Here is a 57,671-nt window from a genome sequence, read left to right on the forward strand (position 1 = left end):
ATGGAGTCGATGGTAAGAATCTGATGGGGGCCCACCTGTTTTTCAAGGGCCAGGAAGACTCCGCGGCTCAGGTCCTGCGATCCTCCGAATATAAGTGTGGTGATATCCCGTTCCCCGAGCTCAAGGAGAACATCCCGGAGCGCAAAATAAGTATCGTTTACTGATCCCCCGTTTTTTATATTACCCAGGTCATAAATTTTCAGGTTTCTTTCAATTTTTCTAAGCTGGTATAGCTTGCTGCGTATATGATTTGGGGCATCCTTGCTTCCCTTGATGAAGCCCTTGGTATCCACCGGGATACCTACCAGGGCAACCTGATGCTTATCCAGTTCCCGTATGGGATGTTCCGGAGTATGAACCGATATATGGTGACTAAATGCCTCCTTGTTTTCCAGGTATTCGAATTCCGGCCTTTCCAGGCTTACTGGGTCGAAATATCCATTCAGGTCCATGAGCTGCAGTTTAAGTGTTTCGCTTTTTACTAAGGGAGTCTGCCTTTTCAATAATTTCTTTGCATTCCTGAAGGCTCAGTTCTTCAGGTTTCCTGTTTTTGGGAATCCGGTAGTTTTTCTTATTGAAGGAGATATAGGGGCCGTAGCGGCCATTCAGAATCAGCAGGCCCGGTTCTTCATCAAATTGTCTGATGTTCCTGTTCTCCTCCCGGGCACGCTTCTCCATGATGATTTTTATGGCGCGTTCTTGTTCAATGGCAAAAGGGTCATCCGTATTTGCCAGGCTGTAAAACTTTGATTTATGTCGGACATAAGGACCGTATTTCCCCACTCCAATGACAAGATCCTCGTCTTCAAACTGGCCCAGGGTGCGGGGCAGCCTGAAAAGATCAAGAGCCTCTTCCAGGCTAATGGTTTCCAGACTCTGTCCTTTTAAAAGGCTGGCAAACCTGGGTTTCTCCTCATCGCTGGCTTCTCCAATCTGGGCAATGGGTCCGAAGCGCCCGATTTTTACACTAACCGGCTTTCCTGTCTGTGGATCTTCTCCAAGGATCTTCTCGCCTTTTGACTTTTCCGAAGTTTGAGTGGCTGAATCTACCCGCTCATGGAAGGGCTTGTAGAAGCGTTCGATCATACTGGGCCAGTCCTTATTCCCCTCTGCAATTTCATCAAACTCCTCTTCCACGGAAGCCGTGAAATTAAAATTCATGATGTTCTGAAAGTTCTGTTCCAGGAAATCGTTCACAATCATCCCAATATCAGTGGGAAACAGTTTGGCTTTCTCATACCCATACTTTTCCTTGATAAATTTCCGGGAAAGCTTCTCCCCTTTCAGAATCAACTGCAGCATCTCTCGTTCAAGGCCCTGGCGATCCTCTTTTACCACGTATTCCCTTTGCTGGACGGTGGATATGGTCGGCGCATAGGTGGAGGGCCGGCCTATTCCCAGTTCTTCCATCTTTTTTACCAGGCTGGCTTCTGTATACCTGGCGGGTTGCATGCTTGTTTTTTCGCTGGCCTCAATGATCTCGCGGCTCAGTTTATCCTCTTTTTTAACAGGAGGAAGCAGTCCTTTGGCTTCCTCTTCCTGCTCATCATCGGTAGATTCCATATAGACTTTCAGAAAACCATCGAATATGAGGACCTCCCCGGTGGCAATAAAATGTTCAGGGGCCTCAGAGATTGATATGGAAATAGTGGTCTTTTCCAGCCGTGCTTCACTCATTTGCGAGGCCAGGGTCCTTTTCCAGATAAGCTCATAAAGCCTTTGTTCGGTCCTGTTGCCTTCAATGTTGGATTGATCCATATAGGTGGGCCTGATGGCTTCGTGAGCCTCCTGTGCGCCTTTGGACTTTGTAGTAAAATTTCTGGAGTGCAGATATTTTTCCCCAAAAGCCTCCTTGATCTTTCCGGCCGCAGTTCCCATCGCCAGTTTGGACAGGTTGACCGAGTCGGTCCTCATATAGGTGATCTTTCCCGATTCATAGAGCCGCTGCGCCACAGACATGGTCTGGTTTACGGAAAATCCTAGTTTACGACTGGCTTCCTGCTGCAGCGTTGAAGTGGTAAAAGGTGGTGCAGGACTTTTCTTCAACGGTTTTTTCTCCACACTATTCACAGTAAAGTCGCTGGTCAGGCACTTCGTCAGGAAGGTTTCGGCCTCCTCCCGTTTATCGAACCGTTTTGAAAGTTCAGCTTTAAGCTGGGCCTGTCCTTCATGGCCATTAGTGACGGAAAATACTCCGGTAACGCGGAAGTATTTTTTGGCTTTAAACTTCTGTATTTCCCTTTCCTTTTCAACAATCAGCTTAACAGCCACAGACTGCACCCTTCCGGCTGAGAGAGAGGGCTTTACTTTTTTCCACAGCAGCGGGGAAAGTTCAAATCCAACCAGACGGTCAAGCACTCTTCTGGCCTGCTGTGCATTCACCAGGTGATTGTCTATGTGGCGGGGATTTTCAAGGGCATCCAGAATGGCGTTTTTTGTAATTTCATGAAAAACGATTCTCCGGGTCTTTTCTTTGTCCAGCTCCAGCTCCTCACTCAGGTGCCAGGCAATGGCTTCTCCTTCGCGGTCTTCATCCGTGGCCAGCCATACCATCTCGGATTTTTTGGCCAGGCTCTTAAGTTCACTGACTATTTTTTTCTTGTCGGGCGGAACAATATACTGCGGGGTAAAACCGCCATCCACATCTATTCCGAGATTTTTCTTGGCCAGATCCCGGATGTGACCAAAACTGGATTTGACGGTATATTTTTCCCCCAGGAACCTTTCAATGGTTTTTGCCTTGGCAGGCGACTCTACGATTACAAGATTTTCTATCATTTTTCGGTGATTCCTTCGTTAAGCAATTGAAACACAAAATAACTTAATAATTACTACTTTTGACCCAAAATTGAGCTGGCCATGGATAATAAACCCGGCAAAACTACAAAATATTTAATCATCCTCTGGAGTCTTTACACTCTTGGACTGCTATTGTTCATTATCATTATGGTTTTGATAGGGCATGGAAAACTGGGTTTTATGCCCGATTTTGCCCGGCTCGAAAATCCGCAGACCAATCTGGCATCCGAACTGATAACCGAAGATGGCGAGGTACTGGGAGTCTATTTTATTGAGAACCGCTCGTATGTGGATTATGAGGAGCTGGCCCCCCACCTGGTGGATGCACTTGTAGCCACGGAGGATGTTAGGCACTACAGGCACTCCGGGATTGATCTGCGCAGCCTGGTGCGTGTGGCAATTAAATCGGTTCTGCTGGGTCAGGATGAAGGCGGTGGCAGCACCATCTCCCAGCAGCTGGCAAAGAACCTGTTTCCCAGGGATACTACCGTGAACAAAACAAAGCTTGGGAAAGCCAGTCACCTGGCCATTAATAAATTCAAAGAGTGGAACACGGGGGTGAGGCTTGAACGGGCCTATACCAAGAACGAGATACTGACCATGTATCTGAATACGGTTCCTTTCGGGGGTGAGTCTATTGTGGGAATCAAATCGGCAGCCCGGACCTTCTTCAATACGACTCCGGACTCGCTGAGCATTGATCAGGCTGCCATCCTGATAGGTATGCTGAAGGCTCCCACTGCCTATAATCCCAGGATAAATCCTGAACGCTCCCTGAACAGAAGAAATACAGTTATCAGCCAGATGGTGAAATACGGAAGTCTTTCCCGGGAGGAAGCCGACTCGGTGAAGCAGATTCCCATCAGCGTGGATTATAACCTGTCCAGTCACCTTACCGGACATGGCAAGCATTTCAGGATCTTCCTGACTAAATTTATGAACAGCTCCAAACCGACTCCGCCAGGCCGAAGCGCCGGAATATTATCCTGGGAACGGTACCGGAGGGATTCCTTGCGCTGGGCCGATGACAAGCTTTATGGCTGGATCAATAAGTTTTATAAGCCCGATGGCACGCAATATGATTTGTACCGCGACGGACTCCGGATTTATACCACCATTAATTACAGGATGCAGCAATACGCAGAGGAGGCTGTAGAAGCGCAACTGAAGGATTATCTGCAACCTGAGTTTTTTAAGGAGAAGAAGGGAAGGCCCAACGCTCCCTTTGCAGATATCACGCAGGAGGAGAGCAGGCTCATCCTGAATCGTGCTGTCAGGCAAACCGACCGTTACAGGACGATGATTAGCGCCGGGGTTCCCATGGACTCCATTATGATGTCTTTTAATGAGCCGGTTGGGATGGAGCTCTTCTCCTGGAACGGCCTGATCGATACGGTACTGACACCTATGGATTCTATCCGGTATATGAAGCATATCCTGAGGGCCGGATTTATGGCGATGGACCCTGCCGATGGATCGGTAAAAGCTTTTGTAGGGGGGCATAATTACCGGTATTTCCAGTACGAGCACGTTTACCAGGGCCGCCGTCAGGTCGGGTCTACCATAAAACCTTTTTTATACCTGCTGGCCATGCAGGAGGGTTATTCTCCCTGCGATATGATTCCCCTGGTAGCTACCACATTTCCGAATATTATTGATAATAAGGACACCACCTACACCCCGACGGCCCCCGGACGCAATGTCTTTGCCGGGAAGATGGTGAGCCTGAAATGGGGTCTGGCCAATTCCCATAACTGGGTGTCTGCCTGGCTGTTTAAGAATTTCAATCCAAAAAATGTGATCGACCTCATGCGCAAAATGGGGGTCACCTCCTATATTGACCCGGTGCCGAGTATGATCTATGGTCCGTCCGATATCTCCCTGGAGGAGATGGTGGGAGCTTTCAATACTTTTTCCAATGGAGGCGTGTATGTGAGTCCTGTGTATGTCACCCGCATTGAGGACCGTTACGGGAATGTCATTTCCTCATTTCATCCGGTTGAAGAGGAAGCCATCAGCCAGGAGACGGCCTATCTGATGCTTTCCCTGTTAAGAAATGTGGTGGATATGACCGGCAGGTACATGGGGGAGTTCTATTCGGGGACTGCCAACCGCTTGCGCTGGCGTTACGAATTTACGGGCGAACTGGCCGGAAAAACAGGGACCACCCAGAATCAGAGTGATGGCTGGTATATCGGACTGGCTCCAAAGCTGACCGCTGCTGCCTGGGTCGGGGGAGAGGACCGTTCCATTCATTTTGATGACCTGACCATGGGATCGGGAACCAATATGGCGCTGCCTATTTATGGGGAATTTCTAAAGCGGGTTTATGCCGATTCAACCCTGGGCATTACCATGGAGGATGATTTTATAAGGCCCCTGGACTTTTTTGTGGATATGAATTGTCCCGACATTATGGAGACACGGGGCAGCAGTACTAACGACAACTTCTGATCAGGCTTATCCAAAAAGCAGTCCGGGCAGATCCTGAACTCTGTTTACTTCGACAATTTTAATGCCGAACCGGACCGGATCGATCCGTTTCCGGTTAAATGCCGGCATCAGGATTCTTTTCAAACCCAGTTTATCCGCTTCGCCCAGGCGTTGCTCGATGCGGTTTACAGGGCGTATTTCTCCCGACAGTCCAATCTCACCGGCAAAACAGCTGGTGGGATCAACGGGGATATCCACGGTGGAGGAGAGAATTGCTGCCACCACGGCCAGGTCGATGGCAGGATCATCCACCCGGAGGCCGCCCGCAATATTGATATATACATCTTTACTGGCCAGTTTAAAACTGGCCCGTTTTTCAAGAACTGCCAGTAACATGCTCAGGCGGCGGGTATCAAATCCGGTGGAGCTTCGCTGCGGTGTTCCGTATACGGCCGAACTCACCAGGGCCTGAACCTCAATCAGAATGGGCCGGATGCCTTCCACATTGGCTGCAATGGCAGATCCGCTCAGATCAGGAGGTTGCTGGTTAATCAGAAGTTCCGAAGGATTAAGAATCTCCCGGAGTCCCTCTCCGGTCATTTCAAAGACCCCGATTTCTGAGGTGGAACCAAAACGGTTCTTTATAGAGCGCAGAATCCGGTACAAATGATGCGTGTCCCCTTCAAATTGCAGTACGGTGTCGACGATATGCTCCAGGACCTTGGGACCTGCTATGCTGCCATCTTTTGTTATATGACCAATCAGGATCACCGGCATATGGCTCTCCTTGGAGAGTCGTAAAAGCCTGGCGGCACACTCTCTGACCTGTGAAATAGTTCCCGGAGCCGATTCATTGTCCTCGGAATAGAGGGTCTGAATGGAATCAATAATCAGCAGTTCCGGACCGGCCTGCTTCACCTGGTTCATGATAGCCTGCAGACTGGTTTCGGCAAGTATCTGGCAATTTCCGTTTCCGCCTCCGAGCCTGTCGGCTCTTAATTTGATTTGTTGCGGACTCTCCTCACCGGATATATAAAGAATTTGTTTGTTTATCTGAAGGGCTACCTGAAGAGCCAGGGTGGATTTTCCAATACCCGGTTCTCCGCCGATCAGAACCATGGATCCGGGAACGATCCCCCCACCCAAAACCCGGTTAAACTCTCCGTTTCCCAGGTCAATACGGGCAAGAGGAGCAGAAGCCACTTCCTCCAGTTTCTGAGGCACGGCATACTCGCCTCTTTCAGATATGCCGGAACGTACAGGGCCTTTGTGAATTTTATGTTCCACATAGGTGTTCCATTCTCCGCAGGCATTGCACCGGCCGATCCATTTGGCCGATTCCGCACCACAATTCTGGCATAGGTACACCGATTTGATCTTAGCCATTTACTGCTTATTATTGCCTATAATTGCACTACTTGAATAACCTTCCAGAAGAGGAATGGTTTCCACTCTGCCTCCCCGGGCGATTACTTCCCGGTACCCAACAATATCCTCTAACTTATAGTCGCCCCCCTTGACCAGGATATCGGGTTCAAGCCTGGTAATCAGATTCAGGGGAGTTTCCTCCTCAAAGGGAATGATGTAGTCCACGAAAGCAAGCGCGCCGAGGACCTCTGCCCGGGCATTCAGGTTGTTGACTGGCCGGCCGGGTCCTTTCAGTAACGTAACCGATGAATCACTGTTCAGTCCCACAACAAGCAGATCGCCCAGTTCGCGCGCCCTGGAAAGATAGTAGACATGACCCCGGTGCAAAAGGTCAAAACAGCCATTGGTGAAAACCATCCGGTTCGTGTGCCTGAAGGAGGGGGAAAAACGTCTGCCGGCCTCCTCGAGAGAAATAGTTTTCTGTATGATCTCTTCGTAGCTGAGCATTTCAGGATTCGTTTTTGCTTTTAGAAGTTCTTTTCCGGGAGATCATCAAAATGGAATAGGATATGGCTCCCAACAGTATGGTGAGAAGAGAGTTTGATTCATGGGCAAGTATGGCATAGGCACTTCCGGTCTCCAGAGAAAAGCCGTAGACAAACATCAATCCCCGGGAGGTGATCCAGTGGTAGGCCCCAAACCCGGCTGTTACAGGAGCAGACATGCCCAGTCCCCCGATTACCAGCAAAAACATACCATCCGTCAGGCTGAGGCCGGAGAGCTCCTCCAGGGCGAAAACCACCACCCAGGTCATCATGATATAGAGGAACCATATGAGTATAGAGTGAAGTACGAACTCCCATTTACGTTTCATCCGGTAGATGGTCTTCAATCCCTCCAGAAGTCCTTTCAGGATCTTTTTGATTTTTTGAACCAGTGAAAAGCGGGCCAGACTTTTTCTGAAAAGGTAGATCAGCAGGAAAAGAAGGAGGAAGGCAGCTAGGGCCAAAACCCAAAAAACCCAGGTTCCGCCGAAAAGCCCGGTAAACTTTTGTTGCAGAGGGCTCCAGACCTGCTCTCCCAGAAATCCTCCAAACTTATCCATCCAGCTGATCAGCAGGACCAGCATGATCAGTAAGAGCATAATCACGTCAATGACCCTCTCAATGATCACGGTCCCGATCAGTGAATCCACAGGGATCTTCTCTTTTTTTCCCAGGGTGATACACCTGGTAACCTCGCCCAGCCTGGGCAGGGCATAATTGGAGAGGTATCCTACCATCACCGAATGGTAGGTGTTCTTAAAGGATGGTTTAAATCCGAGTGGTTCGATAAGCAGCATCCACCTTCTGGCCCTGCTGAAAAATGAGATACCTGCGAAAATAAGAGAAAGTCCGATCCAGCTGAAGTTAACTCTTTGCAAGGTTCTGGCCAGTTCATCAAATGCCACTCCCCTGAAGGCAAAATAGAGTAGCAGGATTCCAAGTGCCAGAAATCCGGCAATTTTCAGGATTTGAATAAAGGATTTTTTCAAAAGAGGGTTTAATTTAACTTATTGGAGGCGGTATCGGGGAAAATCAGGGCCGGTTTGAAAGATTTTGCCTCTTCGAATTCCATGGATGCATAGGAGATAATAATAATGATGTCACCAACAGCCACCCTTCTGGCGGCAGGGCCGTTCATGCATATTTGCCCCGATCCCCGCTGGCCGGTGATCACATAGGTTTCAAGCCGCTCCCCATTGTTGATGTTTACAACCTGAACCTTCTCATTTTCAACAAGATTGGCTGCATTCATCAGATCTTCATCAATGGTAATACTGCCCACATAGTTCAGGTCCGACTCGGTAACTGTAACCCGGTGTATTTTGGATTTAACTACTTCAATATGCATGACCATCCGTTGACTTCGCAAATTTAATCAAAATTCAGATTATCAATAAGCCTTACGCTACCTATTTGAACAGCCAGGCAAGCCACTTTGTTCACCTTTTCGTCCCATTCCTCAACAGGCATAAGCTCTTTATCTTCAACAATTTCAAAGTATTCCAGCTCCATGAGTGCTTGTGTATTGAACTGCCGGATCACCCATTCCTTCAGTTGAGAAGGAGTGAGGGTATCTGTTTTCTCTTTGGCCTGCACCAGCGTTTCGTATAAAAAGGGTGCCAGTTTTCTCTGCTCTTTACTAAGCCTGACATTTCTGGAACTCATGGCCAGGCCATCTTGTTCCCTGATGATCGGGCAGGGTACGATGCTCAGATCCAGTTTCATGATCTCCACAAGTCTGCGAATGATGACCAGTTGCTGAAAATCCTTCTGCCCGAAATAAGCCCGTTGAGGACGAACCAGGAGAAACAGCTTGCTTACGATCTGAGCCACCCCATTAAAATGACCCTTGCGATACTTGCCCTCCATGACCTTATCCAGATTCCCCAGATCAAATATCTGAGTATCTTCTTCGGGATACATCTCTTTTACCGAGGGAACAAAAACAATGTCAGCTTCCAGCTTGCGAAGCAATTCCAGGTCCTGGTCGAGGGTCCTGGGGTAGCGGTCAAGGTCCGAGGGGTCATTGAACTGGGTAGGATTTACAAAAATACTGACTACTATCTGATCATTTTCACTATTTGCTTTTTCAACGAGGGAGGCATGTCCCTGATGAAGGGCCCCCATGGTTGGAACCAGGCCAATGGCCTTTTGCTCCTGTTGCAGGGAGGCAAGGTGCCTGGTAAGATCGTTTTTGGTTCTGTATACTATCATACAACAGGTGAGTGTACAAAGATAGATAAAAAGGTATCAATTATTTTTAGTAAATTTGCATGATTTCTAATAGAGGCTTGCGAATATGGAGAGTAAAAAGGTATTATTTGTTTCTCAGGAGATTACCCCCTATTTGCCAGAGACTGAACTTTCCTTAATCAGCAGAAAACTTCCCCAGGCCATTCAGGAAACCGGTAAGGAAATCCGGACCTTTATGCCAAAGTACGGAAATATCAATGAAAGAAGGAACCAGTTGCACGAAGTAATCAGGCTGTCGGGAATGAACCTGATTATAGATGATACGGATCACCCGCTGATTATTAAAGTTGCTTCCATACAATCTGCCAGGATGCAGGTATATTTCATAGATAATGAGGAATATTTCCATAGAAAGCATACAGTTGCAGATTCCAGGGGAGTGCATTTTAAGGACAATGATGAGCGCATGATATTTTTTGCCCGCGGAGTGCTGGAGACTGTTCGTAAATTACGCTGGTCGCCCGACCTGGTTCACTGTCATGGCTGGTTTACCTCACTGGTGCCTCTGTATCTGAAGAAAGCTTACCGTGAAGACCCTCTGTTCGCCGATTCAAAGGTGGTCTTCTCCTTTTATGACAATGGATTTGACGGACCTCTGGATAAGTCCTTTTCTAAGAAGATCCTCGTGGACGGAGTTTCTCAGAAACACCTTTCCATGATTAAAGAACCAGGATATGAGAACCTGGCCAACCTGGCCGCCACCTATTCGGATGGTCTGATCCAGGGAAGTGAAAGCCTGCCTGCTAAAGTTGACGAAGTACTGAAAAAATCGGGAAAACCCTATTTGAATTATGCCAGTGAAGAGAAATATGTGGAGGAGTTTTCCGTTTTCTACGACAGTATTATCAACGATTAAGACTTATTTTTGGATGAAGAAGAGAGAATTGCAATTTTTAGCAATCGTTACAGGTTTGATTGGGGCGCTTGTTTCATGCGATATCAGCGATAAAGCTCTTGGTACAGACATTTTGCCTCCGGGCGACAATGTGATAGTCTTTCATGATACCATCTTTGAGATTGATGCCTATTCCTTAAGAGGCAAACCGGTAGTAACTTCGGAAAGCCGTTTATCAGCCACCAGGTTGATGCTTCTGGGTTCGATGGAAGATACCATCATTGGGAGATCGACAGCCTCAATTGTCACTCAGTTTAACACGTCTCCCACCTATCAGGTGGCTGAAAATCTGGAGATTGATTCTCTGTTCCTGGCCCTCTATTTTTATGATTTTCTTGGAGATAAAGAGCAGGGCATTACGCTGTCGGTTTATGAGTTTACCGAGCGGCTTCTTATCGATACCACCTACTACTCCGATTACGGGATGGAGGGCTTATATAATCCGGTTCCACTGGTGCAGACGACCATTACTCCTGAAGATGACCAGACCTATGAACTGCTTATTGAAGACCAGGAGTTTTTAGATAAATTTCTGGCCATTCAATCGGATACCAACTATTTCTACAACGACTCCGTCTTCAAGGATTATTTTAACGGTTTTTATATCACGGCGGAACCCGTATCTTCTGAAGGGACCATGGGCAGGATACAGCTTTCCAGTGCCCTGTCGAGGCTGACTATGAAGTATGCCAATGATTCCACCGATGTGGACTCCACTGCCGAGCGCGATTTTGCCTATGCTCATTTCACCATCGATCAATTCAGCGCTCAAAAGATCAATTTGTTTGAACATGAGTATAGCGGCACTTTTCTTGACGAGATTATTGATGACCGGGATGCAGCCTCGCCCTATATGTATGTACAGGGCATGGCTGGCGTAAATACCCGCTTCTCTTTTGCCGGTCTCCAGGAATGGATGGATCAGAGCCCGTTGATTATCAACAGTGCCACCCTGGTCTTTGATGTGGTCCCGGAGGAAGAGAGTGGTATTTTGTATGAGGATCTGCCCGACAGATTGATGATCGGGACCATCCTGGATGATGATTCCTATGAACCCATTTACGATTATCAAATATTGATAAGCAACGATCCAAACCAGGTAGCCAGCAGGTTTGGCGGGTATAAAAAGGCCGAGTCTGAAGGCCTGTTCAGCGACACCACCTATACGTACCGTTTTAACATGGGACTGCACTTTCAGGCCATGGTGGATGGAGCAAAACCGGAAAATGATTTTATCCTCCAGTTACATGATGGCCTGGCCAATCCGAAATTTTCCAAGCTATGGAGTAACCTTCCTGCCAATGAAAGACGTATAAGGTTAGAAATCGTCTACCTGAAGCTTTAAGTATTAAAGCGCGGGTCTTTATTGTTTTAAACTATCATATTTATGTGTGGGATTGTTGGTTACATCGGAAACCGGGATGCATACCCGATACTTATAAAGGGCCTTAAGAGACTTGAATACCGCGGGTATGATTCTGCCGGAGTGGCCCTGCTAAACGGTGATACGGCTATCTATAAAAAGAAAGGCAAGGTAAACGATCTGGAAGATTTTGTGAGGGGGAAAGAGACGAAAAGCACGGTCGGAATCGGACATACCCGATGGGCCACCCATGGCGAGCCCAACGATTTGAATGCGCATCCGCACCACTCTGAGAAGGGGCTCTTTACCATTATACATAACGGAATTATTGAGAACTACTCGGTATTGAAAAAGACCCTGATGGACCAGGGGATGAAGTTCTACAGCGAAACCGATACAGAGGTGCTTGCCAATCTGATAGAGTTTATATATACCACGCAGAATGTGAGCGTTGAAGTGGCTGTCAGCCTGGCCTTACAAAAGGTCGATGGCGCCTATGGACTGGTGGTCCTCTCCAGGGAGGATCCCAACCTGATGATTGCAGCCCGGCGCAGTAGTCCCCTGGTAATCGGTCTGGGCAGCAATGAGTATTTTATCGCTTCCGATGCCTCTCCCATTGTGGAGTATACCGATCGGGTGATCTACCTGAACAATAATGATATTGCCCTGATCAGAAGAGACGAACTGGTTCTTAAGAATCTGGTCAGCGATGCCACTCAGGTAAATATTAAAACCCTGGATATGGGGATCTTTGAGATGGAGAAGCAGGGCTACGAGCACTTCATGCTGAAGGAGATCTTTGAACAGCCCCGGTCGATCATGGATACTTTCAGGGGAAGGATTCAGTTAGAGAGCAATGAGATCAGGCTGGGAGGCTTACTGGATGTTAAGGAGCAACTGGTGAATGCCAGGCGCATCGTGGTTATAGCCTGTGGGACCTCCTGGCATGCCGGATTGGTTGGAGAATACCTGATCGAGGATCTGGCGCGGATTCCGGTGGAGGTGGAGTATGCCTCTGAATTCAGATACCGGAACCCCATGATTGGTCCGGACGATGTGGTCCTGGCCATCAGTCAGAGCGGGGAGACCGCCGATACCCTGGCGGCCATACAACTGGCCAGGGATGCGGGGGCCCTGGTGCTGGGTATCTGTAATGTGGCGGGTTCAAGTATTTCGCGCGAAACACATGCAGGAGTTTATACCCATGCAGGAATCGAAATAGGGGTCGCCTCCACCAAGGCATTTACGGCACAGGTGACCGTGCTCACCATGATGGCAATTATGATCGGCAAGGAGAAAGGCCTGCTTACGGACCAGCGTTTCAGACAACTCCTCAGGGAGTTAAGTAATATTCCCGGGAAGATTGAGAAGATCCTGGAACTGAATGAAGAGTTCAAACGCATTGCAGAGATTTATAAAGATGCTACCAATGCGCTGTATCTGGGTCGCGGAGTCTCTTTTCCCGTGGCCCTGGAGGGGGCACTTAAGCTAAAAGAGATTTCTTACATACATGCAGAAGGCTATCCGGCGGCAGAGATGAAGCATGGTCCCATTGCCCTGATCGATGAGAATATGCCGGTGGTTTTTATTGCCACGAGAGATGGTTCATACGAAAAAATTGTCAGCAATATCCAGGAAGTAAAAGCGAGGAACGGTGTGGTCATCGCCATTGTCACCGAAGGAGATACCATTATCAGGGAGATGGCCGATCATGTGATCGAAATTCCGGAAACCGATGAATCCCTGGTGTCGCTGACCGCTGTGGTTCCCCTGCAGTTAATTGCCTATCATATCGCCCTGATGCGGGGATGTAATGTGGACCAGCCCAGGAACCTGGCTAAATCAGTAACGGTGGAATAGCCGGGCGTTCTGGCCGGAACTCAGGATCATCTCTTTTCATACTGCGACCTGTAGTAGGACTGATAGGCCCCGGAAGTGACATGTTCCATCCATTTGCTGTTCCGGAGGTACCAGTCCACCGTTAGCGCCAGTCCCTGTTCAAAGGTAAGTGAGGGTTTCCAGTTCAGCTCCTCCTGAATTCTTGTACTGTCGATGGCATACCGCAGATCGTGTCCGGCCCTGTCTTTCACGAAGCTAATGAGCTTCTCCGAGCTGCCCGGGGCTCTTCCCAGCTTCTCATCCACGATCCGGCAGAGCAGCCTGATCAGGTCGATGTTCTTCCACTCGTTCAGTCCCCCGATATTATAGGTACGCCCATTACTGCCTTTCCGGAAAATAAGTTCGATGGCCGCGGCATGATCTTCCACATAGAGCCAGTCCCGGATGTTTTCGCCCTTCCCGTAGATCGGGATAGGCTTTTTGTTCAATATATGATGAATGGCCAGCGGAATCAGTTTCTCGGGGAACTGATTGGGACCGTAATTGTTGGAGCAGTTGGAGAGTACAACCGGGAGGCCGTATGTATGATAATACGCCCGGACCAGGTGGTCTGAGCTCGCCTTGGAAGCCGAATACGGACTGCGGGGATCATAGGCGCTCTCTTCTGTAAAAAGGCCATCCGGGCCTAGGCTCCCGTAAACCTCATCGGTAGAGATGTGGTAGAAACGCTTACCCTCGAAACTGGTCCATGCTTTCCGGCAGGCATTCAGCAGGTTCACCGTTCCCACAATATTGGTGTTGATGAATGCCATAGGATCCGCAATGGAACGGTCCACATGGGATTCAGCTGCCAGGTGAATCACCCCATCGATCTCTTCTCTGTCAAAGAGTTTTTCCAGGAAAGCCACATCTGTAATGTCTCCGTGAATAAACTGATAGTTGGGAGCGTTTTCAATATCCTTTAAGTTTTCCAGGTTGCCAGCGTAGGTCAGCCAGTCCAGGTTCAGTATCAGAAGGCCGGGATTATTCGTGATCAGGCGCCTGATCACGTGTGATCCGATAAAACCGGCTCCGCCGGTAATCAGGATGGTTTTCATGTATGTTTGTTTTTTGCTTTTATATTTGACTCCCAAATCCAGGCCGACAGCAGGGTCTCTTCAATCCCTTTCTCAGATTTCCAGCCCAGTTCACGGTTGGCGTAGGAGGTGTCTGCATAGACTTTTTCGATATCTCCTTCCCGGCGATCCACCACCCTGTAGCTAAGCTTTTGTCCTGTGGCCTTTTCGAAGGCATGAATGATTTCAAAAACGGAGAGTCCCCGTCCGGTTCCCAGGTTAAACACTTCGAAAGGGGCTTTTTGCTTATGTTCGAGCAGCCGCCTGATGGCTGTCACATGTGCCCTGGCCAGATCCACCACATTGATATAATCGCGGATAGCCGATCCATCCGGGGTATTGTAATCATCCCCGTATACACTCAGGAATTCCCGGAGTCCGGCAGCAGTCTGTGTAATAAAGGGAACCAGGTTATTGGGCACCCCGATGGGCAATTCTCCGATCAGGCCCGATGGATGTGCCCCGATGGGATTGAAATAACGAAGTGATATGACCCCTTTCCCTGTGACGGAGCGCATGGTATCCTGCAGTATTTCCTCACTGATCTGCTTGGTATTCCCATAGGGCGATCCGGCCTTTTTTATGGGTGTATTTTCTGTGACCGGAAGTTCGTCGGGCTCTCCATACACGGTGCAGGAAGAGGAAAAAACCATATAATCGACAGAAAAGTGCTTCATGGCCTCCAGAAGGTGGATCAGAGACAGCAGATTGTTTTCATAATATTCCAGCGGTTTCTCCACACTTTCACCTACTGCTTTAAAAGCAGCAAAATGGATGATGGCGCTTATATCCGGATGTTTCTCAAACACTCCAAAGGTGGCTTCCCGGTCCCTCAGGTCCACTTCTTCGAAACGGGGCCGTATGCCGGTAATGGATTCGATCCCGTCCAGAACCGACCGTTCGGAGTTGGAGAGATTGTCCACAATCACCACTTCCATTCCTGCTTCCAGCAGTTCCACCACTGTATGGGATCCGATATATCCCGCTCCACCGCTTACAAGAATTTTGGTCATAGACTTGTTTATTACAGACTCCAGTATTTAAGGCTGGTTATTTTGCCGCGGAATATTCCCTTCAAATCGGCAAAGACCGCTCCTTCATGCGCGATAGAGCGGAAATAGTCCTCATTCAGCCTGGTGTATTCCCTGTGATTCACTGCCACCACAATGCCGTGGTAGGGTCCTTTAATGGAGGGAGAAAGCTCAAAACCATATTCCTCTTTGATCTCCCGGGGTGAAGCATAAGGATCAACCACTTCCACTTTAACGCCAAATTCTTTCAGCTCCTTAATGACATCGGCTACTTTCGAATTTCTTATATCACTGACATTTTCTTTGAAAGTGGCCCCCATAACCAGCACCCGGCACTCTTTCAGGTTGGGGAAGTTGGAGGAAAGTTTAAGGGTGACCTGGCGGGCCACGTAAGCTCCCATGCTATCATTAATCCCCCGGCCGGAGGTTATGATTTGTGCATGATGCCCGAATTTGGATGACTTATAGGTGAGGTAGTAGGGATCCACGCCAATACAGTGCCCGCCCACCAGGCCGGGAAAGAAGTTCAGGAAATTCCACTTGGTACCGGCAGCTTCAAGCACTTCATAGGTATTGATGCCCATCTTGTTGAAGATCATGGAGAGTTCATTCATAAAGGCGATGTTGATATCGCGCTGTGTATTCTCGATGATCTTGGCGGCTTCGGCGACCTTGATGGAACTGGCCCGGTGCACCCCTGCCGTAATGACCAGTTCGTAGGTCCTGGCGATCTCTTCGGCCGACTCGGCATCGCAACCCGAGGTAACCTTGGTAATGCGTGTCAGGGTATGTTCCCGGTCGCCTGGGTTGATCCTTTCGGGCGAAAATCCGACTTTGAACTGACTCATGTATTCCAGACCGGATATCTCGCGGAGCAGCGGAATACAATCCTCTTCTGTACATCCCGGATAAACGGTGGATTCGTAGACGACATAATCGCCTTCGGACAACACCTTTGCCACGGTGGTTGTGGCCGAGAGCACGGGAGAAAGATCCGGGTTTTTGTGTTCATCAATGGGAGTGGGGACGGCCACTATAAAAAAAGAGGCCTCGCGAAGATCCTGGATATCACAGGTAAAAGTGATATCACATCCTTCAAAGTCTTTGCTGGACAGTTCATGACTGGGATCCACTTTGTTTTTCATCATCTCCACCCTCTCGGGTTTGATATCAAATCCGATTACAGTAATTTTCTTTGCAAATTCCAGGGCAATGGGCAGCCCCACATATCCCAGGCCAATAACGGCCATCTTTTTTTTGCCGCTCAGCAGATCGTTATAAATCATTTTTAATGTTTTTGATTATTGGATGATAATCCCCTTTTATTCCAACAGGTTCGGAGTTACGAATGTTATATACTATGCCGATGGAAGTCCGGGCGGCATCCAGTCCGTAGCCCTTTCCTTCCAGGATTTTTTCATAGGCGATGGTATGCAGATCGGTAAACCCGCCGCTGAATTCAATTTCTTCCCCGTCAACCGTAATGGAACGGTAGGTTCTTTTTCCGCTTTTTTTAATCTGGTCCGGGATATCGTTGTAATCAATACTCAGGAACCAGCGGACCCGGGCCCTTTCCAGTTCAAGGTATCCGGCAGCCTTATTCTTTTTGATAAAATGAACCCGGTTCTCCTTCACATCCCCGAAGATCCAGGTTAACATATCAAAGAAATGGACCCCAATGTTGGTGTGGACCCCTCCCGATTTTTCCTCTTTCCCTTTCCAGGAGTAATGGTACCAGTTGCCCCGGCTGGTAATATAGGACAGATCGATATCATACACCTGTCCGGGAGGGTCCTTGCTTACCTTCTCTTTCAGATCCATGATGGTCTGGTGATGGCGGAGCTGGAGGATGTTCCAGACCTTTTGGCCGGTTTCTCCCTCATAGTCCTTCAGCGCATCAATATTCCAGGGATTCAGTACCAGGGGTTTCTCACAAATGGCATTTGCACCGTTACGCAGGGCGAAACGGATATGTGAATCGTGCAGGTAGTTGGGAGAGCAGATGCTTACATAATCCACATGGGTCCCCAGGCGGTTTAATTTGGCAATATGCCGGTCGAAACGTTCAAATTCGGTAAAAAAATCGGCCTCAGGAAAATAACTGTCCAGAAAGCCTACACTGTCAAAGGGATCCAGGGCGGCCACCAGGTTGTTATTTGTCTCCTTTACTGCTCTCACATGCCTGACTGCAATATAGCCTGCAATGCCGATTACGGCAAAATTCCTGGGCGATTTATTCATTTGCTGATTCTGTTTTGGTGATCATATCTCCATTAAGTTTGTAGGTCTCCCCGCTTTCGGGACAGCTTGCCAGTCCTTCCCTGTTAAAAACCAGGCGATGACCGTATTCGCTCATCCATCCGATTTGTTTGGATGGATTGCCTACCACCAGGGCATAGGCCGGTACCTCCCGGATAACGACGGCACCTGCTCCTATAAACGCAAATTTTCCGATTTTGTTACCACAAACGATGGTGGCATTTGCCCCGATGGTTGCCCCCTTCTCAACCACTGTTTTCATATACTCATCGCGCCTGATAACGGCACTCCGGGGATTGATCACATTGGTAAAGACCATGGAGGGTCCCAGGAACACGTCATCCTCACAGATGACACCTGTATAAATGGAGACATTGTTCTGGACCTTTACGTTGTTGCCCAGAACCACCTCAGGCGAAACCACCACATTTTGTCCCAGGTTGCAATTTTTCCCTATGGTACATCCGGTCATGATATGGCTGAAGTGCCAGATCCGGGTCCCCTCTCCAATCTCAACGCCCTCATCGATTACAGCCGTTTCATGGGCAAAGAATTTATTCATCTTTTAAGCTTTAAAAAAATGTTGAACCTGATCGGATATATATTCCAGCTGAACTTTCTCCAGCTCCGTGTGCATCGGAAGAGACAGGACGGTCCGGCACAGACCTTCAGAAACCGGAAGGTTTCCCTTCCGGTAGCCCAGGTCGCTGTAGGCTTTTTGCAGGTGCAGGGGAACCGGGTAATAAACCTGGGAAGGAATACCCTTTTCCATCAGCCATTGCTTCAGGGCATCTCTTCTGGAAGCCTCTACCTGTAAGGTGTACTGATGAAAAATATGAGTGCTGAAGGGCGAACGCACCGGTATCTGCAGTACTTCAATATCCGAAAGGGTCCGGTCATACCATGCCGCCGCTTCCTGCCTCAGGCGGTGATACTCGTCCAGGTGCTGCAACTTGACCCGGAGAATGGCTGCCTGCAAGGTATCGAGACGTGAGTTTACCCCCACATGATCGTAATAATACCTTTTTTGCATCCCGTGATTCACCAGGGAGGCGATCCGTTTTCCAATGGCTTCATCGTTGGTAAAAAGTGCCCCGCCGTCCCCGAAGGCACCCAGATTTTTGGAAGGGAAAAAAGAGGTACAGCCTATATGCCCTATGGTGCCTGCTTTCTGCCTCGATCCGTCTGAAGCGGAAAAGTCGGCTCCCAGTGCCTGGGCATTGTCTTCTATGACAAACAGGTCATGGGCCTTTGCAAATTCCAGGATGGCCTCCATATCCACACACTGACCGAAGAGATGGACCGGGACAAGAGCTCGGGTCCGTGTTGTTACGGCCTCTTGGAGTTGTTCCGGATCGAGGTTAAAGGTATCGGGCCTGACATCCACAAATACGGGTTTTAATCCCAGCAGACGGATTACTTCCACGGTAGCAATAAAAGTGAAAGGAGTCGTTATGACCTCATCACCGGGTTGCAGCTCCAGGGCCATCATGGCCACCTGCAGGGCATCGGTGCCATTGCCGCATGCAATGGTGCGTTCTATATTCAGATACTCTGATAACTCCTTCTCAAATGCACGCACATCCTCCCCTCTGATAAAAGCCGTTGAATCGATCACCTGGTGAATAGCATCGTCGACTTCTTGTTTGATTTTTTGGTACTGACCATGAAGGTCAACCATTTTTATCTCGTTCATTTATACCAGATTACGGAATCAATTTACGAAGATAATAAAAAAACGGGTTGATAACTTGGTTTTGATTTCAACCCGCGACTGATTATTTTTGACTCACAAATCTACCGCATGATCATTGGAAAATATATCAGGATGCTTCTGGATGAGCGCAAGCGCGTCGTTCTTCCGGGCTTTGGAAACCTGGAGGTAAAATCACGGGAAGCTGCAACTCTGCCTTCAGGAAGCCGGATCAATCCACCGGGAGTGTCAGTCAGGTTTGATTCAGGATTCAGTAAGGACAACAGGGAGCTGGCCGAAAGGCTGTCGGCTGGAGAAGAGATGGAAAGAGAGGAAGCCTATCAGCGTGTTCTGGAGTTGATCGATGCCATTAAATTTGCGATGGACAAGGGAGAGGAGTATTTCCTCCCCGGAGCCGGCACTTTTTTGAGGGATGAGGACGGGAAGGTCCATTTCCGGTCCGATCCGGACTGGGTTCTCGAGCCGGATCAGTATGGACTGGAATCCATGGACCTGCTGGAACTGGAAGAGTTTCCGGAAGAGGAGGTGCCAGGGGGGAAGGCGCCCCTGGAGGAGAGGCAAAGTGCTGAGAAGCCTGTAGCGGAAGAGGAGATTCACTCAAGTCCGAATGTGACGCCGCTTGCTCCACCGCTTCCCAGGCCCAGGAACAAAAAATGGCGGGTGATCTGGGTGGTCGCTGCGGTCCTGATAGTCATCCTGGCCGTGCTTATTCTGATTCCTTCCGAGGAGTTTAGAAACAGTGAAACGGGGAGGCGGTATTTCTCAAAAAAGCCGGCACCTGAAGTGGTGGAGCTGGAAAAAATCACAGGGGACCAGGAAGCGAGTGAATCAGGAGGGCCGGTGACTGCTCCGGAAACTGAGAGCGAATCCGGCCAGCCCCTGCAGACAGAGCTAAGCAACAATTACTTTATTATAGCCGGCAGCTTCAGGAACCTGAAAAATGCCAGTGATTTACAGGACCAGTTAAATAGCAGGGGATACCATGCTGAAGTGATGATCACAGAAAATCGCATGTATCGGGTGAGTGTGGCGTCCTATGCCAGCAAGGAAGAAGCTGAAAAGGGACTTCTTCAGCTTAGCTCTGAACCAGGCTTGCACTCCTGCTGGCTGCTATCGAACTAGGATCAGTTAATTTCAGAACCGTTCAGAGCTGCATCGGACGGTTCCACAAAATGAAGCGATCCATCAGGATTTTCAGAAAGCAGTATCATTCCCTGCGACTCAATTCCTTTTATTTTCCTGGGGGCCAGGTTGGCCAGAACCGACACTCTCTTACCGGGCAGTGACTGCGGTTCAAAATACTCGGCAATACCCGACACAATCGTTCTCTTTTCGAAGCCCAGGTCCACCAGCATCTTAATGAGCTTCTTGGTCTTCGGGACCTTTTCAGCCTCCAGGATGGTTCCGGTGCGCAGGTCCATCCGCGTGAAGTCGTCAAAAGTGATTTCCGGTTTCTGCGGAGCAGCAGCAGCCCTTCCTTCATTTTGCTCTTTTGTCTGATGAAGTTTATCCAGTTGCAACTGGATTTGCTCGTCCTCAATTTTTTCGAACAGCAGGGAAGGCTTCTCAATAAGGTGTCCGGGAGGCAGCAAACTCTCCGATCCTATGAGATCCCAGTCAGTTTCTTCAAAACGGAGGAAATCCCTTAGCTTTTTCATGGAGAAGGGAAGAAAGGGATCCAGAAGAAGTGTGAGATTGGCGGAGATCTGGAGAGCAATGTTCAGGATGGTTTTCACTCGACCGGGATCCGTCTTTATTACCAACCAGGGTTCGGTATCGGCCAGGTACTTATTGCCCAGGCGTGCGAGATCCATGGCCCTCTTGATGGCTTCCCGGAAACGGAACTGTTCCAGGCTCTCTTCGACTCCCAGTTTAATGCTGCGGATCTCTTCCAGCGTGGACCTGTCCTGTTCATTTAAACCGGTAATCTCAGGCACCTTTCCTTCAAAATACTTGTGAGTAAGCACGATGGCTCGGTTGACGAAGTTACCCAGAATGGCTACCAGTTCGTTGTTGTTACGGTTCTGAAAATCTTTCCAGGTAAAGTCATTATCCTTGTTTTCAGGGGCATTTGCGCAGAGTACATAACGCAATGCATCCTGTTTCCCCGGAAAATCTTCCAGGTACTCATGGAGCCAGACTGCCCAGTTCCTGGAGGTAGAGATCTTATCATTTTCCAGATTCAGGAACTCATTGGCAGGTATATTGTCGGGCAGGATATAGCTACCCTCGGCCTTCAGCATGGTTGGAAACACAATGCAGTGAAATACGATATTGTCTTTCCCAATGAAATGGACCATCCTGGTCTCTTCATCCTTCCAGTACTTTTCCCAGTGAGGAGTCAGCTCCTTGGTGGCCGAAATATACCCGATTGGAGCATCGAACCAGACGTACAGCACCTTGCCATCTGCCCCTTCCACCGGTACCGGAACCCCCCAGTCCAGGTCACGGCTTACAGCCCGCGGATGCAGGCCCTGGTCGAGCCACGATTTACACTGCCCGTATACATTGGGTTTCCATTCCTTGTGCTCCTCCAGGATCCACTCCTTGAGCCAGGGCTCATACCTGTCCAGGGGCAGGTACCAGTGCCTGGTCTCTTTCAGAACGGGCTGACTGCCACTGATAGTGGATACGTGATGGATCAGATCGTTGGGACTAAGCGAGGTGCCGCACTGTTCGCACTGGTCGCCGTAGGCAGACGGGTTCCCGCAGTGGGGACAGGTTCCGGTGATGTAGCGGTCGGCCAGAAAGGTGGAGGCCTCTTCATCGTAATACTGCTCCGAGACCTTCTCGATAAATACCCCTTTATCGTACAGGGTCTTAAAGAATCCGGAAGCGGTTTCGTGATGAACCTGGCTGGAAGTCCGGGAATAGATATCAAAAGTGATTCCAAAATCCTCAAAAGCTTTCTTATTGATCCCGTGGTAACGGTCCACCACCTCCTGGGGCGTGGTCCCTTCGTTCCGGGCTTTCAGGGTGATAGGCACTCCATGTTCGTCGGATCCGCAAATGGAAATGACATCCCGTTTACGCTGGCGAAGGTAACGGACATAGATATCCGAAGGGACATATACTCCTGCCAGGTGACCCAGATGAAGGGGTCCGTTGGCATAGGGCAGGGCGGATGTAACCAGATATCTTTTAAAAGCTTTAGCAGTCATAATAAGTAACATTGGGAAGACACAAAGATAGTGATAAAATGATGCTGATTATTCGCCTTTTTGCACATAAACGGTAAAGATTCCAGACATGAATCAATGTAAAACCGGCCGCAGTGCTGAACAGGTGGCTGCCGGATATCTGAAGGCACGGGGCTACCGGATATGGAAAACCAACTGGAGATGGGGCAAAAAGGAGCTGGACCTGGTGACCCTTCATCGCCATGAACTGGTGATCGTTGAGGTAAAATCCCGGGTGGGAAATGCGGTCAATGACCCCTCGGTGGTGGTAGACCGCCACAAGGAAAGGAACATTATTTTGGCAGCGGAGGCCTTTATCCGTCTTCATGGATGCAGCCATCCCACCCGTTTTGATGTGATTGCAGTGATATATAGCGAAAGCGGGATGGAAATCGAACACCTGGAAAATGCCTTTTACCCCGTGGCGGAATGAACGCCGTCTTAAGGATCCTTCAGGATGTCGGGCACCAGCGAAAAGGAGTAGCTGTATGCATGGGCCGGGATACTGTACTCTTTATGTACCGGGCGCCCCCAGGAGTTATCTCCGCCCACTCCCATCTGAAGGTGATCTATGTTCCACTGAACCATCCGGCCGGTTTGAATATCTGCACCATGCCTGGTACTAAGCGGAACCAGACCGGAGGCTGAGCGGCCGCCGTCCTTTCCCTGCACATAATCCAGCTCTGAGGTGGGGAAAGGCCATACGCTTCCACTGAGCAGATGATTATCTGCAGGATACACGGTCAGGCGAAGGGAGCCGGATGAGACCTGCATCCAGCGGATATCTGTTTTATTTCCTGTCTCCTGGGGTCGGGGATAGCGGTGAAACTGATTCATGATGGTCCCTGAATGAACCCCAATTTTCCCTGATAATTTCCGGTCCCGGTAAGTTTCATGGGGCCCCCGTCCGTACCAGCGGGTCTCCGAAAAATCGTTTGTCAGGGTAAGAAACATACCCAGCCTAGGAATATCCGGAAGAGAGTCGCTCATGGGGGTGAAAGAATACTCTACTCCCAGTTTACCTGTTGGTGCAAGGGTATAGGTGATTTTCAAAGAGGCAATCCGACCGGGGAAAAGATACTCCAGGGAATAGCTTACCCCTTCGGAGGTGCCGGTTGGCGGAGCAGTCATTATGGAGCGGGCTTCTTCGGTGGCGCGTTTCCAGATGGCGGCCCATACATGCATTCCATTGCCCAGGTCGTTATCGGTGGGTGCCCGCCAGAAATTTGGACGGATAGGCTCGCCGGTGATCAGCTTCTCCTTATAGCTCCACCCGATAATCTCCCCGGAAACATTATCCAGAGTCAGTTTGGTAAGATCATTGTAAATATATGTCCGACCATCCCCGCTCTCAATATGAAGGTTATTCTCTTTACCGGAGGCGGGAAGCGGGACTTTGTTTTCCTGAAGAATAAATTGCCCGAATGCAAGCTCATGCCCCTTTTCAAGCAGCCCGTTTGCTTGCCCATGGACCAGTTCCGCCCGTAAAATATACTCTTTGTCCGCTCTGAAGGGTACGAGGTTTACTCGAAATATTTGCCCTTCGCCGGGCTTCAGATAAACAGGATCAAAAACACCTTGCCGGACTTCCATGCCATTTTCAAGCAGGATCCACTTCAGGGCCATCTGCTGAAGTGGGGCAAAAGTATTCTTCGAGGTAATCTTCAGTTCCCGACTTTCGGAATTCCATTGAAAACGGACAGGCTGATATACCTTTTTTACCTCGAACAGGTGGGGGTGCGGGTTCCTGTAAGGATCCACCAATCCGTTGTTCAGAAAGTTACCATCAGTGGGAAGCTCGGGATGATAATCATGCCCATAGGCCAGGTAGGGATTCCCGTTTTTATCTTTGTATTCCAGCGCCTGATCCACCCAATCCCAAATAAACCCTCCCTGCAGAGAAGGATAGTGATCAATAATATCCCAGTAATCCTGCAGGTTGCCCACCGAATTTCCCATGGCATGAGCATATTCGATCATAATGGCGGGTTTATCGGGCTTTCCGCTTCCATAAGCCTCCAGCGATTCCGGCCCGGGGTACATGGGGCAGAAAATATCTGTATAATCCTCTCCGCCTGCGGGCTCATACTGCACCGGCCGGGTACCATCCACGCGTTTTAACCAGAGGTACAAAGATCTGAAAATCTCCCCTTCGCCCGCTTCATTTCCAAGTGACCAGATTATGATGGAGGGATGGTTCCGGTCGCGGTAGTACATGCGTTCCACCCGGTCCTGATGCGCGGGCAGCCACGACATCTCATTTCCCAGCTGGGTCGATGCTTCCAGGGCCAGGGGATGGCTCTCAATATTAGCCTCATCAATTACGTACAAGCCGTATTTATCGCAGAGATCGTACCAGTAAGGGTGGTTGGGATAGTGGCTGCTGCGAACCGCATTGATATTGTTTTGCTTCATCAGAGCAATATCTTTCTCCATGGATGCCCTGGAGACAACATGTCCGGTATGGGGATCGGTCTCATGGCGGTTCACTCCCTTGATGGTGATCACTTTGCCATTTAGCAGCAAGCGGCTGTTCCTGATCTCAACACTTCGAAATCCTATCTGTTTCTGGATGAACTGTTTATTTTCAGGATCGGACATATCCGTTAAGCCGATACTCAAGCTGTAGAGGTGAGGAAGCTCGGCCGACCACGGATTCACCCGGGGAAGCATGGTCTCGGAACCGATACCTTTCATGGTCCCGGCCGGGATTTCGAAGGTCCGGACCTCTTCAAAAAGCAGGTCTTCTTCATAGGAAAGCTGGATGTTCAGCTCGCAGGACCTGGTTTCATCCGTTCTGTTCTCTATGGCAGTCTGCAGGCTTAAAAGGCCATCACGATAGCTATCATCCAGGCCTGCATTCACCTGAAAATCCGCCACGGAGACCTGCGGCTTTGCATACAGGAAGACCTCCCGTTCGATGCCGCTCATTCTAAGCATATCCTGACTCTCCAGGTAGCTGGCGTCGCTCCATCGGTACATTTGAACGGAGAGCAGGTTTTCTCCGGGGCTCACCAGGGAGCTAATATCAAATTCAGCAGGAGTTTTGGATCCCTGGGAGTAGCCGGCAAACTGCCCGTTGATATACAGATACATGGCCGACTTGGCCCCGGCAAAATGCAGGATAATCTGCTGTTCTGCCCAGGTCTCGGGAACAAAAAACAGGTGCCGGTAGCTGCCCACCGGATTATAATCTTCCGGAGCATCCGGCCATTGAGTCGTAAATGGATAGCGTTCGTCCAGATAAATGGGGTAACCGTATGCTTCCACCTCCCAGTTGGCGGGTACTGGAATGAACTCCCAGGGGCTGTCATCCAGATCTGGTTTATAGAAATCTCTGGCCCGTTTGCGGGGCGACCTGGACCAGTGGAATTTCCATTCTCCGTTCAGGGAGATATACCGTTGTGAAGCCCCGGGTTCGTTTCTCTCAGCAAGTTGCCTGGATTCGTAAGGGAAGAAATCGGCATGCGGGGCCAGTTTGTTGACGGCAAAAACCGTATGATCAGAGTGCAGATTCTGCGGCACTTCCCGCTTATCCTGGCCGCAGGACCACAGCAGAAACAGGAGGGTGATAGGGGCAGTGATTTCTATCCTCATAATTGCATAAAATCTTCCCGGAATATCCGTCGCAAGGTTTCCAGCAGCTGATCGGCATGTTCCCGGGAGAATACCAGGGGGGGTTTGATTTTCATCACATTCACATCCTTTCCATCGGTACTCATCAGGATCCCCAGCTCTTTCATCCGCCTGGCCAGGTAAGCTGCCTTATCCGTCTGGGGATTCAGCTGATTGTCGGTAAGTTCTATCCCCAGGAATAGTCCCTGTCCCCGTACATCGCCGACAAGCGGAAATTCCTTTTGCATTTTTTTCAGTTCATTTTTCAGGTAGCTGCCCGTATCCAGGGCATTTTCCTGTAGTTTCTCCTCCCTGATAACTCTTAAAACTTCCGTTCCTATGGCACAGGAGACCGGGTTGCCTCCAAAAGTGTTAAAATACTCCATGCCATTGGCAAAGGCATCGGCCACTTCCCGGGTGCAAACTACGGCAGCCAGTGGATGGCCATTGCCAATGGGCTTGCCGATGGTGACAATATCCGGGATCACTCCATGCAGCTGAAAGCCCCAGAACTGCCGTCCCGTTCTTCCACAGCCCACCTGAACCTCATCGGCCATGCAGATCCCTCCCGCTTTCCGTACCGAGGCATAAGCCATCTCCAGGAAATGCTCCGGGAGCTCAATCTGTCCCCCGCAACTGATGATGCTTTCGCATATAAAACCAGCCGGCTTTCTTCCCCGGGCATGAATATGATCTATCTGTTCCTGCATATGGGCTGCGTACAGGGGACCGCTATTCTCTCCCTTATGAATACCCCGGAACCTGTCTGGCAGGGGGACAATATGGGTATGTTCCGGAGCCCCGGAACCTCCTTTCCCATCAAACTTATAGCTACTGATGCTGACACATCCGGTGGTATTCCCGTGGTACCCCACCTCCATAGCGATCATGTCCTTTTGTCCGGTACAGGTTCTGGCCATACGCAGGGCCAGTTCATTGGCCTCGCTGCCCGAATTGACCACATGAACCACAGACAGCTCCTCCGGAAAAGTGCTGAGCAGCTCCCTGGAAAATGCATGGATATTATCGTGAAGGTAACGCGTGTTGGTATTCAAAACGGCCATTTGCCGTTGACCGGTCCGGACCACACGGGGATGTTCATGCCCCACATGAGCTACATTATTTACGGTATCCAGGAACTTACGACCCTGGTGGTCGATCAGGTAAATCCCATCGCCGCGAACCATTTTCAGCGGCTCCTCATAGGAGAGGCTCAGGCCTTTTCCCAGATGTTTCCTTCTGTAAGCAATGGTTTCGCTTAAATCCTCTGCCCTGACTGCTTCGAGTCCGGGCTGCCGGAACAGCAGATTGGGATCCGGGCAAATACTCTTCAAGAGTTCTCTCTCACCGGGATAGGCCACCCCTGGAAAATCGTTCACATAAGAGAGCCGCGAAAGCATCAACTGGAAGTGGAGATGGGGGGGCCAGTTTCCGTTTTCAGGATAGTCCCCGATTACTCCGACCTGCTCTCCTTGTTTAATCTGGTCGCCTACCCGGTGTTTCAAGGCACTTTTAACGGTCAGATGTCCATAAAGCGTGTAAAAGCATAGCTCCCCCGCCTGGTGTTTCAGGATGATAAGTCCCCCGTACTGCCTGTCCCCCTTGTTGTTCGCCGCCACGACCACCTCCCCGTCAAAAAGCGTATGTACCGGGGTGCTGGGTGGTACCCAGAGGTCAATGCCCAGGTGAATGGAACGTTTCTCCTTCCCCTTGTTGCCGGTCCGGTCATAGCTTTCGGTGTTATACAGGGCGCGTGGCTCCAGATAGCCTCCGGCAATGATTTTTTCAGGCACCTCTTTCTGGAGACGATCGATCCTGAACTGGAACAGATCCTGGTCGCCGGCCTCTTCCCGGTCCCCGATCCAGGTTCCTGACACACTCAGGTCCAGGGGATGGACCTGTTCTTTTTGAATGGAGGGCAAAAGCGATATCAGTGAAACAGGGTGTTCGGCAGCCCAGTCCATAAATAGCTTTTCCTGGGGATGGGCGCTAAAACCACAGGACTGTCTGAAACCGTAGTGGGCAAAACCGGGACTAAGGCTTTTCCATTTCCTAAGCAGCTCCCAGGCGGGGGCCTCACTGATAAGCAGGTATTGGTTATCCGGCTCCATTTCCCGGTTAATGGCCGATTTGCTTACACTAAGGACCAGGCGCATCGCCACTAAAACATACAGCACCTCCAACTCCTCTTCCAGTAGCGGGAAGTGCTTGTGATATCCTTTTACCAAAGCGATGGCTGCACCAAGTGGATCGGGTTTCCCCATCACGGCATAGGCGATAGTGACGGCCACATCGTTGATGATCTGGGTGTGGATCGCATCTCCGAAATCGATGATGGCCCTGACTTTTGGATCGGCCAGATCTTCAGAGACCACCACATTGTTATCGTTGGCATCATTGTGTACCACACTTTTACGGAATTCCATGTAGGACGCCTGAATACCGTTGAATTTTTCCCTGAAATAACGGAGGATCTCCAGTTTTTCCCCGGAGAAGAGGTGCTCGTATTTCCCGGTCCACCCCGACTGTGCCAGATCCCATTCGAAATCCCGCTCAGCCAGAGGATGTTCAAAGCCCTGCAGGGCTCTGGTCAGCCGGCCCGCTTCTTCTCCAAGACTGAAGAGCAGCTTATCGTTTACCGGGTTCACCCCGGACCAGAGGCGGCCCTTCACCCAGGTGAGCAACCGGACCTTCCGGATATTTCCGGACTTGTCCTTTATTTCACTGATAAAGTTTCCCCGGAGATTTGGAAGAGGGACAGGCGAAATAATCTCCGCCGGGCTCCGGGCCACATGCTGGAGGATGGCCTGCTGAAATTCCAGGTAATCCTGCTCCGTTCCCGGACGAGCCACTTTCAACAGGTAACTCTGATCCGGGCTTTCTATTCTGAAATTAAAATCGATCTCCCCTGGAAGAGCCATGGCCACCCCCTGGATTCCAAATAATTCTTCACTGAGGAATTCGGCTTGTTTCCTGGTAATTTTAACCTTCGGGTAATCTGTAATCATTTTCCGGATATTGATTCTTCCTGCCTGGCCCGGTTTCCTGTGTCCTTATGATCCCCGGACATGAAGAAATCGGATACCCGAATATAAGAAAGATGATCGCTATTTGCCTATCCTGGAATGGTTTTTGTTTCCTGGATGAAATTACGCTGCTCCGGCAGGATCCAAATTTGCTTTCTAAATAGCGCAGGTATTTTTATATTCGTTGAACCATTCCAATCCCCGGCAAAAATGTTCAGACACTACCTTACAACAGCCTTCAGATTTCTGAAGCGAAACAGGCTGTATACCCTCATTAACGCCCTTGGCCTTTCCATCTCCCTGGCCATCTCTTTCATCATCTTACTTTTTGTGATCAATGAATTCTCGTACAATCATTGTCATAAAAAGCGGAAACAGGTCTTCCGGGTGGTCAATTACTACAAGGAGTTTAAAAATACCATGTTGGGGACACCCTATGTGCTGGCCAGGACGTTGGAAGAGGTGTATCCGCAGGTGGAGAAAGCCATTAATGTGAGGTTCCTGAGAGGTTTTAAGCTGATGCTGGGGAATGAATACTTCGATATCCGGAGTCCGTTGGCCTCCCAATCGGAGGTATTTGATATTTTCACGATCCCTTTCATTGGGGCCCCTATAAATCAGGATCCGCTTGGACAACTGAATTCCATCGTCATCTCACGTATGTTGTCCGATCAGTTTTTCCCCGGGGAGGATCCGGTGGGCAGAGAGATAGAGGCCCTGATCAATAATACCGAACAGCTTCTTGTTGTGACCGGTGTCTATGAGGATATTCCGGTCAATTCCACTTTCCGGGCCGATTGTTTTGTAAATGGAAGGTGGACCCTGGAACACCTGAACCGTACCTTTGGAGTGAGCGATATGGATGTAAGCTGGACCCGGGATTTCTGGAATACCTGGATCCTGCTTTCAGAGGATGCCGACCCGGAAGAAATGGACGGGCAGTTCGAAACCTTTGGGAAGAAGTATATCAGTGAGGACCCCCAGGTGCTCTATTCCCTGCAGAACCTTTCGGATGTCTATCTCCAATCGGCGGATATTGCCAATACCGGGCTTACTGGTGACATTAAAAACATCAGGCTGTTTTCCACGGTTGCCGTTTTAATCCTTCTTATTGCCACCATCGAGTTGCTGTTTGAAGAGGCATACGCAGCGGAGAAGAACCTGGGCACCATTCTATCCATCGCCGCCGGGTTCACCCTTTTGATTGCGGCCTTTGGGCTCTTTGGGCTGACGCTCTTTGTGGCCCGGTCCAGAACCCACGAGATTGGAATCAAAAAGGTTTTTGGCAGTTCGGGAAAAGCCATTGTTTACTCCTTTCTGGGCGGCAATTTTCTAATGGTCCTTTTTGCAGGACTGCTATCGGTTCCCGTGACCCTTTATTTTTTGAGAAGATGGCTCGATAATTTTCCCTACCGGGTGGATATCGGATGGTGGGTCTTTGCAATCGCCTTTCTGCTTGCCGCAGGGGTGGTGTTGCTGACCGTTTCCCTGCATGCGGTCAGAGCATCCAGGACCAATCCGGTGGATGCCCTGAGGTATGAATAGAAGAAGGCTTAAAAGATTCCGGCAAGGATGTTTTGGAAACATCATGCCTGGAATTGCGTATACCCTGCCATAAACCAATTCAGATTGAAGACATGAGAAATATTATTTCCGGACTTGTCCTGTTCATGATCGTGATGCTGACCCTGTCGGGTTGTGAAAAAGATAATAGTACCCTGCTCATCGATGGAGTGTGGACCTTTAAAAACCTGACCACCGATAGTGAAGATGAAACGGTGGTGGGCCTGGTCACTCTGGCCAAAGCCCTTTTAACTGATGCTACCATGGAGTTCCAGGAGGGTGGGACCTATATCCTGGACTCTCCTCTTATCAATGAACCAACTACCGGCGACTGGCAGCTAATTGGGGAGGATCAGCTGATTCTTGATCCCGACGACGAACTTCCCTCCACTTCCAATATTGAGACACTTACCAAAAAGGAGCTTTCTTATCTGGAGACTTTTGTGGATGCTCAGATGAACAGTTATACCGTTACCACTAGCTGGACCAGGAATTAATTCAGTTAATTGCAGGCTTTAACCAGGCGCAAAAGAAGGGGCACTCCATTTTGTTGAGAAGGCCCCTATTCATTTGGCCAGTGCTTATTCTACGACCACAAGAAAATTATATGGGGTTTGATCTGCTTGAACGCGGAGTACGTAAACTCCCGGAGCAAAGCCCTGCACATTGATATGGGACTCTATGGCAATGGCATTCTGAAGCTTACCCTTATAGACCAGTACATTGGACATGGAGTATAATTCAATGATCACTTCCCTTTCCACAAACAGCTCCAGTTCCACGTGAAGCTGCTCTCTCACCGGATTGGGATAAATCTTAACTTTACCAAAGTCCTCCACCTCCCGGGCCGATGTTTGGGTGGTCACGTATACCGAATCGGTGGTGACACAACCATGACTGTTGCTTACAGAGACCCAGTACCATCCCACCTCGCTGGCCGAAAAACTCTCCTCTGTCGAGTAATCCTGCCAGAGATAGGAGGAGAATCCGCTCCCGGCATGGAGGATGACCGGAAGATCCGTAAGAAGAGTGTCCTTTCCGTTGCCAATATCCACCGTGGGAAGCTCCCAGCTCTCCACATTGGTGATGATGGTATTGTTGGAGCGGTCCAGGTCCGGACCAAAGATCAGACTGGTCTGAATGCTGTATATACCAGGCGATGAAAAATCATAGCCATTTGTAAACGAGAGAACGCGGCTTTGCCCGGGGGGCAGGTTACTCTCCAGGAAAATTTGCTCCACTTCCGATGCACCCCCATCCACCGAATAGCTAATGGAAAGGGTATCGAGGGTTGAAATCCGGTAATATCCCAGATTAATGATCTCCATGGATACCGTGGAGGGCCCGGACTGGCTGCAGGAAGAAAGTGGTGAAATATGAGCGGATATGGCCAGGTCCGGTTGGTCATAAACCACAAAGACACTATCGTGTGTTTCACAACCATTGTCACCCGTGACAATGACCTTGTACCATCCTGCAGAAGGCAGATCAATGACATATTCAGTCCCGCTGCCACCATCCTGCCACAGGTAGGAGGGATAACCCGGGGTGGCCTGCAGGGTGATGGGTTCGGCGACGAACAGGGTGTCAGATCCATTTCCTATATCCACCACGGGAGCTCCATAGTGGTTTACATTTACAAAAGCCAGATTATTGGATTCGATCAGGTCCGGGGCATAAGTCGTAAAGACCATGATATCGTAGAGCCCGGGTTCACTGAAATCCACAGCCCCGGAAAATGTATGATATATGATGGTACCGTTTGTGAATACCCCATCCAGGACCACATCTTCAGTCACTTCCGCAGATCCGTTCACGGAATAGGATACAGTGATGCTTGCAGAAGGGTCGATATCCCAGTTTCCGAAATTCTGAATGGCCACCACCATATGCTCCTCTTCTCCCAGGTGACAGGTGTTGACCGGGTGAGAGATTTCCTGAACACCAATATCCGGCGTGGCCAGCATGATACCCACTTCATCATAAGCACTACATCCATTGACATCTGTGACGGTGACGGAATAGTGGCCGATACCGGGTTCACTGATGGTATAGGTTTGTTCGCTACTCCCGTCCTGCCATTCATAGGATAAAAATCCGGGACCAGCGTCCAGGGTGTGTTCGAATCCCATTATTACCTGGTAAGGATCCCCCAGGTCCAGGTCAGGGCTTTCAAATACACCCACCGAGGTGATGATGGTATCGTTTCCCCGCTCCACATCCGGACTGTAGTCCACATACACCGTGAAATCGTACCAGCTTCCCGTGACTACACTTTCTGCATTGGAGAAGGTGAAGTCAAGCGTATGGCCGGGAAGGAAATTAGATGACAGGACCAGCGGCTCCGTGACCACCGTTCCACCATTAATCTGATAGTTCATGTTCAGAGACTCCCCGGATGGGATGATCTGGTTCCCCGAGTTTCTGATCCGGGCCGCCACAGTAATGGAGGAGGATAACTCGCAGGAGGTGGCCGGAGAAAGTAACTGTTCAAGCTCCAGATCGGAGGTGTTCAGGGTGACCAGTACCGTATCCTGACCGGTGCACTGGTTAACATCGCTGATGCTTACGTAATACATCCCAAGGCCTGTTTGATCGACCAGGAATGTTTCAGCTGCAGATCCGTCCTGCCAGAGGTAATCCGCATATCCTGGTCCCGGAGTCAGGAGATAACTGGAAGCATAGACTACCGTATCGGGGCCCAGATAAGCATCCGGGTAGCCAAATACCTGAAGGGTATGGAACAGGGTATCGTTCGTTGCATCCGTATCATCTTGAGTACGGGTGTAGAGTTTCAGTTCGTAAGCTCCAGGTGGTGAAAAATCGAAGGTTTCCGAATAGATATGATCCATGGTTTCATTTGGAAAAAAGCGCTGGGTGAGTACCAGGGTATCCTCAAAAAAGATGCTTGAATTGATTTCGCCCCCCACAAAAACGGAATCCCCAATCATCAGGGTGTCCGTACCCAGATTTTCAATGCTTACCTCCAGCGGAAGGGAGTTTTCAAGTTCGCAGTCCGAGGGTGGTCCCAGGTAGGTAGTCACACCCAGGTCGAGCACCAGTCTCAAAATATGAATGGTATCGGAAGCAGTGCAAAGACCATTGTCAACATTCACATGGTAGGTTCCTTCTGAAGCGACCTGAAATACCGAATCGGTAGACAAATCCTGCCACACATAGGTTTGTCCGGGTACTCCCGAGTAAGCTCTGAGCAGTACCGTATCGGGCATGGCAGTGGAAATATCTTCACCCAGTTCCACGTAGGGTTTACGCACCGTGATGGTTCGAACCAGGGTATCATTTGAAACAGGACCATAAAAATGAGGATCCGGGGTGATATTAGATACCCTGACCAGGTAGTCGCCGCTGTGACTGAAATCAAACGCTGAATTCATTTCATGGCTCATCGTCGATCCAACGGTCCAGTCGGCCGTAAGCACAAGGGTTTCTTCTGCAAGCTGTATATCTCCGTTACGATCAATATGATAAGCGATTTGTATTGAATCGCCCGTATGTAGTGTGGCGAGTCCCGAATTTCTCAAACTCAGGGTGAAAGTCTGTTCACTGCTTAAATCACAGGCACTTACCGGATCGATAATATCCAGAAGATCGATGTCCGGAGGAGCTTCCAGAATCTGTATATCATCCAGTGCAATACCGTCATACTGGTTGTTCAATTTATCGGCCATGAAAGTGAAGCGCAGCTGTACATTATCGTTGTTGGCCAGCAGGGGGGGAAGCAGATGGGTGATTGTGAACCAGTCGCCACTTTGACCACTCCAGCCATCCAGTTCCAGGGCACTTACAGAATCTTCGTTATACCAGTTCCAGTATTCATCCAGCCCTGAACTGTTGTCTACAGCACTCCAGTTTAGCCCGTCATCCAGGGAGTAATAAAGGGTGACGCCATCCACATCCTGTTCCGTATCCACCCATATTTTTGCAGTCAGCACTGGATTCTGAATGCCTGACAGGTCGAAACGAGGTGAACAAAAGTAGGCGGGTTCCAGATGGACCAGGTCACCGGTAAGCAACAGGTCATCGATATTCCAGCCGGCGGAAACAGATCCCCCGGCTGAGGAGTGAAATATAGAAAATCGCAGTCGCAGGGCAACGGTATTGGAAAAGATATCGGGGAGGGTGTATTCCCGGTTTTCGAATCCCATTTCCATAATCTCCCCTTGGCTGTTCTTCCACAGGGTGTGCCAGGTAGATCCGTTGTCCGGACTTACCTCCAGGCGGATGGAGTCTCCATTCTGGATGGAGATCCAACTGGCAAAGCTAATCCTGAGATTGCTATAAGCGCTCACGTCCAGCGCAGGAGACGTTGCCATGTATTCGGAACCCGTACCAATGCCATTTTCATATTCATAGGGATGAGATCCATTCCCTGATAGGTCGGTGCCTATACAGTAATATCCCGAATTGGCAAACCAGGGCAGGGCAGTGTTACTGGGAATCTCTCGCTCAAATTCACCGGAAAAGGTCCAGGAATTATCAGACTCAAACCCATCTTCAAAAATAATCTGGCTTCTTTCAGAAATCAGATCCCCGTAGGTGGAGCTTGTCCCGGTGATCCAGCTCATACTTCCCGAGTTTGCATGGTCGATCGAGCTCCCGGACGGGGTGCCATGGGTCCATATTTTATTTCCCATGGAACGCCAGAATCCCTCGCCTGTTTCGAATTCTTCCAGGTAGGGGGGGGCATAGGTGGGCACTAAATAAATCTCAGTGGCTATTTGATCGTTCCCGGTAAACTGGTCGCCCGGCATGGCCGTTCTTGCAAGTACCGAGGGGAGCAATCCCGGAACGGACAGGTCGGCCCGTGTGGAAAAAGTAAAATCCACGGTTCCGCCAACAGGAATGGCTACATTCATCTGGTTAATGGTCCAGCTGGCTCCCCCGTCAAAGGAGTACGCTACCGGCACCGGATCCACGATGTCTGCACCTCCATAATTTTTTATTCGCACCGTGACTGAATCGCTGCTGGTATGCCCGCTTCCACTCTGGGGAGTGATCCATTCGGAGACCCCCACATCCTTGGAAATAAACTCTCCGGTCAGAAACAGATCATCAATATTCCATCCGGAGTAGTTGTTAAAGCCATCGGTGGGCCCCAGTTTGAAACGGATTTTTACCTGTTCCGACCGGGAATATTCTTCCGGGATGGGAAGCTGAATTTCGGACCACTGAAAGTCACTCAGGTAGGAACTGTTTTCCCACAATGTATTCCAGGAAGAACCATTGTCATTGCTGATTTCTATGGCTGCCTGGTCCCAAACCTCAATATTCAGGTAGCGCATGAAAAAGAGATTTAAATTCTTGTAGTATCCGACATCAATAGTGGGTGTGGTCGCCCGATAGGAGGAAGCTTCGTTGAGGCCGGACTCATAATGGAAGGGATAGGCTCCTGTTCCGGTCAGGTCGGTCCCAAGTGCATAGGCTCCACTGAATGCTTCGGCAGGATTTGGATTTCCCGGGATTCCCCCCATTCCATTGGGGCTTGCTACTTCAAATTCCCCGGTAAGGGTCCAGTTGTTGACGCCATCAAAATTCTCCAAAAACCTGGTTTCACAGACAGTCTTATAGCCATCCGGAGACTGGTCGGTAGCCGGATAGGTCTGGCCATTGGCAGAGATGTCATGAGCTGCTACCATTACATCCAGGGAGTTCCCGTGAGCGGCATTCAGACTCACATCATAGGTGAGCCAGATATAGGAGATTCCGGGCGGAAGTTCGTGGTTCAGGTTTAAAAAACTTGCTATTCCCGAGCTAAAGTTGCCTGCGGAACCCAGTGGATTGCTTTTGTCAAAGTTCTGGGTAGTTGTACCGTATAGTTTTAATCCATTGGCATCCAGGTCTCCATCGTCGGTATTCAGGGAGGTGAACCGGATATTGTCCAGGGAGGCGGAACCTGAATTTCCAAAGACTTTGAGGTTAACCCGGAGGATGGGAATCTCCTTGGCTCCCGAAGGAACAAAATTTGAAAAAGGCTGAACGACTTCAATATCACCGATATAGAGCTGTTGGGATTCGGTCTCCTGAATGGTAATATTATCAATACAGGTTCCATATCCCCAGCGTGTATGTCCTTCAAAGGCCAGGTAGTAAGTTTCACTTGGGTTGGGCAGGTTCAGCTTTTGTTCCTCCCATTCATAGACCGGATCCAGGTATTCGTGCAAGAGGATCCATGGATCCGATGCAGACACTTTATAGTAGACCCGAAGCACATCCCAGCCGGTCGATCCTTCAAAGGTCCACGGAATCTGACACAGGTAAAAGCTAAGTTCCAGGGCGGTCGCCCCCAGCAGGTCCATCTCTGGGCTAATCAGCTTGGTGCGTTCGTTGCTGACCCCCTGCTTGAAAAAGATCGCATTGTAGATTCCGTCATAGGCAGAAGGGGGATTCCGGGTAATATCATCCTGATCGGCAGGCACCTGCCAGTTATTATCATTGGGGCTGTGGCCGCCGTTTCTGTATCTCCATGGTTCATTACCAGAGACTGCCTCTTCGGTCCATCCAACGGGTTTTAAGCCCGATTCAAATCCCTCGGACAAATGTATTTGTGAGAGTAGCTGCGAAATCGACAGGTTTACAAGCAGAAATAAGAGAAATCTGGACATTTTCATAAATCATCTGAATTTGATGCAACCCTATAACCCAACTGATAGTTTCTACGTATAATTGCAGGAAAGGTTCTGATAAACTCCAGGAAAAATTAGAAAAGTTTTTTTTACGTGATCATACATAAACAAATTATTATATGGTTTTGCCTTTTGGGATTGTTATCTGCTAACAGGCTTTGGGGCCAGGTAGATACCGATTTCTGGTTTGTGGTGCCGGAGCTCTCCCACAGAGGAAATACCGGTGGTACCCCGGGGAGGTTCCGGATTGCTACCCTGGAACTGGAGGCTTATTTGACCGTTAGTATGCCGGCCAATACCTACCATCCTGTCACGAATCCCACCGGTTTTCAGGATACCCTTATTTATATTCCTGCCAATTCTGCAGCGGAGCTGGATCTTTCCCATCTGATGGATAACATAACTTTTCCAAACAGGAACCTGTTGGAGAATAAACCGCTTACTCCTTCTGGCATCAATAATTTCGGGATCCACATCACCTCTACCAATATGATCAATGTTTACTGGGAGGTGAACTATGAATATGGTTCGGACCTGTGGACCCTGAAAGGGAATAACGGACTGGGAACATTGTTCTTCACCCCTTTCCAGGATGTATATGATAACAGGAATCTGAATCCGATGGCTTATTCAGCTATCGATATAGTGGCTGCTCATGATAATACCCGGGTAACCATCACCCTTCCTCCAGGAAAAGGAGCCAGTTATGGTTCAACCGTCAGCACTTTATTGCCCGGGGGGAGCCATGTGGTGAATCTGAATGCCGGCCAGACATTCTCCCTGTATCCCCGGAACTACAGCACCCTGGCCGCTGATCGGCTTGGTGGGACCAGGATAGAATCCGATCAGCCTGTTGGTGTAGTTGTGAAGGATGATGCGCTTAACACGGGACCTCAGGGTCAGCCTGTTATAGGCGACCAGCTGGTACCCGTGGATATTGTGGGGGACCGCTACATTGTACCTACCGTTAACAATCCCAATCTAGTTTTTGTAGTAGCTACGGAAAACAACACTCCTATCTATGTGACCAATGCGGATGGTTCTCCTGTTGGCGCTACTCCCTATACCACACTGAACCGGGGAGATCAGGCAATGGTGATCCTGAACAACGGCTCTCCTTATGCACAAATCACCTCCCAGGCTAATCCCGGAGACTCTTATTTGCCTTTTTATGTATTTCAGCTTTCAACCCTGAATCAGACCCGTGGAGGAGCCCTGGTGCCTTCCATCGGATGTACCGGGAATACACAGCTGGCATTTGCCCGGGCCAGGGAGGGGGAGAATATCTTCTATTTTTATCTGATCACTGAGGCTGGTAATGAAGACCAGTTTCTTGTGGACGGGGTCCGGAATGACGGAATTATTGATCCGGGAAGATTTACACCCATAGCCGGTAGTGGCGGATGGGTGGCTCAGCGAACAAACTCCATCAATGCTAACACTCTGCCAGTAGGTCAGCACCTGGTGGAAAATACAGGAGGAATCTTCCACCTGGCCATTATGAACGGCTTCCCAGGAGCCGGGCAGGGGGGATTTTATTATGGGTATTATTCCGACTTCGGTGGACTGAATGTGGGAGCCACGGTGGCCGGCACCAACTCTTCGGTGGTGCGGGCCTGTTACGGAGACCCGGTGCAGTTGCATGCTTTCGGGGGGACCACCTATGAGTGGACGCCCGATACCTATCTGGACGATGCCCACATTAACCTGCCCACGGCCATGAACCTGCCTCCGGGGGCCCATCTCTATACCGCCGAGGTTTCCGGGGCCTGTGGGAGCGGTTCCATCGATCTGACCGTGCAGGTTGCCCCTCCGGTAGTGGCCCATTTTGAGACCAATGTGGTTTCCGGCTGCTCTCCCCTGGAGATTCAGTTTGAGGACCAGTCGGAAGGAACCTATTCCTGGCAATATGATTTTGGGGATACCATAACTCCCCTGTTACGCTATGATGACAATCCGGCCACCCCTGATACCCCTCCGCCCGACCCTTTCATATTTACACATACCTATACCAACACCACCAATCAGCCCATTGATTATGAGGTGACCTTGCTGGTTAAGAACGAAAGCGGGTGTGCGGATATTCTGACAAAAACCATCACGGTATTTCCAGAAATTCACTCGGATTTTACGGTGGATCAGGACGATGGCTGCGATCCGCTGGAAGTGCAGTTTACCAACAATTCATGGGGAAATACCGATAGCTGGCTCTGGGAGTTTGGCGACGGCGGTTCCTCCACGGAACAGGACCCGCTACACGAGTACCGGAACCTCTTTGGTCCGGATAACCTCCTGTTTGATGCAAGGCTTGTGGCGATTTCCCCTTATAACTGCCGCGATACCTCTTCCCACCTGATCACGGTCAGACCTTATATCGAAGCCATTTTTGCCTATGATACCGTGGCGGAATGCTCTCCACATGAAATAATCATCAGCAATCAATCCATCGGTGCGGATAGCTATTTATGGACCTTTGGGGATGGAGCCACCTCCACATCCCCGGATACAGTTTTAAGACATACTTATTTTAATAATACAGCCTTCCCTGTGACCTATACAATCGCCCTGCGTGTGGAAAATGAAGAAGGTTGCACCCACCAGGTCCAACGCGAGGTTACTATCTATCCGGGAGTGAATGCCGATTTTATAGTTACACCCATAGAGGCTTGTTCCCCTTCCGAAATGGTCTTCCAGAACAATACCACCGGGGCTGCTGCCAGTTATTTATGGGATTTCGGAGACGGGGGAAGCTCCACGCAGGAGCATCCCATGCACTATTACGACAGGAATATGTTGCGGCATGATACCGTCTTTACTGTAAGCCTGGTGGCCACTACCAATGAATTCTGTCGCGATACAGCTCAAATGGACGTGACTATCCATCCCTATATCGAAGCTGCATTCACAGTGGATGATGTGGTGGGTTGCACCCCATTTGAAGTGGTCATCCACAATGAATCCATAGGAGCGGATGATTATTACTGGGATTTTGGAGATGGTTCGCCAGTATCCAATGACCCCTCCGATATTCTTAACCATATCTACCAGAATCCGGACACCAGTACCGCTGTATATCCGCTTCGCCTGATTGTGACGAATGAAGAAGGTTGCAGTGATACCCTGGTCAGAAACATCACGGTCCATCCGTTAATTACCGCCAGTTTCACTACCGACGGACTAACCGGATGCCATCCTCTGACAGTGACCTTTACCGACCTGTCGCAAAATGCCGTAAACTATTTGTGGGATTTTGGGGACGGAGCAGCATCTGTAGAACATTCGCCCGTTCATACCTTTAGTAATTTTGGGACTACTGACAGCGTTGTTTACCTGGTTAACCTCACCACTTCCACTGAGGATGGAGAGTGTGTAATGTCGGTGTCATGGCCCATTACGGTATACCCTCAGGTGGAGGCGGAATACACTTTTCCCTATGCTCAGGGCTGCGGACCCTTTGAAGTTCCATTTGAAAATCTTTCCATGGGCGGGGAAAGCTTCACTTGGGACTTTGGGGATGGTGTGCTGGTTAATACAGCTCTAGCCGATCCTCAAACCCACACCTTTGTGAATACGCTTGTGCCACCGGGACCACAGGATTTTAATATCAGTCTGACCGCTGAAAACCATTACGGATGTTCCAGCGAAGTGATTAAGACCGTAAGGGTTTATCCGGATATTGTAGCGGGATTTGAGGTGTCGGATACAGCCGGATGTCACCCGCTACAAGTAGATTTCACCAATCTGACCACCGGTGGGGCAACCTATGTATGGGACTTTGGAGACGGATCCACTTCCAATCTGCCGGACCCGGTCCACGTTTTTACCAATACCGGAACAATCGATTCGGTCTATACGGTGAAGCTATACACCCTGGCCCCGAATAACACCTGTGACGATTCCGTTTACTTGGATATTAGGGTGCACCCGTACATTCAGGCCAATTTTACGGTACCGGTGAGCCTGGGCTGCAATCCCTTTGATGTGGAGATCTTTAATGCATCTGTAAATGCGGATACCTTCTACTGGAATTTTGGAGACGGAAGCCAGCTGCTTACCTACAATCTGGATCCGATCTACCACCAGTTCGATAATACCGGCAATTTTCTCAGCCAGCAGGACTACGAGATTACTCTCGTGGCGGAAAACTATGCAGGCTGTACCGACGAAATCAGGAGAACCATTACCGTGGAGCCCGACCTCCTGGCAGGATTTGATGTGTCGGACACGGCAGGTTGTCATCCACTTACCATAAACTTTACCAACCATACTCAGCAGGGAGCCGCCTATTACCACTGGGATTTTGGTAATGGTACCACTTCCATGGAAGAGAATCCTGTACAGACCTTTACCAATATCGGGGCAGCAGACTCTATTTACCGGGTATGGCTCTATACCACTGCCTCGAATAATGAATGCAGGGACTCCTTCTATATGGACATTTTGGTGCACCCCTATATGATGGCTGATTTCACCTTCCAGGAGCAGGTCCATTGTTCTCCATCTCAGGTTGAATTTCATAACGCCTCTGTGGGCGGGGATATTTTCTATTGGGACTTCGGAGACGGACAACGGGATACCACTACCGGCTTAAGTCCGGTGACTCATGTATATACCAATGCCGATTTTGCAAGTAACGGGGTTTTCCAGGTGACTCTGCTGGCGGAGAATTCGGCCGGATGTACCGCCCAGATGAGCAGGGTGGTTGAAGTATATCCGGCCATTGAGGCAGTGATCGACCCCGATGTGATCGCCGGGTGCCATCCCCTGGAGGTTGATTTCTCAAATCTCTCCCGGGGAGGTTATACCTACTCCTGGGATTTCGGGGACGGGGCCACCAGCAAGGCTGACAGTCCGCTACATACCTTTACGAATTTCACAGGCGCTCCTGTTACCAGGACAGTGCGATTGCTGGCCACCTCGCAATTTAACTGTACCAGCAATACGACAATGGATATTACCATTTACCCGAAACCTGCGGCCAGATTCGAAACAGATCAGATTATAGACTGCGCCCCCTTCGATTTGCCGTTCACCAACACGAGCATTCACGGGGACGAATATACCTGGAGTTTTGGAAACGATACAACCTTTACCATGACCACCATGGATCCGGTGAGTCATACCTTTGATAACCAGAATGCTGATATTTCATCTTACAGGATCACCCTGGTTGCAAGCACCAGCTTTGGCTGCCTGGATACCGTGGAGCAGGATATCTATGTATATCCCCGGACCATAGCCGATTTCTCTTTTAACGATGGAGACTGCAGTCCCTTTATGGCCTATTTTGTGAATGAATCGGTACGGGGGCAGACCTATGTCTGGGACTTTGGCGACGGGACCGGTGCAAGATCGACGGATCCCAGTAATCTTTACTTTAATCTTACCGGTAAGGATAGCGTCTATTACATTACCCTGACCTCGACTTCCATGCATGGTTGTGTGGATTCTCACACCGATTCGGTAGATGTCTATGCTCAACCCGATGTGGAATTTCTCGCCTCTCCAACCCACCAGATGTATCCGGATGCGACCGTGGACTTTACCAATGAATCCAGCCAGGGCTACTGGAGTTATCAGTGGGATCTGGGTGATGGCACCACCAGTAATCTGGAAGATCCGCCGGCTCATACCTATAATACCTGGGGAGAATATGTGATCTGGCTGCGTGCTTCCACTCCGCATTGTTCTGATTCTGTGTCCCACTCTGTCCGGATCCTCCCGGCTGCACCTGTTGCGGCATTTGACACGGTCATAGGGGACTGTGAACCTCATACGGTACAGTTCAGAAACCGGTCGATTTTTGGAGAGACTTATCTTTGGGACTTTGATGATGGTTCAACATCTACGGAATTCGAACCGGTACACACCTATGAGAAATATGGGTATTACAATGTGAAACTAACAGTGACAGGTTTGGGAGGAACCGAATATGCATACAGACAGGTGGAGGTCTACCGCATGCCCTATGTGGACTTCAGAGTGGAACCAGAGCTGGTGATGCTACCCGATGAGGAGATACACCTCTTCAACCTCTCCACCCACGGATCAACGTATCTCTGGGATTTCGGAGATGGAAATACCTCCACGGAAGAGAGTCCAAGGCATCTCTATACTGCTATTGGCATATTTAATATTTCCCTGGAGGTATCCACAGAGCATGGCTGTACAGACCGCATGCTAAAGACCGCAGCAGTAACTGTTGAGGGAGAAGGGGTCATCCTTTTCCCCAATGCCTTTAAGCCTGATTTGAATGGCCCAAATGGTGGATATTATGATCTCAAGGCCCGGGAGCTGAACAATATCTTTCATCCCTACTGGGAAGGGGTGGCCGATTATCACCTGGAGATTTATACCCGCTGGGGGGAGAAGCTATTCTACAGCGATGATGTGAACAAGGGTTGGGATGGATATTTTAAAGAAGAACTCTGTGATCAGGCTGTATACGTATTCAAGTGCTGGGGATTTTTCCATAACGGGGAGCTGTTTCAGGTCAAGGGAGATGTAACCCTGCTTCATCATAATCAGAATTACAGATTTTTATAATACCTCTGTTTATATGTTTTCGTATCCTGCAGGCAGGTGTAGCTCCAGGGGGGGAAGTGAGAGTACCATGATGGGGGTTTTCAGCCTGTTCGTTCGATTGCAGCAGATGGATGGCGTGGCCGCCCGGTCTGACCACCCGTTCGATCTCCAATAATTCCTCGTCCAGCTTCCATCCAATGGCATTGGAGGTGATCAGCATATCGAGGGAGTTTTCAGGCAGGGGTATGGAGTCCAGGGTGCCGTCCATCACAAATAGATTTTTCACCCTCTCGCTGACAGCTTTTTCTTTCATGTAGGAGCGAAAACGGGAAACGGGTTCCACCGCGTAGACAATACGAACCAAGGGTGCTGCCAGGAAAGCGATTCTGCCGGTCCCTGCCCCAACGTCTGCCACGACCTTTCCTTCCAGGGAAGTGATTGCACTGATTTCGCTGATCTCCCACCTGATCGGAGAACGGGCATTGAATTGTTCCGGATATTTATTGAAAATAATCAGATCTGCGATTTCCCACAAAGCTTCCTGGTTTTGTGCTTCAATCGTTTCTTTTGCTTCAGGAGACCTGTTCTCTTCCAAAATCCTGGCAAGGAAAGAATGGATGGGCGGATGCTTTGAGATCAGGAACCTGTATACCACCGGGTAGGTACGGACCAGGGTGGCAAACTCTTTTTCAGCCACCCGGTCCGGGAGGTAGGCAATCTGAAAAGATTCCAGCAACAGGAGATCCTCCCACTGCAGGGAGATATCCGGGAATTGTCTCCTGAGTCTTTGTGAATAGGTCATTCTTTTGCAAATGCAAGTTAGTGATTGTGGGACATAACAGGAAGAAAGGAGGTAAAATATCGGAAAATCGGTACTTTTATTCAGTAGCAGGTAAATCAATCCTTCTAAAATGATAGAATATCGGAAATCTTTTCAAAGAAGCCTGCGTTTTGGTTGGGTCCTGTCAGCTGCACAATTTAACTATCAAATAACTTCAAATATCCAATGATGTCTTATTCTGCTTCTGCAAAGCACTATTCAAGAATAATCCGGAGAGTTGTTTTTACGGTCCCGATCCTGATTTGTATTGCCTGTACCGGAACCAGGACTTCCCTTGAAACCCTGACGGTGGAATACTCCGTGAAACCCCTGGGAATGGATGTGGAACAGCCACGGTTTGGGTGGCAGATGATGGCCCCGGACAATACCAGAGGGGTGTATCAGACAGCCTACAGGATCATTGTAAAGGATCCTGCAGGAGAAATTGTCTGGGACTCGGAAAAAGTGGATGAGGGTTCTTCGGTGGCGATCCGATATCAGGGCCGGCCGCTGCAGTCATCCACCAGATACTCCTGGAAAGTTACGGTCTGGGATCAGGACCAGGAGGATTGGAGCGATGCTTCCTGGTTCGAGACCGGATTGATGAATCCAGATCCGGATCTAAGCGCCTGGGAGGGGGCACAATGGATTGGGGGAGGAGACAAGGATCTGGTTTTCTATTCACATTACCAGCTGATTTTTAAACTGAAGTATGCCCTTTCCATTGCGGAAGGGAGCACGAGAGCCGGGGTAGTATATGGTGCCAATGATATCAGGCTGATGGACAAATACAAGAACATCTTCCAGGCAGAAAACGGAGAAGATGAAAGTTATATCAAGCTGGAACTCGATATTTCCGGGTTGGAAGGATCTTCAGGTGTTCCGGCCAGGCTGAATGTCTACCGGGTGGGATATACCAGAGAGGATAGGGCTGATGAACCTATAAAATATTTCGATATAAAACCATCTGTCATTCATCCGGGCAATAAAAACGACCGGCATGATTTTGAAATCAGCAGCGCTTTCGGACGTTTATCCATTGTTCTGGATGGAGAAAGTGAGTTTTTCATCAGGGAGAAAACGGAAGAACCCGCGGGATTTGAGGCCAGGTTCGGGAGAGGGGGTGGTGGTGCTTCTGTGAACCTGAATCCTGTGGGTTCAGGAGGAAACTACATCCCGTTTGGAATGGTTTGTGACATTGGTTTCTCCATAGGGGCCGGTCAGCAGGCCACCTGCACTGATTTGGAGATCCTGAATGACAGACTCCCGAACAATACCCTGTTTAAGGAGGATTTGTCCGGGGATTACGAGGGAATATTTGCAGGACGGATTTCTGTTGCAGGGGGATCCTACCTGTTGAATGGCGGCCAAACCGGAGCGCTGGTACTGGCCAATCCCAGCAGGAACTCTACTCCCATGCTCAGAACCGGGTTCGAAGCTCCCAAGAGAGTGGCCGCTGCCCGCCTGTATGTCACAGCACGGGGAATTTATGAGATATTTCTCAACGGCGAAAAAGTAGGCCAGGATTTTTATAACCCCGGACTGACCCAGTATAATAAAACGCATATGTACCAGACCTACGACGTAACGGAAATGATCCGTGTCGGCAGCAATTCCATGGGAGCCATGATGGCTGAGGGATGGTGGAGCGGACTGCTGAGTTTTGGATCCATCTGGAACCATTTTGGCGACAGGCAATCCCTGCTGGCCAAACTGGTCCTGACCTACAAAGATGGCTCCAGGGAGGTTATCACCAGCAACGATGCAAATTGGAAGTATTATAACAATGGGCCGGTTGTTTACAGCAGCCTGGACCTGGGAGAGGTCTATGATGCTAACAGGGAAGTACTGACGCAAGGGTGGACAGAAAGCGATTTTGACGATTCCGGATGGAAGTCTGCCTCCATGGTCCCCCTGGAAGGCACTTCTTTCGCGGGTAGCGAAAGAGAATTCGACGGCTCGCTGACCGAGTTTAATTTCGGGGAAATGCAGCTGCTGGGACAGATAGGGAACAGTGCCGGGGTATTCGAAACCCTCACGGCGCAGAGCATGAAGGAGGTACGTGAAGGAGTGTATGTTTATGATATGGGACAGAATTTCGTGGGTGTTCCCAGAATCACCATTCAGAACGGAAGTGCCGGCGATACTATGGTTCTCAGATATGCCGAAATGCTCTACCCCGACCTGGAAGAATCGGGAAAAAATGTAGGAATGATCATGACTGAAAACTACCGGGCTGCCCTTTGCCAGGATCTTTATATCATGAAAGACGGGGATCAGGTATTTCAGCCGAAGTTCACATCCAGGGGATACCAGTATATCGAGATTACCGGTATTCATGAGCCATTGCCCCCGGGAGCGGTAGAAGGAATAGCCATCAGTTCAGTTCTGGATCTTACGGCCGATTATCACACTTCCAATGAAAAGGTGAATCAACTCTGGTCGAACCTGGTCTGGTCCAATGTCGATAATTTTCTATCCATTCCCACCGATTGTCCCCAGCGTAATGAAAGAATGGGATGGTCGGGCGATATATCGGTATTTTCCAGAACAGCCACCTATGTTTCGAATGCTGACCAGTTCTTGAGACGGCATATGCTGGCGATGCGTGATGTGCAAAAGTCAAACGGCAAATTTACCGATGTGGCCCCGGTTGGCGGAGGCTTCGGAGGGGTCCTGTGGGGCAGTGCAGGAATTACAGTAGCCTGGGAGGTCTATCAGCAATATAAAGATATATCCCTTCTGGAGGAGCATTACGATGCCATGGTTGCCTACGCCGATTATCTGCAGAGCACGATCAATGAAGAAACGGGAATCACCAGCGATGGCCAGCTGGGCGACTGGTTGGGTCCCCAGAATAATATGCTGGGAACCCCGTTCCTGACAAGCGCCTATCATGTATATGACCTTTGGGTGATGAAAAATGTGGCGGAAATACTGGGTAAACAGGAGGATGCTGACCGCTTTGAAGAGTGGTACAGGCAGAGAAAGGAATTTTTTAATCATACCTTCATTAACGAAGAAGGCAGGACCATGGGCCTTGTTGGAGGAGGCCGGGGTTTTGACGGGCGTGTGGCACCTCCGGCAGAATGGAAGCTGGCCGATACCCAGACCTCCTATGCGGTCGGTTTGGCTCTGGGCACTTTCAGGGATGATCTTGTGTCGCAGATGGGCCGGAACCTGGCAGAAACGGTAAGGCGCCGGAATGCGGATGACAGCGGGGAGATCCGTCCGGAATATTCCTTAATGACCGGTTTTATAGGAACAGCCTGGATAAACAATGCATTATCGGACCAGGGCTACAGTGAACATGCATACCGGCTGCTTCAGAACAATCAATATCCCTCCTGGCTGTATGCCATCGATCAGGGAGCCACCTCTATCTGGGAACGCCTGAACGGATACACCGTTGAAAACGGTTTTGGGGGAAATAACAGCATGAACTCCTTCAACCACTATTCCTTCGGGGCAGTGGGTCAATGGATGATGGCCTATTCACTTGGCATTCAGCGGGATGATCCCGGGTTCAAAAAATTTATCCTTCAGCCCGAACCCGATCCCACCGGTGAAATGACATGGGCCGAAGGTTATTACGATTCCGTGTACGGCCGGATATCCAGCAGCTGGAAAATCCGGGATGGCCGGCTGGTTTATGAGACGGTGGTGCCGGCCAATACAGAAGCCACCCTTTATCTGCCTGCGATATCTGTTGGCAGTGTCCTGGAAAATGGCCGTGAGGCGAATAGTTCAGAGGGAGTTTCCTTTCTGAAGTTCGAAAAGGGAAGAGCTGTATATCAATTGAAATCAGGGAGTTACAGCTTTGAAAGCTCCCTGGATTAAACCATTGACAGAAGAATAGATCATAGATACATTAAACTTGTCTATTTAAATCCAAAAAACTATGAAAACACTATTACGAATTCCAGCACTTTTACTTGCGGTACTTTTTGTGGCTTCGTCTGCTTTAGCCGAAGTCCCCGCAGCAAAAAAGAAACAGCTTGGGATCGCGACCTATTCCGTAAAAGGACTTGAATCCGATCTGGAGGGTGTTTTTAAATCACTTCAGAAGGATGGCTATGTCGTTATGGAAATCGCCAATTACAATGCCCGGGAAAGAACCGTGGCAGGATTATCTCCCGGCGATTATGCAGCTCTGGCAGAAAAGTACGGGATGGACATTATTTCCAGCCATGCACGGACCGGCTTTGATGTAAACGATGTGGACGGAACCCTGGCAGCCTGGGGAAAAGTTTTTGACGACCATAAGGCCATGGGCTGCAAGTATGTGGTTCTTCCGATGAACCGGTGGGCCGATAATGTGGAACAGATGAAGGTGGAATGCGACCTGATGAACCTGATCGGTGAGGAGGCCAATAAAAGAGGATTGAAATTCGGATACCATAACCACAACCAGGAGTTCGAAAACATCCCGGGAACGGAGCAGAAGATCGAGGATTTTCTGATTGCCAATACGGATCCGGATAAGGTATTTTTCCAGATGGACGTATTCTGGGTAACCCAGGGCAACGCCGATCCGGTCGCATATCTGAAGAAATATCCCGAACGCTTTGAGGTGCTGCATATCAAAGATGATTATGTAATCGGTGAAAGTGGCAAGATCGACTACAAGGCCATCTTTGACCAGTTCTATAAGAACGGGCATAAGGACTGGTTTGTGGAAATTGAAGAGTATATGACTCCCGAGCAAAGGGCCGAGCAAAGGGCCCGGTTCGAGGAGATGAGAAAGCGTCAGCAGGAGCAGCAGGCTGCCGGAGCCCAGGCTGGTCAGGAGAGACAGAACCGTCCTCCCATGGGTCCCCCGCAGCGTTCTCCGGAGGAGGAAGCCAGGAGGCTGAAGACCTCTCTGGATGCGATCTCCAAAAGCGCTGCTTTCCTGAATGCCTCTGATTTTGTGAAATAGATTAGGAGTAGTATAGTTTTAGTTGGACGGCTTCAACCGAAGCTCGTTTAAGAAGCCATCTGGTTTTGTAAATTTCCCGGATGGCTTCTTTATTAGAATTTTCAGTATGGGAATAATAAGTGACTAATAATTCTCGGAGAGATGAAAAGAAATGCCTTTATGATCATGATCGTTTTACTGTCCGGTACAAGCCTGGCTTTTACTCAGTTTAACAGAGGGCCGCGAACCCCAATGACACCCTGAAATCCACTCAGGTCCTGTCAAACGGCGATGTGGTATTACAAATCTATGCCCCTGAGGCAGAAGAGGTGGCCATTGGAGGGGACGCTGTTCCATGGGGACAGAATATAGACGGGATAAAATCAGAGACCGGGGTCTGGACCTTCACCCTTCCCGGGGTAAAGTCCGGAACCTATCGTTATCATTTCATCGTGGATGGGGTTAGAGTTTATGATCCGAAAGCTCCGGGAGCTTTTGAAACTTCGGCCCTTCTCGATGTATGGCCGGGTGGAGAGGAGGAATTCTTTGTATTAAGAGAAGAGGTGCCGCACGGGGGCCATGTCTGTCATACATTATTTTTCTTCTACTAAAGAAAGTTTGCGCAGGATGCACATCTGGACCCCGTCGGCTTACAACCTTGGCAATGAAACACTGCCGGTGTTATATCTTATTCATGGTGGAGGAGACAGCGATATGGCCTGGCCCTCTGTGGGTCGTGCAGGTTACATCATGGATAATCTGCTTTCCGAAGGAAAATGTGAGAGAATGATCCTGGTGATGCCCGACGGAGGCATCGATACAAAGATCTTTGCCAGAGATCTTAAGAACGATATTATCCCCTACATAGAATCGAATTACAAAGTATTTACCGATGCCGGGCACCGTGCTTTGGCAGGACTATCCATGGGGGGACTTGAAGTCCTGGATGCCTTCATGGCCTATCCCGATATGTTTGCCTATATCAACGTGATGAGCTCGGGCTGGTTTGCCAACAATAAGGAGATGTTTGAAGCAGGCGATAAACGCCTGGCAGAAATTGGCGCCCGGCTGAACAAAACTGTCAGGTATTTATTGTTCACCCAGGGGGGACCTGAAGATATTGCCTACAATAATGGCAGGGAGATGCTCAAGGTTTTTGATAAACACCAGATCAAATATGAATTCAGTGAAATGCCCGGGGGACATTCCTGGCTGGTATGGAGAAAAGATCAGAGGAACTTTGCCCAAAAACTATTCAGGTAAGCAGGCCCGGAAGGAAGCTCCGGCGCCTCCCAACAGGGCATGGGGCTTCAGGTTCAGATCACCGAAAACCTCATCGGTCAGACCCAGGATAAAATGCTTGTATTTTTATAACTTTGCAAATCCGTAGCAAACAGATGGGACTGGTCGTTTCAATCAAACCGGTCTGCCACCCAGAAACTACCTATAATACCACAATTTTAACTTGCTGAATAAGACAGGTGAAATTAAGTACTATGTTAAAAAATCAGAGATTATATTCCATGAAAGCTACAAATTTAAAAGGCGATATTTTTGGAGGCTTAACGGCTGCGATAGTGGCCCTGCCACTGGCACTGGCCTTTGGCGTACAATCTGGACTGGGAGCAAGTGCTGGTCTCTATGGAGCAATGATGCTGGGGATGTTTGCTGCCATTTTTGGCGGAACCAATACCCAGATCAGCGGTCCAACCGGCCCCATGACTGTCGTGTCGGCTACGGTAGTCTCAATCGCAGTTGCCAGGCATGGAAATATGGATTCGGCCTGGGGTATCATTATTCTGACCTTTTTGATGGCGGGAGCATTTCAAATTGTATTTGGCCTGCTGAAGATCGGAAAATACATCAAGTATATTCCTTACCCGGTGCTGTCTGGTTTTATGAGTGGCATCGGAATTATTATTATTGTTTTTCAGCTTTTCCCGATGATGGGCTTAGCTTCTCCAGGTAAAGTGCTTGAAGTCTTTTCCAGAATTCCGGATGCAATAAATAATCGGAATCATATATCGATCTTACTGGCAGCAGGAACTGTTTTGATCATCTATGTTTTTCCCAGATTCACCAGGCTCGTTCCAAGCACCCTGATTGCTCTTTTGATCATCACTTTGGTAAGCACTGTATTTGCATTCGATACACCTTTGATTGGAGAGATGCCGGCCGGACTTCCAACATGGAAGGTTTTATCATTGGCTCAGTTAAGCTTTTCTGATATCGCTTTGGTATTTCTGCCCGCCATAACATTAGCAGGCCTTGGCTCTATTGATACACTGTTAACCTCCGTGGTGGCAGATAATATTACCCGTACAAGACATAGAAGCAATAAAGAGCTGATCGGACAGGGAATAGGCAATATGGTGGCATCACTCTTCGGTGGAATTCCGGGAGCCGGAGCTACCATGAGAACTGTAGTTAATGTTAAAGCAGGAGGAAGAACCAAATTGTCGGGTGTGATTCATGCCTTTCTTTTACTGCTTATAGTATTAGGATTGGGGAAATATGTGGCATACATTCCACTGGCTGCACTGGCAGGCATATTAATTACCGTTGGGATCAGTATCATCGACACACGTGGACTGAGAAACATTTTAAGTATATCCAGGTCCGACGCGCTTATTCTGATTATTGTTTTATTGCTGACCGTATTCGTAGATCTTTTACAGGCAGTTGGTATTGGCATGGTGATCGCCTCTCTCATTTTTATGCGCAAAGCAAGTGATATGGTAGAGGCAAATACTTCTCTGACCAAAGTGGACAGATATGACCGCGAAGTGGCCTGGGAGGACGAAGTAAATCTGCCTCTGAACAGAGATCATGTCTACATTAAAAGATTTGATGGTCCCCTGTTTTTCGGTGTAGCTTCCAAAGTTCTGGACCGGATTAACAAGATTCCAGCCGATGCGGAAGTGATTATTTTTCGAATGAAAAAAGTCCCGTTCATTGACCAGTCCGGCCTTTATGCCCTTGAGGAGGTGATCAAAGAGATGCAGAAAACAGGAATTATTGTTGTTCTGACCATGACACAGCCTCAACCATTATCTTTATTAAGAAAAACCAAATTTATACCTGAAATATTACCGGAGAAGTATCTTTTTAGTAGTATTGAAGATTGTTCAGTCTGGTTATCGGAATATTCGCGGAACAATGAAATCATTCGCAAATGAACCTGGAAGAAATCCGTGAGTACTGCCTCTCCAAACACGGGGTCACCGAAGGATTCCCCTTCAACGATACGGCCCTGGTCTTCAAGGTGGGTGGCAAGATGTTTGCGGTGCTTGACTTGTCAGAGAATAGCCGGGGCCTCACCTTGAAATGTGATCCGGTGCTGGCCATAGAGCTCCGGGAACAGCACCCGGAAGTTACTCCCGCCTGGCACTTCAACAAGCAGCACTGGAACGGGGTAAGCCTTGAAGGTGCCGTCAGTGATAATCATCTGAAAGAGTGGATCGACCATTCCTATACCCTGGTGTATTCAGGGTCGTTTTGAAAACAGATCCTTAAAGGCACTATCCAGGTCGGGGAAAAGAAATGTATACCCTGCAGCCTGGATCTTTTCAGGGGAAACTCTGCTGCCCCTTAAAAGCATCAGGGACATTTTACCAAAGATCAGTTTTATGATACATGCAGGAATATTTGGAAACCAGAAAGGTTTATGAAGCCTCCCGGCAATCTTTCGGGTAAGTGCCTTGTTGCTGATATGTTCCGGAGCGACCGCATTATAGGCCCCGCTCATGGACTGATTCTCCAGGGCATGGATATACATGCCACTCAGGTCGTCCAGATGGATCCAGGGCATATACTGTCTGCCGGAACCTATGGCCGAGCCAAGCCCCCATTGAACAGGGATCTTTAGTTTTGATAATGCACCCCCCTTCTTTGAGAGAACAATTCCTGTTCTGAGTTTCACGGTCCGGATGCCAATTCCGGTAAACTGATCAGCAGCTTCTTCCCATTTTTTACAGGTTTTTCCCAGAAAGTCATGGGCAGGCGGGTTAGATTCTATAAAAACCTGTTCAGAAGTGACGGCTCCATAGTATCCGCTTGCTGAGGCAGAAATAAAGGCTTTCAGCTGCCTGTTTCCCGGATCTATATGCTTAAAAATCAAATCGATGGATTTGACTCTGCTGTCAACAATTTCTTTCTTCCTTTTTTCGGTCCACCTTTTTTTCCCGATATTGGCCCCTGCCAGGTGAATGATATAATCACAGCTGTTGATGGCTTCTTTATCAATTTCACCGCGATCAATGTTCCAGGTATATCCGGGTGTTTCGGAGTCCGGGTCCTTGCTTCTTCCGAGAATGGCTACTTCATATCCTCTTTTCTGTAGCTTAACACCCAGATCTTGCCCTATGAGACCCCTTCCTCCGGTAATGATGACACGTTGCATATTCAATATATCAATGAAGCATTCGTTATATTTGTATCTTGATCCGTTGAAAATAGAAAAGTTATGACAAAAAGAACAATTTGGGCCCTTACATTGCTGATTTTCTTTGGAGTGGCCACATATGCACAGGGAAATGGTGTAACGGTGAAGATCAATGACCTGGAAAAGGTAAACACCACCGTGATGAATGCAAGCTCTTCCTCCTCATCCTCCTGTAATTCTTCAGACTTTCCCGTATACCAGGGCACGGAGCAGAAGGATGTGGATCTGGCCGGTTTGACCTGGATCAGTGTTCGTCACGACCTGACTCCCAGTGATCCCAATTATGTCAAGCTGGAACTGACCTTCAAGGATGGAACTACCGGCATCTATGAAATGGTCAGGTATGTCCGTTTTACCGGAAAGACCGAAGAGGGGAATTACTCAAAAATGGTAAAGGACATCAATACCGTTGAGATTATCCGGAAACCCTGACGGGCCTTATTTACAGGGAGAACCAGAAGTTGGCCTTAAGCATGATTACATGGTTCCCCCTGATCCCGAAAAGATCCCCGGCAATATCCCGGATGGGGTTGTAAGCCGATTCCCACCCGGAGCGGTCATGTGACCAGACCACATACAAGGTCGATCCCAGTTTATATTCCCACCGGAACACCAGGTTGGAACGAAACTGCATGAAGCTGAAATCGGGATTGTTAAAACGGAAGGTTTCAGCGTTCCTTTCAAAGGAATAACTGTTCATCGCTGGATCATAACTCAGGTCCAGGGTCTCCAGCCGCTGGTCCATATCCCTCATCTCAGATTGGTTCACTCTTTTGAAATCATGATATTCACCAACCGCATAGTAGGGGCTTCCATAATACTGGAGGGACAGTTCCGGGCTAAGGTACAGTTCCGTCCGGAATGTAAATGCGATGGTATGATGGTCAATGGCACCAAGCACATATTCGGTGGAGGAGCTTCCTGTTATGGAATTTACATATTGCTGATGATACCTGCGCTGCGACAAATCTGCCAGTCCGCTTATTTTCAGTCTTTTCACCGGGAGCCAGGTGATACCAAGTCCCAGGAGGTTTGCATGGAAGCCCTCCATACCCAATGAAGTATATTGATATTCGATACTTGCGGACAGATCTTTGGCAGTATTACTGCCTGTAGCCAGTTCGAGCTGATAGCGGGGGTCATTCCGAAGCGCAGGCCCTCCCCTTAATTCCCGTATGTCCAGAATGGAGAAGGCATAACTGGAGCCCAGGGTGAAACTCCACAGGGCATTGTTTCTGATGGTCAGGGCGGCTCCGGCCTGATTCCCGGTATTTTCACCCCCGAAGCTCCACCTGGCCTCCTGGTAAAGCTTCAGGATATAACTTCTGAGCCACTTCCGGGGCTCATTCATTTCATAAGAGACCTCCAGGCGTTCCCCCAGGAAATCGGACTGCCTGATATATCCCACATCATTCAGGTTCAGCCCCGGGCTTCTGTACTGCCCCTGGGCATGGAAATTGAATCTTCCTCCGTTTTTTCCGATCCTGATGAATGCGCCATGGCCACCCAACTGCTCCCTGAGGCTGTCCACTTCTAAATAGCCGGCGTCCGGACGCTGGTAACGGTGGTTATGTGACAGCTGTTGCTCCAGGATCGCTTCCCTGGATCCCTTTAACTGACTGGCGATAGTTTTGAGTTCCAGGTAGTAGTTCTTGTTATTCCAGTAATGCAGCAGGTCCAGTCCGCCGCTGATGGCATTTTCGGGCAGGAAACCTTTACTTACAGAATCGCCGGAAAACCGGTTAACCAGGCTGAAAACCCCTCCCACAGTGCTGTTCCCTTCATTAAAATCCTTTTTTATCCGTGAAGCCAGATAATTGGAAAGGGGCGAAACCAGGATCTCTTTTTCCTCGTCAGACTCACTGGTAAGTACCCCGTGTGCTCCGGCGGTCAGGCCATTGACCAGGCCCACGGACAATCCATTCCTGTTCTTACCCGTGATTTTTGCTGCTCCGAGGATCGTGGTCCTGTCGGGAAGGTCTGATACGGTCCAGTCGCTATAAGGATTCACAAAGGCCGGGGTACTTCCGATTCGCCTGGAATAATAGGGAATGTCGCCGTCCAGTTCAAAATCAAAGACATCGTTCCCTTCCAGGAAAAAGGGCCTCTTCTCATCATAAAAGGTTTCAAAGGAGGTGAGATTCAGTACCGACGGATCGGCTTCCACCTGTCCAAAATCGGGATTTACGGAGAGATCCAGGGTAAAGTCGCTGCTGATACCAACCTTGGCATCCAGTCCCCCGTTCAAATCAAAGGAGCCTGCCGGATCTTCTCCCTGGAGGTGAGCAAAGGACCCCAGCGCATAGGGTAGAAACTCCACCTGGCGGGAACTCCTGATATTTTCAATTCCCTGTATTTCTCCAAAGAGATAGACAGTGGCAGGCGCCTCTCTGGGTACGGGATTCCAGCTGCAAGCTTCCTGGTTCCTGGGAATCACCCTGTATAAGTGTAATCCCCAGGTGTGTTCCGGCTGGTTGGCATAACGAATCTGACTGAAAGGGAGTTTGATCTCGGCGATCCAGCCGGTGTCTGTCCTGGTGGTGGCTCCGTCCCACACGGTATTCCAGTTAAAATCAAAACCCCAGTCGCCCAGATGCTTCAGGTCCATTTTCTGTCCGGCTACCGAAATGCTGAATTCGAATGCAGTCCGCTTGTCAAAATAGCTGTCCAGGGCAAAGCCAGTCATGTCCCCGACCCGTGAATCCCTGCGGCCCAGCTTATCGATGATCTTATCGGGCTCACGGTCCTGGCAGATGATGGCCACATACAGATTAGAATAGTCATAGAGGATCTTGAAAAATGTGTTCTCACTGGCCGGACGGCCACTGTAGGGAAACTGTTGGATAAAATCGCCCTGCCACTCTCCCAGGCTCCAGATCTCATCATCCAGTAATCCATTAATTCTGGGTTCAGCTCTTTCGCCGATATTTACGGGCTTATAAACACGCTTGTTTTGAAGCAGCGAGTCCAGATTCTGTGCATATATATCCTGTTTTACCAGCAAGAAGAACAGAGCAGGAAGAAAGAACAGGATTTTGAGCATCGCGATCCAGTAAATCGAGGAATAAGATACAACTATCTTCGGGGCAAATCAAGGAACCAGCAAATTACATCCCCGGATATCGCTGTGGTCAAAGCGTCCCAGTACTTCAAAGCTTCCGTCTTCATGGGTCTTGCCCAGGTCGCCCGTGGCAATAAAGGAACAGCTGTACAGATTTGCCGGATCGATGATATTGATTCCTCCGCTCTGTCCGGCCGGGAGCAGGGAGAAGGGATCGTTGGGATCACGAATCAGGATCTTCATCCAGGGGGGCGGATGAAACAGCCCCTGGCCCCGGGAG

At 49.3% G+C, this 57,671-nt stretch carries 37 protein-coding genes (2 of these 37 cut by a window edge); 16 read left to right on the forward strand and 21 right to left on the reverse strand.

The features are described from left to right. Together P1P86_01790 and topA are read right to left on the reverse strand one after the other, a co-directional pair. On the reverse strand, positions 1-452 hold the start of the coding sequence (locus tag P1P86_01790) for a formimidoylglutamase (protein ID MDF1573910.1). 724 nt of this gene lie to the left of the window's left edge; only the first 452 of its 1,176 coding nucleotides appear in the window; the start codon lies at positions 450-452; its stop codon lies beyond the left edge, outside the window. Positions 453-462: 10 nt separating this feature from the next. Then, positions 463-2,778 carry a type I DNA topoisomerase gene (topA, locus tag P1P86_01795; protein MDF1573911.1) on the reverse strand — a complete coding sequence of 772 codons (2,316 nt, stop codon included), beginning with the start codon at positions 2,776-2,778 and terminating at the stop codon, positions 463-465. An 81-nt stretch (positions 2,779-2,859) separates the two neighbouring features. On the opposite strand from topA, the gene P1P86_01800 reads away from it, so the two are divergent. After that, complete coding sequence (locus P1P86_01800) at positions 2,860-5,253, forward strand: transglycosylase domain-containing protein (protein ID MDF1573912.1); 2,394 nt, start codon at positions 2,860-2,862, stop codon at positions 5,251-5,253. Positions 5,254-5,259: 6 nt separating this feature from the next. Here the strand turns inward: P1P86_01800 and radA are convergent, their stop codons facing one another. The 5 genes from radA to panC are packed head-to-tail and all read right to left on the reverse strand — an operon-like array spanning position 5,260 to position 9,359. Continuing rightward, the gene (gene radA, locus P1P86_01805; protein MDF1573913.1) at positions 5,260-6,618 is read right to left on the reverse strand and encodes a DNA repair protein RadA; all 1,359 of its coding nucleotides are present in this window, start codon (positions 6,616-6,618) and stop codon (positions 5,260-5,262) included. Then, entirely contained in the window at positions 6,619-7,107 is a 489-nt protein-coding gene (gene rfaE2 / locus P1P86_01810; GenBank protein ID MDF1573914.1) for a D-glycero-beta-D-manno-heptose 1-phosphate adenylyltransferase, read from the reverse strand. Position 7,108: 1 nt separating this feature from the next. Then, positions 7,109-8,134 carry a lysylphosphatidylglycerol synthase transmembrane domain-containing protein gene (locus tag P1P86_01815; GenBank protein ID MDF1573915.1) on the reverse strand — a complete coding sequence of 342 codons (1,026 nt, stop codon included), beginning with the start codon at positions 8,132-8,134 and terminating at the stop codon, positions 7,109-7,111. 8 nt (positions 8,135-8,142) lie between these two features. Continuing rightward, on the reverse strand, positions 8,143-8,493 hold the full coding sequence (locus P1P86_01820) for an aspartate 1-decarboxylase (GenBank protein MDF1573916.1): 351 nt from the start codon (positions 8,491-8,493) through the stop codon (positions 8,143-8,145). A gap of 23 nt (positions 8,494-8,516) precedes the next feature. After that, positions 8,517-9,359 (reverse strand): pantoate--beta-alanine ligase, encoded by an 843-nt coding sequence (gene panC / locus P1P86_01825; protein ID MDF1573917.1) that lies wholly within the window; start codon positions 9,357-9,359, stop codon positions 8,517-8,519. An 85-nt stretch (positions 9,360-9,444) separates the two neighbouring features. Between panC and P1P86_01830 the strand changes: the two genes are divergently transcribed. The 3 genes from P1P86_01830 to glmS are packed head-to-tail and all read left to right on the forward strand — an operon-like array spanning position 9,445 to position 13,516. Next, complete coding sequence (locus tag P1P86_01830) at positions 9,445-10,254, forward strand: glycogen/starch synthase (protein MDF1573918.1); 810 nt, start codon at positions 9,445-9,447, stop codon at positions 10,252-10,254. Positions 10,255-10,267: 13 nt separating this feature from the next. After that, positions 10,268-11,638 (forward strand): DUF4270 family protein, encoded by a 1,371-nt coding sequence (locus P1P86_01835; GenBank protein ID MDF1573919.1) that lies wholly within the window; start codon positions 10,268-10,270, stop codon positions 11,636-11,638. Positions 11,639-11,680: 42 nt separating this feature from the next. After that, positions 11,681-13,516, forward strand: a complete 1,836-nt coding sequence (gene glmS, locus P1P86_01840; GenBank protein MDF1573920.1) for a glutamine--fructose-6-phosphate transaminase (isomerizing) — start codon at positions 11,681-11,683, stop codon at positions 13,514-13,516. 26 nt (positions 13,517-13,542) lie between these two features. On the opposite strand, the gene rfbB is transcribed toward glmS, so the two are convergent. From rfbB to P1P86_01870, 6 genes are read right to left on the reverse strand one after another with little or no spacing between them, the layout of a single operon-like run. Then, the gene (gene rfbB, locus P1P86_01845; GenBank protein ID MDF1573921.1) at positions 13,543-14,592 is read right to left on the reverse strand and encodes a dTDP-glucose 4,6-dehydratase; all 1,050 of its coding nucleotides are present in this window, start codon (positions 14,590-14,592) and stop codon (positions 13,543-13,545) included. After that, positions 14,589-15,623: a UDP-glucose 4-epimerase GalE gene (gene galE / locus P1P86_01850; protein ID MDF1573922.1), complete on the reverse strand. Its 1,035-nt coding sequence runs from the start codon at positions 15,621-15,623 to the stop codon at positions 14,589-14,591. The genes rfbB and galE overlap by 4 nt, the downstream gene beginning before the upstream one ends. A gap of 11 nt (positions 15,624-15,634) precedes the next feature. Further along, complete coding sequence (locus tag P1P86_01855; protein MDF1573923.1) at positions 15,635-16,924, reverse strand: nucleotide sugar dehydrogenase; 1,290 nt, start codon at positions 16,922-16,924, stop codon at positions 15,635-15,637. Continuing rightward, positions 16,917-17,882, reverse strand: a complete 966-nt coding sequence (locus P1P86_01860; GenBank protein ID MDF1573924.1) for a Gfo/Idh/MocA family oxidoreductase — start codon at positions 17,880-17,882, stop codon at positions 16,917-16,919. Before P1P86_01860 ends, P1P86_01855 begins: the two co-directional genes overlap by 8 nt. Continuing rightward, complete coding sequence (locus P1P86_01865; protein ID MDF1573925.1) at positions 17,875-18,462, reverse strand: DapH/DapD/GlmU-related protein; 588 nt, start codon at positions 18,460-18,462, stop codon at positions 17,875-17,877. The genes P1P86_01860 and P1P86_01865 overlap by 8 nt, the downstream gene beginning before the upstream one ends. A 3-nt stretch (positions 18,463-18,465) precedes the next feature. Further along, the gene (locus P1P86_01870; GenBank protein MDF1573926.1) at positions 18,466-19,596 is read right to left on the reverse strand and encodes a DegT/DnrJ/EryC1/StrS family aminotransferase; all 1,131 of its coding nucleotides are present in this window, start codon (positions 19,594-19,596) and stop codon (positions 18,466-18,468) included. A gap of 108 nt (positions 19,597-19,704) precedes the next feature. Between P1P86_01870 and P1P86_01875 the strand changes: the two genes are divergently transcribed. Beyond that, positions 19,705-20,736, forward strand: coding sequence for an SPOR domain-containing protein (locus tag P1P86_01875; protein ID MDF1573927.1), 1,032 nt, complete (start codon positions 19,705-19,707; stop codon positions 20,734-20,736). A gap of 2 nt (positions 20,737-20,738) precedes the next feature. Here the strand turns inward: P1P86_01875 and metG are convergent, their stop codons facing one another. Then, positions 20,739-22,775: a methionine--tRNA ligase gene (gene metG / locus P1P86_01880; protein ID MDF1573928.1), complete on the reverse strand. Its 2,037-nt coding sequence runs from the start codon at positions 22,773-22,775 to the stop codon at positions 20,739-20,741. Positions 22,776-22,863: 88 nt separating this feature from the next. Here metG and P1P86_01885 point away from each other — a divergent pair, with 88 nt between their 5' ends. Then, positions 22,864-23,226, forward strand: coding sequence for a YraN family protein (locus P1P86_01885; GenBank protein MDF1573929.1), 363 nt, complete (start codon positions 22,864-22,866; stop codon positions 23,224-23,226). 8 nt (positions 23,227-23,234) lie between these two features. Here the strand turns inward: P1P86_01885 and P1P86_01890 are convergent, their stop codons facing one another. Continuing rightward, positions 23,235-26,390 (reverse strand): glycoside hydrolase family 2 TIM barrel-domain containing protein, encoded by a 3,156-nt coding sequence (locus P1P86_01890; GenBank protein MDF1573930.1) that lies wholly within the window; start codon positions 26,388-26,390, stop codon positions 23,235-23,237. Beyond that, the gene (locus tag P1P86_01895) at positions 26,387-29,416 is read right to left on the reverse strand and encodes an aminotransferase class III-fold pyridoxal phosphate-dependent enzyme (GenBank protein ID MDF1573931.1); all 3,030 of its coding nucleotides are present in this window, start codon (positions 29,414-29,416) and stop codon (positions 26,387-26,389) included. The genes P1P86_01890 and P1P86_01895 overlap by 4 nt, the downstream gene beginning before the upstream one ends. 228 nt (positions 29,417-29,644) lie before the next feature. Between P1P86_01895 and P1P86_01900 the strand changes: the two genes are divergently transcribed. Further along, on the forward strand, positions 29,645-30,979 hold the full coding sequence (locus tag P1P86_01900) for an ABC transporter permease (protein MDF1573932.1): 1,335 nt from the start codon (positions 29,645-29,647) through the stop codon (positions 30,977-30,979). A 92-nt stretch (positions 30,980-31,071) separates the two neighbouring features. Further along, entirely contained in the window at positions 31,072-31,494 is a 423-nt protein-coding gene (locus tag P1P86_01905) for a hypothetical protein (protein ID MDF1573933.1), read from the forward strand. 84 nt (positions 31,495-31,578) lie between these two features. On the opposite strand, the gene P1P86_01910 is transcribed toward P1P86_01905, so the two are convergent. Continuing rightward, on the reverse strand, positions 31,579-37,626 hold the full coding sequence (locus P1P86_01910; GenBank protein MDF1573934.1) for a T9SS type A sorting domain-containing protein: 6,048 nt from the start codon (positions 37,624-37,626) through the stop codon (positions 31,579-31,581). A 147-nt stretch (positions 37,627-37,773) separates the two neighbouring features. Here P1P86_01910 and P1P86_01915 point away from each other — a divergent pair, with 147 nt between their 5' ends. Beyond that, complete coding sequence (locus P1P86_01915) at positions 37,774-44,187, forward strand: PKD domain-containing protein (protein MDF1573935.1); 6,414 nt, start codon at positions 37,774-37,776, stop codon at positions 44,185-44,187. On the opposite strand, the gene P1P86_01920 is transcribed toward P1P86_01915, so the two are convergent. Beyond that, positions 44,135-44,968 (reverse strand): class I SAM-dependent methyltransferase, encoded by an 834-nt coding sequence (locus P1P86_01920; protein MDF1573936.1) that lies wholly within the window; start codon positions 44,966-44,968, stop codon positions 44,135-44,137. The genes P1P86_01915 and P1P86_01920 overlap by 53 nt on opposite strands. A 207-nt stretch (positions 44,969-45,175) precedes the next feature. Between P1P86_01920 and P1P86_01925 the strand changes: the two genes are divergently transcribed. The 6 genes from P1P86_01925 to P1P86_01950 all read left to right on the forward strand — a co-directional run bounded on the left by P1P86_01925 (position 45,176) and on the right by P1P86_01950 (position 53,388). Continuing rightward, positions 45,176-48,826: a family 78 glycoside hydrolase catalytic domain gene (locus P1P86_01925; GenBank protein ID MDF1573937.1), complete on the forward strand. Its 3,651-nt coding sequence runs from the start codon at positions 45,176-45,178 to the stop codon at positions 48,824-48,826. A gap of 61 nt (positions 48,827-48,887) precedes the next feature. After that, entirely contained in the window at positions 48,888-49,907 is a 1,020-nt protein-coding gene (locus P1P86_01930; GenBank protein MDF1573938.1) for a sugar phosphate isomerase/epimerase, read from the forward strand. A gap of 272 nt (positions 49,908-50,179) precedes the next feature. Continuing rightward, positions 50,180-50,497, forward strand: a complete 318-nt coding sequence (locus tag P1P86_01935; GenBank protein ID MDF1573939.1) for a hypothetical protein — start codon at positions 50,180-50,182, stop codon at positions 50,495-50,497. Between the two features lie 16 nt (positions 50,498-50,513). Next, on the forward strand, positions 50,514-51,149 hold the full coding sequence (locus P1P86_01940; protein MDF1573940.1) for an alpha/beta hydrolase-fold protein: 636 nt from the start codon (positions 50,514-50,516) through the stop codon (positions 51,147-51,149). Positions 51,150-51,409: 260 nt separating this feature from the next. After that, positions 51,410-53,065, forward strand: a complete 1,656-nt coding sequence (locus tag P1P86_01945) for a SulP family inorganic anion transporter (protein MDF1573941.1) — start codon at positions 51,410-51,412, stop codon at positions 53,063-53,065. Further along, entirely contained in the window at positions 53,062-53,388 is a 327-nt protein-coding gene (locus P1P86_01950; protein ID MDF1573942.1) for an MmcQ/YjbR family DNA-binding protein, read from the forward strand. Before P1P86_01945 ends, P1P86_01950 begins: the two co-directional genes overlap by 4 nt. Here P1P86_01950 and P1P86_01955 read toward each other — a convergent pair. Continuing rightward, positions 53,374-54,288 (reverse strand): TIGR01777 family oxidoreductase, encoded by a 915-nt coding sequence (locus tag P1P86_01955; protein MDF1573943.1) that lies wholly within the window; start codon positions 54,286-54,288, stop codon positions 53,374-53,376. The two genes, P1P86_01950 and P1P86_01955, sit on opposite strands and share 15 nt — an antisense overlap. Positions 54,289-54,351: 63 nt before the next feature. On the opposite strand from P1P86_01955, the gene P1P86_01960 reads away from it, so the two are divergent. After that, positions 54,352-54,762: a hypothetical protein gene (locus tag P1P86_01960; protein MDF1573944.1), complete on the forward strand. Its 411-nt coding sequence runs from the start codon at positions 54,352-54,354 to the stop codon at positions 54,760-54,762. A 10-nt stretch (positions 54,763-54,772) separates the two neighbouring features. On the opposite strand, the gene P1P86_01965 is transcribed toward P1P86_01960, so the two are convergent. Both P1P86_01965 and P1P86_01970 read right to left on the reverse strand, forming a co-directional pair. Further along, positions 54,773-57,373, reverse strand: coding sequence for a DUF5916 domain-containing protein (locus tag P1P86_01965; GenBank protein ID MDF1573945.1), 2,601 nt, complete (start codon positions 57,371-57,373; stop codon positions 54,773-54,775). A gap of 48 nt (positions 57,374-57,421) precedes the next feature. After that, positions 57,422-57,671, reverse strand: partial view of an acyltransferase gene (locus P1P86_01970; protein ID MDF1573946.1) — the 3' portion only. Its footprint extends 710 nt past the window's final position; only the last 250 of its 960 coding nucleotides appear in the window; the start codon falls outside the window, past its right edge; it ends in the stop codon at positions 57,422-57,424.

Source organism: Bacteroidales bacterium, assembly GCA_029210725.1.
Lineage (GTDB): Bacteria > Bacteroidota > Bacteroidia > Bacteroidales.

Bases quoted from the DNA above. Each gene is read 5' to 3' on its own strand.
- topA (MDF1573911.1), bottom strand. From the start codon at position 2,778: ATGATAGAAAATCTTGTAATCGTAGAGTCGCCTGCCAAGGCAAAAACC.
- P1P86_01800 (MDF1573912.1), top strand. From the start codon at position 2,860: ATGGATAATAAACCCGGCAAAACTACAAAATATTTAATCATCCTCTGG.
- radA (MDF1573913.1), bottom strand. From the start codon at position 6,618: ATGGCTAAGATCAAATCGGTGTACCTATGCCAGAATTGTGGTGCGGAA.
- rfaE2 (MDF1573914.1), bottom strand. From the start codon at position 7,107: ATGCTCAGCTACGAAGAGATCATACAGAAAACTATTTCTCTCGAGGAG.
- P1P86_01820 (MDF1573916.1), bottom strand. From the start codon at position 8,493: ATGCATATTGAAGTAGTTAAATCCAAAATACACCGGGTTACAGTTACC.
- panC (MDF1573917.1), bottom strand. From the start codon at position 9,359: ATGATAGTATACAGAACCAAAAACGATCTTACCAGGCACCTTGCCTCC.
- P1P86_01830 (MDF1573918.1), top strand. From the start codon at position 9,445: ATGGAGAGTAAAAAGGTATTATTTGTTTCTCAGGAGATTACCCCCTAT.
- P1P86_01835 (MDF1573919.1), top strand. From the start codon at position 10,268: ATGAAGAAGAGAGAATTGCAATTTTTAGCAATCGTTACAGGTTTGATT.
- glmS (MDF1573920.1), top strand. From the start codon at position 11,681: ATGTGTGGGATTGTTGGTTACATCGGAAACCGGGATGCATACCCGATA.
- rfbB (MDF1573921.1), bottom strand. From the start codon at position 14,592: ATGAAAACCATCCTGATTACCGGCGGAGCCGGTTTTATCGGATCACAC.
- galE (MDF1573922.1), bottom strand. From the start codon at position 15,623: ATGACCAAAATTCTTGTAAGCGGTGGAGCGGGATATATCGGATCCCAT.
- P1P86_01860 (MDF1573924.1), bottom strand. From the start codon at position 17,882: ATGAATAAATCGCCCAGGAATTTTGCCGTAATCGGCATTGCAGGCTAT.
- P1P86_01865 (MDF1573925.1), bottom strand. From the start codon at position 18,462: ATGAATAAATTCTTTGCCCATGAAACGGCTGTAATCGATGAGGGCGTT.
- P1P86_01870 (MDF1573926.1), bottom strand. From the start codon at position 19,596: ATGAACGAGATAAAAATGGTTGACCTTCATGGTCAGTACCAAAAAATC.
- P1P86_01875 (MDF1573927.1), top strand. From the start codon at position 19,705: ATGATCATTGGAAAATATATCAGGATGCTTCTGGATGAGCGCAAGCGC.
- metG (MDF1573928.1), bottom strand. From the start codon at position 22,775: ATGACTGCTAAAGCTTTTAAAAGATATCTGGTTACATCCGCCCTGCCC.
- P1P86_01885 (MDF1573929.1), top strand. From the start codon at position 22,864: ATGAATCAATGTAAAACCGGCCGCAGTGCTGAACAGGTGGCTGCCGGA.
- P1P86_01890 (MDF1573930.1), bottom strand. From the start codon at position 26,390: ATGAGGATAGAAATCACTGCCCCTATCACCCTCCTGTTTCTGCTGTGG.
- P1P86_01895 (MDF1573931.1), bottom strand. From the start codon at position 29,416: ATGATTACAGATTACCCGAAGGTTAAAATTACCAGGAAACAAGCCGAA.
- P1P86_01900 (MDF1573932.1), top strand. From the start codon at position 29,645: ATGTTCAGACACTACCTTACAACAGCCTTCAGATTTCTGAAGCGAAAC.
- P1P86_01905 (MDF1573933.1), top strand. From the start codon at position 31,072: ATGAGAAATATTATTTCCGGACTTGTCCTGTTCATGATCGTGATGCTG.
- P1P86_01910 (MDF1573934.1), bottom strand. From the start codon at position 37,626: ATGAAAATGTCCAGATTTCTCTTATTTCTGCTTGTAAACCTGTCGATT.
- P1P86_01920 (MDF1573936.1), bottom strand. From the start codon at position 44,968: ATGACCTATTCACAAAGACTCAGGAGACAATTCCCGGATATCTCCCTG.
- P1P86_01925 (MDF1573937.1), top strand. From the start codon at position 45,176: ATGTCTTATTCTGCTTCTGCAAAGCACTATTCAAGAATAATCCGGAGA.
- P1P86_01930 (MDF1573938.1), top strand. From the start codon at position 48,888: ATGAAAACACTATTACGAATTCCAGCACTTTTACTTGCGGTACTTTTT.
- P1P86_01940 (MDF1573940.1), top strand. From the start codon at position 50,514: ATGCACATCTGGACCCCGTCGGCTTACAACCTTGGCAATGAAACACTG.
- P1P86_01945 (MDF1573941.1), top strand. From the start codon at position 51,410: ATGAAAGCTACAAATTTAAAAGGCGATATTTTTGGAGGCTTAACGGCT.
- P1P86_01950 (MDF1573942.1), top strand. From the start codon at position 53,062: ATGAACCTGGAAGAAATCCGTGAGTACTGCCTCTCCAAACACGGGGTC.
- P1P86_01955 (MDF1573943.1), bottom strand. From the start codon at position 54,288: ATGCAACGTGTCATCATTACCGGAGGAAGGGGTCTCATAGGGCAAGAT.
- P1P86_01960 (MDF1573944.1), top strand. From the start codon at position 54,352: ATGACAAAAAGAACAATTTGGGCCCTTACATTGCTGATTTTCTTTGGA.
- P1P86_01965 (MDF1573945.1), bottom strand. From the start codon at position 57,373: ATGCTCAAAATCCTGTTCTTTCTTCCTGCTCTGTTCTTCTTGCTGGTA.